The sequence below is a fragment of the Bradyrhizobium sp. WSM4874 genome (assembly GCF_055811835.1).
Window position 1 is genome coordinate 1 of the sequence record NZ_JBVVPR010000044.1, and the last position, 57671, is coordinate 57671.

Here is a 57671-nt window from a genome sequence, read left to right on the forward strand (position 1 = left end):
ACTGCAATTTCACCGGCCCATCGAAAACATGGAGATCTGGAGCGCGAGCGGCGATGGTGGGGCATCTGTTGCTGGAGGGCCATCCGGTGGTGGCGGCGGATCCGGCGGAGCGGCCGGTGGCAAAGGACCTTTCGCGACGGGAGGGAACTCCGGAAATCCGACCGCATATGGAGGGGTCGATTGTGCAGATGAAGACGACGAGCGGAGCCACAATCCCGAGTGCGAGCGAGCCGCCACTCGACTTTCGAGCGCAACCCGCTCCGAGCATTAAAAACAGCTCGACCCGCTGTTATCGCATGCTGAGCAGCCTGGCCCAATGGAGCGTGCCGCGCGCCTGGGCACATGAGTACTCTCTTAACGCGCCGCCGCATCGTTATCGGCGACGCAGCACGCCGAATGCTAGTCGCGTTTTCCTGTGATTGCATATTTTTTTGCCCACCGTCGAAGCCGGCGGAATTTTCGCGGACATATTGCAAGGAGACCTCACATGAAAATCTGCGCTCGAGTGGACAACCCCGCTGCTGTTCTTCGCCAGCGGCTCGAAGCGCTTGCCTCCCAACTCGCAGAACTTGAGAGTCTCAGGGACCGGGTGGATCGAGAAGAGAACCATCAGCGCGAGCTGCGCCGGTCGCGCTATCTCGGACGGCGCGCGAGCTCAGAGTGCACCCGAGCGGCCGCTGCAACGTCGCAGATTTAAAGCTTATGCCTGCTCCGCCTGGTCGCAACCCATCAAATTATTTCAGCGAGAGTCCGAAAGCGAACCGATGGTTCGAATTTAATCGATGATATTCGGCTTCGGCAGGGGGCGAGCGGTTCATCCGCAGCAGCCTCCCGTCACGCCGAGAACAGGGGCGCTGGTTTCCTGGCGCAGTACATGCCGGGAGCGGGGAGTCTTCAATCCATTAACTAGTTTCGCTTGAAAGGATGAAAGCTCGTGAATGATGCCGATGTGAAAGTCGAAACGCAGGCCGATGCGGTGAATGAGAACACGAATGGTGCAAACCCAAGGTTCGATTTGCCGTTTTTGAATTTCCAGGAACTCCTCCGTGGCTTCGCCGAGGGCGCCGCACAGACCAAGAAAAATATCGCGAGCATGAAGGCGACTTCCGAGGAGATCAGCGACATTCTCCGTGAAGCCTGCTCTATGAACGCCAGAGGGGCCGTCGATTACGGCGCCAAGGTCATCGAGATTTCCAAAGACAATACCAGCGCCACCCTGGAGTTCTTATCCCGGCTCGCTGAGACCAGGTCGCTGCTGGATATCGTGCATCTTTCGACCGCCCGAAGCCGCGAGGCTTTCGAAGTCGTCTCCGCACAGAATCGGGAACTTTGGGATCTCGCGCAAAAAGTTGCGATCGAGACGACCGAGCCCATCAAGACCAGCTTCAACAGAGTGCTGCACAAGACCGTCTGAACCGAGGCTACCGGCCGCGCGGATCGACTGGACGGGCGTCTCCGCGACGAGGGGACGCTCGGTCCAGTCGATGGCGGACCAGCGTGCCCAGAGTCCGCAACTAGTTGCAGGAAGTCAAGATGGGTGTGGTGATGATCAAGTGCCCGGAAACGGGCGACGCTATTTCGACGGGTATCGAAATTGATCGCGAAAGGTTTCGCTGCAGCGCGGTATTCTTTTCGCGCACCTATTGCCGGGTCTGCGCGGCTACACACGAGTGGTTCGCGCGAGAGGCCTGGGTCTACGAGCCTGCCCTGGATAGTCGGTTGCCGGGCGGCTGGCACGCGTCTCGCGCCGGCGCGGCGTGAAGAAGTCCTGCTCCGCCACGCGAAATTATCCGATCGATCCTGCGGCTCATCACCTTGTAGCACTCGCACGCCACGGCTTCGAGCCGCGGCCGGTCAATCTCGAGCTGACCGCGGCGGTTGGATTTCAACGCTCTTGACGCGCGCAACGCCCTCACAACATGCGTGACGGTGGTGCGCCGGACGCCCAGTAGCTCCGACATAGTTTCCTGCGTCAAAGGGAGGGGGGTGCTGCCATTCGCCCGGTCGTGAATTTGAAGCAGCCAGCAGGCCATCCGGGCTTCGACGGAATGTAGTGCATTGCAAGCCGCGACGTGCTGAACCTGTGTCAGCAGCGATCTCGTGAAAATCTGCACCATGGATGCGATCGCGGGGCTGCGACCCAGAGCTGACAAAAATTGCGCCGCCGGAATCTGCAGCACGGGCCCTGGTACGCGAACCACCACCGTCACGGGTGAGTGGGATGTGCCAAGCGCCGACGTCAGGCCGATCGCACCTTCATGACCGATCACCGCTACGGCGACACTCTGACCGTTCGGCAACTCCACGATAAACGTAACAGCACCGCCACAGGGGAAGAGAAGGTGGTCGATCCGATCACCCGATCGGATCGGTACGGCGTCGCGTTCGAGCACGATTTTCCGCAGGTGAGGCGCAAGCAAAGCGAAATCTGCCGGCGGCAACGCTGCTAACAATCGATTACCAACTCTGGTCGCGTGGTCCATCATGGGATTCGTCCCCCACGGATGTCCGGCGCTAGGCTTCGTGCCGGCTGGTGCCCAGCTGTTTGCAAAACTCTACAGGAGTCCAACCGGTTACGCCAGATATGGTTCCCATTGTGGAGGTGTGCCTGTCCGACGGCACTGCAAAGCACAATCAGCCGGCTAACTGGAGTTCGGCAGGCTCGCGGACACCTCAGCTGATCCCTGCCAAGCCTATCGTTCGTTCGTCTTCCGGGAATAGGAAAGTGTCATGGAAGGACTTATGCGATGGATGCCAATTTCGATATGCTCAGAGGCGACCGCCTAATCATTAGTCGTTCCTAATTCGTGGCTGACTCTTAATCAGCGGCTCTGTCGGAATCGTGAATTTTACGTCGACGCACCGGCCTGCGTGGACCGCGTAAGAACGGCGGCTACTGCCGGGCCATCAAGGCGCGAGGTCGCGAGTTAAGCTGCCCTGCGGTAAGAGAACAGCGCCTCCATGGTAGTGTGTTTAGCCATGTAGCGGTCTCCCCGCTCGAACCTCGACACATGTCAATGCGACTGATCCGCCGTCGACGGTAAATCCGCTGAGGCGATTGCGATTCCAGCCGAACCAAACCGGCTCTAAAAAGATCGTCAAGGGATATTGACCGCCTCCAATCGGCCTCTGTAGGTGGGCGTGGAATGTGGTGTGCGACGAATGTCCATCTACGGCCGGATAAGCGCAACAGTGCGACCGATAAGCCATTGATTGTATTTGACCGGTGGCTGACTCTTAATCAGCGGGTCCCAGGTTCGAGCCCTGGTGCGCCCACCAAATCAATGCCTTAGCCAGCGAGGCCGTTTGAGCATCTGATTTTTCAAACGGTCTTCTTTAGCCCACGGCCAACAGCACCCGATAAAGAGGGGCGTCATTCGGACGCCTCAGCAGCTGCTGACTCCTGATTGACTGTCGGCGGATGGCACGACACGAGTGGCGCGGCGGCTTGTCCAGTGATGGATTGGAGCGAGAGTTCAGTGTTTTCAATTTGTTAATTGGTGTCGTGTGCACGGCGTGTGCACCGGGACATCAAACAAGATCTCACTAAAGGCAGCGGAGCCAGGCGCAAGAGAAGCGGATGTGTGCGCCACTGCAGAACGGCTGGCAGGCGATGCAGATCGAAGGTGTGGTGGACCAGAAAACCCAACCCGCCTGCACGACAGCTTGAACGATCAGCGAAGAATTCCTCGCACTCGCCGATATCGTTGACAAAGCTGAGGTCGACTTGATCTTGTCGAAGTGAAAAACGGTACAGATGGCCGAGTGACCAATTCTCGGTGCCGAAGCATTGAGCGCAACGCAAGCGGCCATTATCCTCCCCTGTCGGAGTAGGGATTATCGCCGCTGGCGCCGGCAGAGACGTTCGCAGCCCTTCCGAGATGAATCTTAAGTCTTCCAAGTGCCTCGCCCGACCAATTTCGGAGATTGGCCAGGGCAACCCATGCATCGACATAGTGTTCTGGCGCGTAGACATGGCCATAACCGAGTGGTGTGCCCGTTGCGACCGCCATATCAACGGCGATCTGCAGCATAGTCACGACCGGATACCATCGCAGTTCGGCTGAAACGTCCGGACCCCGCGGTGCATTGATCCAGGTCGGGCGCTGGTAGGCATAGTGATAGTCAAAGAACACGATCGGGTCACTTGCATATTGAAGGAAGACGACGCGCATCGGCCCCCACGGCGTACTGGGGGCGACCGTCGGCCCGTTCTGGTTCATAAACCGCACGAAGCGGCCGTCACGAAATTCCGGCAGCCAGGCAGGAGAGGCGGCATTGCGGTTCGCGGTGATCGAGCGCCAGATCCGGCTCGTAAAAGGTGAGCCGCTCCAGAGAGCCCCAGCGATCGGATCGCCGATCGTCTCGAACAACTCAGCGAAGTCTTGCGAGTTCATGGCGCCGAGGCTAAGGCCATGCAGATATAATCTTGGCCGGCGTTCCTTCGGCAGCGTCGTCCAGTGCCCATAAATCACGGCAAACAGGGCACGTGCGGCTTCCGCGCCGTATTCCGGTTGAAACAGCAGGGACAAGGGACTGTTGAGATAGGAATACTGCACGGCAACGCTGGCAACGTCGCCATCGGCGAGATACTCGATCGTATCCATTGCAGCCGGGTCGATCCAGCCGGTTCCCGTCGGAGTAACGACGATGAGCACGGACCGCTCAAAGCCTCCCTGGCGCTTGAGCTCGCCAAGCGCCAATTCCGCGCGCCCACGCGCGGTGTCTGCGCCGCGCAATCCCACGTAGACGCGGAGCGGATTCCGGGCGGGACGGCCGGTGAATGCGGCGATCTGCGCGGCGGTCGGTCCGGAAGCCACGAACTCCCGTCCGGCACGGCCGAGCTCATTCCATTTCACCAGCGACGCTGCACTTCCCGTTCTGGTGGCTTCGCCCGGCTGAGGTCGCTCCGGTTCAAATAGGGCGTCAAATTCCCGGAACGAAGAATCCAACGCGCTAAAGGCGGCGCGGATAAGCAGATTGTTGGCGGTCGACCAGATCAGCAGGACGGCCACGAGAAGGCCGACGAAGTTCGCGATCTTCCTAGGAACGAACCGCCGGATCCGGCCGGAGACAAAACTGGTTACCAGCTTGAACGATTTCGCCAGCCAAAACAGTGCGAAAAACGTGATGAGCGCGATCACGGAGACTTTGGCGGGATGGGCGGTTTCAACCAGCTCCATGTTCATGGCGCTACGGATCGAATTCTGCCATTCCACCGCCCGCCAGAGAAACAAGATGACCGTGACGAAGCAGCCGACCGCAACCGCCACGTTGGCCGCCGATCGGATTCGTGGCGATGGCTCGGGAAGTTCGAGATAGCGCCATAGCCAGCGCCAGAGCACGCCCAGCTCGTAACCGATCGCAAAGCAGGTGCCGGCAAGGACTCCCTGGATCAAATAGCTTCTTGGGACGAGCGTCGGCGTAAGCGCGGCTGCGAAGAACAATGCTCCCAACGCCAATCCAACACCTGAGAGAGATGCCACGTACCGCCAGACAATCTGCGCGGGACTCTTGACGATGTTCATTTGGCCCCTCTCTCCGATGCGGGCTTGTGATCGGGAAGCCCACAGCGGCAATTGAACCTCCGGACGTGAATTGCGGGTGCGAGCAAAGTCGGCAGCGCGCGCGAAACATCCCGCCCAGTCAGGAGAGGGTCATTTCGGACCAACGTCCTTATAGATGATGCCATCCTTCATGATGACCAAGATTTTATTCTCCGGATCCGCGATGAGGCGAATGTCGTCCAGGGGATTGCCGTCCACGAGAAGGAGATCCGCCAACGCGCCTTCTTCGACCACTCCGAGCTTGCCGGGATAGGGGTTGCGCGCGCCGGAGAGCGCCAGCAACTCTCCGTTTGCCGAAGTCGCCATTGCCAATGCTTCCGCCGGAGTGAACCAACGTGTGAGATCCACGATACCCTGACCCTGATGCTCAGCCAACGCCTTGGAGAAGAGAATATCAGTCCCGAAGGCCGTCTTGATCTTGTATTTTTTGACAAACCCGTACGTGGTGTCGGTGCCCGCAACCACTTGGCGCATCTGCGCTTGTTGCGCGGCAGGAAGCATGGCTGCGCCGCCAAGGTCCACGAAGGGCTGTGTGCTCAGCCAGATCTTCTCCTCCGCAAGGAGACGTGCGGTCGGCTCATCCATCAAATGACCATGCTCGATCACCTTGATGCCTGCAGCAACGGAGCGTCGAATGGCGTTTGGCGTATAGGCGTGCGTCGCCACATAGGTTCCCCAATCGGTAGCTGCTTCGACGGCGGCCCTCAGCTCAGCCTCACTGAAGGTGGTCACATCGAGTGGACTGAAAGGCGAGGCAACGCCGCCGCCTGCCGTCAGCTTGATCTGCGATGCGCCCTGCATGAGCTGTTCGCGCGTGCGCTTGCGAACTTCGTCGGGACTATCCGCGATCATGCTTCCACCAAGCTGCTCGACGCGGCTCGTTCCGCCGAGACTTTGCGGCAGCTCCCAGAGCTCACGGAAGTCGCCGTGGCCGCCGGTGACTGTAATGACGGCCCCCGACGGATAGATGCGAGGGCCTGCAACGACCCCCTCATCGATGGCGCGCTTCAGCGCGAAAGCTGGGCCGCCCATGTCCCTGACGGTGGTGAACCCGCGCATCAGCGTAGCAGTGGCTTCCGCGCCCGCGAGCAGCATCGTGTAACCCAAGTCGCTTGAAAGCATTTGAGCAGGGGCTGGACGAACCATCGTCGCATGCCAATGCATGTCGCTGAGCCCGGGCATCAGCACGCGTCCGCCGCCTGCCACAGTGCGGGTGTCCGGGGAACGATCGACCGGAATGGGAGCGATCGCAATACGCTCGATTGTGTTGCCTCGGATGAGGACATTCGACGGAGCGGAGAGGGTCTGGTTCTTCCCGTCGAAAATGCGCACGTTCTCAAAAACCGTCACGGCAGCGCGCTCCTGCGCCAGCCCAGGACCGAGAGCGGCGCATGACGCAAGAATGGCCGCCATGCGCGCGGCTTTTTGCATCCGCACAACGACTTTGGAGAGCATGTCGTTACCTCCTGCTTTGCGGGCCTAACGGTCACTCTGGCCTCGAAGTTCAGCCCTATTGAGCGCTTTGCGGACAGCGGCTGGGGCGAAATATTCGACCGCGACGAGGACCACGGCCGAGAAGGGCGATCAGCCAGCCTTCGATTGCTTGCCATTGCCTAGACCGTCTCATCGATCGGTGATGTCGGCCCACGGGTTGCTTTGGAATTCCCCTTTGCCCGCTCGCGCAGGCGCTGAAACGTCACGTAGAGCATCGGCACCAGGAAGATCCCAACAGAGCTCGCCGCAAGCATGCCAGCGAACACGGCTGTGCCGACAGCCCTGCGGCTGAGCTCGGCGGCGCCGGTCGCAATCACAAGCGGCAGGAGACCAAGGATGAAGGCAACGGAAGTCATCATCACTGCGCGGAAACGCATATGTGCGCCCTGGATCGCGGCTTGCTCGAGCGCCACGCCCGCCTCACGCTGCTCTTTCGCAAACTCGACGATCAGGATGCCGTTTTTGGCGGCGAGTGCGATCAGCACCACGAGCCCGATCTGACCGTACAGATCGAGATTGAGGCCAGCGACCTTGATGCCGACATAGGAGCCGAGCACGCCGACCAGGACCGACAACAGGACCGGGATCGGGATAATCGTGCTCTCATAGAGCGCGACCAGGAACAAATACGCGAACAGCACGGCAAGCGCGAGCACAATGCCTGTCTGGCCGGCGGCCTGTTGCTCCTGATAGGCGGTGCCGGTCCAGTCGAAACCGTAGCCCGCAGGCAGTACGGCATGAGAGACGTGGGCCATCGCTGTGAGCGCGGTACCCGAGGAGACACCGGGCGCCGGGCTACCGTTTACCGTCACCGACCGATAATTGTTATAGCGGGTGATCACCTGAGGCCCGGTCACGATCTTGATCCCGGCAACCGATCTGATCGGCACCATTTGGCCGGTGGCATTACGCAGATAGATTCGCCAGATGTCCGAAATGTCGGCGCGATCGAGCGCCTCGCCCTGAACGTTGACCTGCCAGGTGCGGCCAAACCGATTGAAGTTGTTGACGTAGATGCCGCCGAGCGTCGCTTGTAGGGCCGTGAAGATGTCGCTGATTGTCACTCCGAGCGCCTGGGACTTGCGGCGGTCGATATCGAGATAGATCGACGGATTGGTCGCAGTGAAGGTCGAAAAGACGCGCGAGAGCCGTGGGTCGGCGTTGGCAGCGCCGATCAGCGCACCCGTGACACTGGAGATTTCGGCCGGGTTCTGTCCTTCCAACGCCTGGAGCTGGTATTCGAAGCCACCGCCGGTGGAGAGCCCGATGATCGGCGGCAGATTGAACGGCAGCACATTGGCTTGGCGGATCTGCGCGCCAGCGGCGAAGGTTTGGACGATCAGCGCTCGCGCAGAATCTGTTGCTGCCTTGCGATCGGCAAACGGCTTCAGGCGCGTTACCACCAGCGCGCTGTTCGGTTCGGATGCGCCGTCGAGCAGGGAAAAGCCGATGATGGCAAGGACGTGATCGACGGCGGGCATCTGCTTCAAGATATGTTCGAGCTGTTGGGTGACTTCGCTGGTTCGTGCCACCGACGCACCGTCCGGCAGTTGTACCGAGGTGAAGAAGGCTCCCTGATCTTCCTCGGGCAGGAAACCCGTCGGCGTGATCAGCGACATGCCGAAGATGCTGGCGCTGAATAGGGCAATCAGCAGGAGCGAGAGCCCCGCCTTCCGCACCAAGCGGCGCACGCCGCTGCTGTAGCGGTCCCGCAACCAGTCGATGCCGCCAAGCACACGACCGATCAGGCCACGCCGCGGCCCGGTGTGGCGCAGGAACAGCGCGCACAGCGCCGGCGACAGCGTCAGTGCATTCAGTGCCGAAATCATCATCGCGGCGCTGATTGTCACTGCAAACTGGCGAAACAGCGTGCCGGAAATGCCGGGAATGAAAGCGATCGGGCACGAACACGGAGAGCAGTACCAGCGTGATCGCGATAATCGGCGCCATGATCTGTGTCATAGCCTTCTTGCTTGCCTCGGCGGGAGAAAGCGAGGGCTCGTCCTCCATAACCCGCTCGACGTTCTCGACGACGACGATAGCGTCGTCCACCACGATGCCGATGGCGAGCACCATGGCGAGCAGGGACACCGTGTTGGCCGAATATCCGAGCACCAGCAGCACGGCGAAGGTGCCGATCAGGCTCACCGGAACGGCAATGGCCGGGATCACGGTGGCCCGGAGATTGCCGAGGAACAGGTACACCACGATCACGACTAGCAGGAAGGCCTCGCCTAGCGTCTGCAACACTTCCGCGATGGTGGCACGCACGAAGCTTGTTGAGTCGTATTGGACGAGGTAGCTCAGCCCGGTGGGAAAATGCTGCGACAGCCGCTGCATCGTCGCTGTCACCGCCTGTGCGGTGGTCACCGCATTGGCACCCGGCGACAGATAAATCGCCATCGGCACGGCCGCACGTCCATCGATCCGCGCTTCACTGTCGAGATTTTGGGCGCCCATTTCGACACGTGCAACGTCCCCCACGAGCAGCGATGAACCGTCCGGATTGGCGCGCAGCACGATTTGGGTGAATTGATCGACTGTGGCGAGCCTGCCCAGGGTCTGCACATTGAACTGGAACTGCTGGTCGTCGCTGATCGGGCGCGCGCCGATGCGGCCGACCGGGGCCTGGACGCTTTGCGTACGGATCGCGGCAATGACATCCGACGGCGTGAGGTTGAGGCTGGTGAGCCGCTGCGTGTCAAACCAGATCCGCATCGAGTAGTTCATCTTCGCGAACAGGTTCGCCTGGCCGACCCCCGGCGTGCTGGCGATCGCATCAAGCACGTTGATGATTGCATAGTTGGTGATGAAGAGCGGGTCCTGTTGGCCATTTCCGCTGTAGAGTACGAGGAACTGCAGGATCGACGAGGAGCGCTTGTGCACCGTCACGCCCTGCTGCTGTACTTCGGTGGGCAATTGCGAGAGAGCACTCTGCACGCGGTTGTTGACGTTGACGGTATTGATGTCGGGGTTGGTACCAAGCGCGAACGAAACCGTCAGTGTGTAGCTGCCGTCATTGGCGCTAGTCGATTTCATGTAGAGTGCGCGGTCGCTTCCAATGATCTGCGCCTCCAGCGGCTGGGCGACACTGCTCTCTACAACCTCGGCGGACGCGCCAGGGAAGATGCCGGCGACCGTGACCTGTGGCGGCACGATGTCTGGAAATTGCGCCACCGGGATTTGCGCCAGCGCCAGTGCGCCGGCAATCGTGATGATGAATGCGATCACCATCGAAAGCCGCGGACGATCGATGAAGACGGCGGACATCATGGTTTGTTATCCGCCGGACGAGCCTTGCCGGAGGGGCCGTGATCCGTTTGCGGAGCCGTGCCATCTGCGGCGGCTTTCATGCTCGACAGGATCAGCGCGCTGGCTGGTCCTGGCGACACGGTCTGGCCGGGACGAACCCGCTGCAGGCCTTCGACAATCACCTTGTCGCCGGCCGCAAGTCCGGAGATCACCGCCGCGACAGTCGGGGTCGATTGCCCGAGCTGGATGCGACGCTGTTCGGCTTCGTTGTCGGCGCCGACAGCGAGAACATAGTTGCCCTGCTGATCGGAGAGCACGGCCGAGCGAGGGATCACCAGCACCTCGACCGGCTGAACGCCCTCAAGCACTACGGTCACGAACTCGCCATCGGTCAACTCGTGAACGGAGACACCGGCCGCCGAGGGCGCCCGCAGGATCGGATTGGCGATCTCGCCACGCACGGTGATCGTATCAGTGCTCTGGGCAATGGTATTGTCGACGAAGTTCAGCTTGCCGGTTTTTCCGTACATTCGCCCGTTCGGCAGTCGCAGCCTGATGACCACGGCTTCCAGACCGCCTTGCGGCGCGTATCGTTCGCGCAGCTCCAGTCCCTGACGCACCGGCACGGGAAAGGTGACATACATCGGGTCTTGGCTGACGATGCTGGTCAGTGCCCCCGAGCTTGGACTGACGACGTTGCCCACCGTCACCGCCGTTCGTCCGATCTTGCCGGCGATTGGCGCGCTGATCACTGTGTAATCGAGATTGATCTGAGAGGCCTGGACCCCGGCTTGCGCGGCTCGCACCTGGGCTTCGAGGCTGCGCTGGTTCGCGATTGCTGCGTCGTAGGTGGACTGTTGCCCGGCAGGGCCTCCGAGCAAGGTCCGCGCGCGTTCGGTTGTCAGCTTGGCATTCTCGAATGTGGCCTCAAGCTGGGACACCTGCGCCTGTTTCGATGCGAGATCCGATTCGAAGGGGCCACGCTCAAGCCGATAGAGCTCATCGCCTTTGCTGATCTCGGCGCCTTCCTCGAACAGGCGCCGTTCCAGAAATGCAGTGACGCGAGCAACGAGGTTGACCCGATTGATCGCCTCGATCCGCCCGAGAAACTCACTGCTCTCGGTGATCGGCCGCCTGGCCGCTTCCACGATGCCGACCGCGGGTGGCGCGGCCGAAGTCGACTGGGTTTGGGCCGATCCGCCGGCGATGACCATCAGGAGAGTTGCCCCCGGCAGGCTGATCGAGACGCCAGCAAAGTTCATTGTCCGCTCCTTGCAACGGATCTGGAGCCGGGTCAGTGCTTCACCGGCGCCTCGCTACTCCCGCCGCATGCGATTGCTGCGCGCGGGTTCGTCGTAGCCCTTGCGGCGGCTGTAGAACATCAGCGCGATCAGGCCGCAGCCGGTGACCAGCATCAGGATTGCAGCGCCTCCCAGGATGACGTTGCGGTAAAGCGGCATGGACGGAGTTGCCTGCCATACCGCCACGCAATACCAGGTTGCCGCAACGAGAAGAGCTGCCAGAAAGGTCCCAACGACCCATCCATTCGTGATGCGCAAGGCTGCCTCCCTCGTCTGATTGGGACTGGTGCCGGCTTCGCGGCGCTCTGTCGCCCCCGGATTGCGCGAGGACGCGTTGTTAGCGCCACCGCCATCCGCAACGGCGACGACCGCGATGCCACCAGCACACCCAGCGACGCCGGCGCCGCGGCGATCGCGGCGGACCCCAGCCTGGGCGAGGGGGTGGTCCCCATTGTGCTTGCGTCAGGTGATTCGATCGCTTGCTGGTCTGGCCGAGATCGTGAGCAATAGGCATTGCGTCCGCGGCCTCAATGAAACGAACGCCGATGGCGCCGATCGCCACGGCAGCGACGGCATTTTGAGCGAGGCCAAGGAAAGCCCGACGGCTCGGTGTGTCCATCATGTTTCTTCTCCTTTGTTAGGCGGTTCGCCGCGCCGCCTGAAGAGCGTAAAGCAGCCAGGCGAGGCCGTGCGAAATCAGATCGACGCCAAGCAGAAATCCGAGGGCCCAGACGCTGATGGTCGGAAAGCCGAATAGGATCAGCACGCCGGCGAGCAGCCCAAAAATGCCCGAGATCAGCATCATCCATCCGTTTTGCCGCCAATGGGCGAAGCTCAGCACGCATCGAATGACGCCTGAGGCGAACAGCACCGCGCCGAGGAGGTAGGTGAGGATCAAGGCACCCGAGGCGGGCTGGGTAAGCAGCACAAGGCCGAACGCGGCGTAGAGTGCGCGGGCCCGCTGCAAAATATGGAAACGACGATTGTTCCCGTCGTGGATCCGGCCGGCAGTGGCGCGAACCGGCTGATCGGGAGCCATCGTCGCGTGCACAATAGCGCACCCGACGCCGCGACCCACGGATCGGACAACGCGCATGTCGACCTCGATTTGGCGTCCATCCAGGAGGGAATCCAGCAACGGATTGCTTCCGATCTCCACGATTCGACTTGTCAGCATTTAATTGCCGCGAGCCTCGGCCTGATGCGGATCCGGCGAAGCATCAGCGATACGGTCGACGCCGAACGGCTTTGCGATGACATCGATGCGTCAATCGACGAGGCCCTCAGAGAAATTCGTGCCTTCTCGTATCTGCTGCACCCCCGAACTCTGACGGTCGACAAGCTAAAAGCCGCGATAGAAAACTACGCCGATGGATTTGCGGTTCGGACCTCATTGCGGGTCACGAGCAGGATCGTGCCCGAGGTCGATCGTCTCCCGTACGAGAAGCAGCGGACATTGCTGCGGATCGTCCAGGAAGCGCTCACGAACATATTTCGCCATGCGCAAGCGACAGAAGTGAGCATCGTCATCGACGCGGTCGATAACCAATTTCGATTGACGGTCAGCGACAACGGGCAGGGGTTTGGCGCAGACTACGGCAAGCAACGAGCAAGGGCGACTTCAATCGGCGTCGGGATTCCGGCGATGAGGGCAAGGCTCGAGCAGATTGGAGGGACGCTGGACATCAGATCCGATCCGGCATCACGGCGCCCCGGCACCATCTTGCGCGCGGTACTTCCGCGTGAGCTCGCGACGAATGCGGATAGCCGGCGAAGGGCAACGACCTCCGTGAGGGTCCGCGCAGGGGCCCACTGAGAGAAGAAGAAGAAGAAGGGTTACCGGTGGCGGGTGGCTACTGCGTAACGACATTGGAGTGCTCTGCCATGAAACGCATTCTTATCGCGGATGATCACGAAGCGGTGCGATCGGGCTTGCGAGCGGTGCTCGAACAGCGGGCCGATTGGGAAGTCGTTGCCGAGGCGAACGACGGCAGCAAGGCATTGACAGCGGCAATCGAAAGCCGGCCGCACGTGGCCATCATCGACTTCTCCATGCCGCGGATGACCGGCGTGGAGGTCGCACGGCGGATCAGGGATTATCCGTTGCAGACGGAGGTGTTGATCTTCACGGTCCACAAGTCGGGTCTGCTGGCGCAGCAGGCGTTTGAGGCAGGCGCCCGCGCGTTTCTCGCGAAGTCGGATGCTAACAGATTGCTGTTGGCGGCCGTCGACGCACTTCTGGCGCACAAGCGGTTCTGCAGCGAAAGCTGTCGAGACGAGCTCGATCACGGCGGCGAGGGCGTAGATGGGCGCCGGAGGCTTACGCCACGCGAGCAGCTTGTGGTCAAACTGGTGGCGGAGGGTTACAGCAACAAAGGCATTAGCGCGATCCTGAACCTCAGCGTCAAGACGACTGAAGCTCATCGAGCGGCCGCGATGCGCAAGCTGGAGGTGAACTCAGCCGCAGGTTTGGTTCGGTACGCTGTTCGTTCGCATCTGGTCGAGGCATGACTGCGTATGATGTTCTTGAGGACCGCCACGTCGGTACATTCGCGGTGGCAGGCTCAGGGTTTTGCAGGATGGCGCTTAGAACCATGAGCGGCATGATCGTCTGACCTTGCCGCACTGAGCGTCTCCAGGGGTGCGGCCGGAATCGAGAACGGCGCCATGAAACGCATCTTAATTGCGGATGATCATGCGGTCGTACGTTCGGGACTTCGCGCGATTGTTGAAACGCAATCCAACTGGATTGTCACCGGCGAAGCGACGAACGGTGAACAAGCAGTCAGTTTGGCTGTCGAGACGAGATCGGACGCCGTGATCGTCGATTACTCGATGCCGCTCATGAACGGTTTGGAGGTCAGCCGCCGGCTGAAGGCACTCGATCTGCATACGGAAGTGCTGATCTTGACGATGCATGAGGATGAGGAACTGCTGACTGAAGCTATTCTGGCGGGCGTCCGCGGTTTTTTGTTCAAGTCGGATGCTAAGAAGCATCTGATTTCCGCAATCGAAGCGTTGCTCGACGGCAGGCCCTACTTCACCAGTGCTCTGGTGGAGAAGCTGCTCCACGACTATCAGCTCAACAAGCAGGGCAGGTCAGACACCCTACTAACGTCGCGCGAGCAGAGCGTGGTCCAGTTGATTGCGGAAGGGCACACCAACAGATCCATAAGTGACCTGTTGCAGTTGAGCGTAAAGACCGTCGAGACCCATCGTGCATCGGCCATGCGCAAGCTAGGGATGTCCTCCACGGCCGAACTAGTCCGCTACGCCATTCGGAAGAAACTCGTGGCGCCCTAAGGGATTCCGCCGTTGTCCTGAATGCCCGAGTTCGGTGGGTGGCTGTCCGCTTGGGCTGCTTTGTGCTGTTCCATTCGCAGGCAAATCCAATGTGAAGCGGCTGTTCACAGGCGTCGAGCCGTCTCACTGGGCTGGGAACCAAAATCACCAGCGCGATCAGGGATGCCAACCTCATGGGATGGATCATGGTTTGCGCAGCCTTCGATAGAAAAAATCGATCGCCATTAGCGTGGCAACAGCAATTGCAATGGTGATTGCGCCGATTATCGCTAAGGTGCGGATTTCCTGCCTAGTCAGCCCAAAATTGTAATGAGCGGTATATCCGAGCATCGCAGCAGCCATGGGGGCTGTAAAACACGTGAGTGCGATCATGATCGCGGACGCGTCCACTTGGCGTTGATCCATCCTTTTCCTCCCCTTCGAGAGATCCACCGGTCGCTCTGCTCCCGGACCGTTATATCGACGCGATACGCGTCGCGGCGATCATGGCGGATCGCGGGGCGCCACACCGGGTACAAGATGACCGACTAACTGGCGTTACGACGGATGATTTTGAGCGCGAGAAGCGCCATGCCCAAGAGAAGCGCTACAATACCCGCTCCAGTTATTCCGGTCGAGAATCCCGTGGTACGATATTCAAGACCAACGGCAATGCCGATGATGCCGAGAAGGATCAGCATGACGCCCCCGAGCTTCTTCACTAGAAGTAGCGGGCCGTTAGCAGTGTTGGCAGCCATGATGGACTTCCTGCGTCGGTACCTGTCCGTGTTACGTTAACGCGCCACGTGTGCCGCGAAATCGGTATTTACCCTTGTCCGTGCTGTAGGCTTGCCGTGGTCAGATCAACTCGATAGCGTGCACCTGCCCTGAAATGCCATCCTCGGGAGCGCGGTGCGCCCGTTTGGAGTGGGACATGCCGGAAGGCTCGCTATCCGCGCCGGTTCAAGGTCATCGAGACCGTGCGCGGGAAGTTCAATTTCCACGACAAGATCACCCAGCCGCCGGCGCCGTTCCATACCATGCCGCGCAGCAAGCGCCAGACGGCGCGCTTAAGAGCGAGATCATCGACCCCTATTGTCGACGCTCGCTGACCAGGTCGGCCACGGAACCTTCGCCGCCGTGCCCCTCTTTCAGTCGGCGTCCTCGCCCGGATCGCAGATCTGCTGTATCGCTATAGGGGCAGGATAACTCGCCTTGGCTTGGATGTAGGCGTCACCGGCGCGGGAAGATTATTCTGGAGAGTCTTTGCGCCGACGAGCCATATCGGTCCAGGCGCGTTGCAAGGGACCTCGTAGGGGCAGGCGGAACGCGTCGCTCGGTATTGGACTCGGCGCTAATGTGCTTATAGGAGGATCCAACCGCACGATCTCGCTGCAACCGCTGTCGGTCGAGGGCGTATTCGGCATCAATCTGGCGTTGGGCGTAGCGGGCCTAAGGCTCTACTAGGCTTCACTTTCGTTCTTCCACCTGGATCGCTCGAAGAGAGAATAGCCTGCTGCACCGAGTCCCCCGGATCGACTGCCGTGCCGATGCCCATTACGCCATCGGCCGCGCTTGCAACGTGCATAGGCGTTGTCAAAGAGCGTGGACCGTTGAGCGGCGCGGGACCTATGGGTGGCCAACGTGCTAACGCCAGCGCGACGGCCCCCGATTCTGAAATTGGACCTTGCGTGCATCGAGTAGCGCAGAGAGTAGTCCTCGGCCTAGGCACGGCAATTTGCCGATGATTGGGCGGAGACGGCTGTGATCACCAATTCGGATCCAAGCATCCCCAAAGCAGCCGCGACGGCCAACTTTTGTAACCTCGCCAATAAGTCCTCGCGTTTCATTTCCACGCCAGTCCAATGGTTAGTGAATTCGGCAACTGGAGCCTTGGGCATCTAAGTGCCGTCCGCAAGGAGGGCCTTTGTGTTGATTCCGACCGTCCTGCCCGATTAAACAAGAGGAAGTCTGATCGTGAACGTTGCACCGCCGTGATCTCGATTTTTTGCGGCTATCACCCCTTGGTGCGCTTCAACGATAGTGTGGGCGATGGACAGGCCCATGCCCATGCCTTCCGCTTTGCTGGTAAAGAAGGGTTCGAAGACTTCCTTTAATTCGTCTTTTGGAATGCCCGATCCGCGATCCGACACGGACAGCTCGGCAGAGCCCTCGGCGCGCGAGGTCTCGATGCTGATGATGCGGCTTTCGTTAGGAGTGTCCTTCATCGCCTCGATCGCGTTCACGACAAGGTTCAGAATGACTTGCTGAAGTTGGATGCGGTCGCCCAGGATCGGAAGCGCCTCCGGCATGATCTGTCCAATCAGCTCCACTTTTCGTCCAACGGCCAGCATCGAAAGAAATTCGATGGTCTCACGAACAAGATCATTGAGATCCAGTTTTTTCAGCTCGAAAGGTGCCTTCTTAAGGAGGCTCCTCATCCTCCGGATGACTTCGCTGGCGCGCCGGTCATCCCGCAAGATATCGTCAACAATCTCGGCCAGCCCCGAAATGTCAGGGTTCTGAGATTTTAAGATTAACTGCGCGGTCTCGGCATTAGTCAGAATGGACCCGAGCGGCTGGTTGATTTCGTGCGCGATTGTTGCGGTCAGTTCGCCAGCCGTCGAGAAGCGATTAACATGGGCCAGTTCGGCCATGCGTTGCCGGGACTGCACTTCCGCCAAATGACGTCGATGATGCTCGCGAAGCAGGGTCGATATAAGCCCGCCTTGCAAAAGTATAACTCCGGTGATCAACGAGATCTGCCACCAATACCGGTCCCACACCGACGGCTCGCGGAAGTAGATGGTGCTGCCAGGCGGCAGACGGCTCTCGGAAATTCCCCAGCGCTGCATTTGTCGCCAGTCGAACATAGGCGCTGCCGGAACGACGAATGTAGGCTTGATGTCGCCGGCCCTTTCACCGTCAAGGATGCGGAGGGCGACCTCCGCGGCCTTCTTGCCCTGCCCGGCAATGACCTGCATTGGACCGCCGACGATGCCCTTACCGAAAAAGATCGAATCGTGGAAAAAGATCGGTGCGTTGGCGGCGTCAAAAAGCCGTGAGAACGCGCTATTGCCTTCATAGGCCACTCCCGCCGCATCGATAGTCAAGCCAAGCCAAAAAATGGCGCTGTGTGGCGGGAGGTTGGCCGCGTCTTTGAGCATATCCTCAAAGGAAAGCTCATCGTACCACCGAAACTGCACGCGATCGGCAAACAGCGCGGTGGATTTGGCCAATTCGTTCCGCCAAAATGTTTCGCCCGGCGAAGCTCCCACAACAATGGCGATGGTCTTTGTTTGGGGCAGGACGCGCACAACGTTATCAAAAAAAGCGACGTCGTTGTTGGCAACCGCCACCACCGTGTCGTATTCGGTCAGCTTGTCGAGGTCCACCCGGCGACGCTCTACCAACGTGAAGAGCATAGGGGTTGTCGGAAAAAGGTCCTTCCGGTGCGCCTGCACGAAATTCGCGGCGGGCGAGCCGATAGCGATGATAAGGTCGGGCTGCTGATCATGGTTGAGCGCACGAAGGTAGTCGACAAATGCTGCGTCTGATTTGTCGCTGGCCGTCCGGGCATTCAGAAGCGAATGGTCCTGAAAGGTCACGAAAGGACGTTGGCTTATTCCGGCGCGAAGGGCCTCGGAATAGTCGGCCCACGGCTGGAAGCGAAGACCGTATGAATGCAGCATCAGAATGCGTTTCGGCGTTGGACCAGCCGCTTGACTTTGAGATGGGGTCGCCAGCAACCATGCAATGGCCAGCGCAGCGGTGAAGGTCCGCGCAAAAAAAGGTCGCCATGGTATCGCCAAGCGCATAGTGCTCCGTTCTCCGATTGCATAGGAACCGTAACGGCTCGACCAGACGATTGACAGACGAAAGAGGGCTACCGGAAAGTCGGATCTGGAAAAGCACTGGGGCGTCCCAAGCTGGAGCACGTCTCCAGAAGCGGAAGCTGGCGGGCAGCGAGTCCTCGTCTTGTCTGCGATTAACCAGCGATTTTCAGGTGCCGATCGGCCAGTGTGGGCCGAAGGTGTGCAGGCGTGGTTGTCGGCACGGTGAGCATGGACCGTATTAGCTGGAGCTAGCTCAAACTTGCCGATGATGGATTGGACCGATCCACGCGCCAGCGCAGAACCGTCGAAATTTCAACGCGCAGAGATCCAGATTGATCCCTGTTCAATTCGAGCAGCCGGTACGGCTGCACCTTGTTTTCTATCGGAAGGGGCCCGTTGAGTCTCACGTCGGCTGCCACCTCTTCCGAGCCATGCCTGCAACGAACGTTCTTGAATCATCGATGCGCCCAACGCAGAAAATACGGCCCTGCTGATCGCCTGCTGCTGGCTTCGCAGATGATGTGCTTGCATAGATATATCTGTCTGCCGAACCGGATTGCGCGGACGAGGCAAAGGATCATCTGTCGCGACAGCGGAATATCGAAGGCCTTCCTCTTGCCTCCCTTTGGTTTCGCCTGCAACATCCTCAATGCAATCGGCGGGGTGCCGCAAATTGCAAACGCATCATTCGTCCCAAGCTATCGGACCATCTGCCGATGGGAATCGAGTCGAGCTTGGTGGTGCACCTCAAGCGCTATTCCAGGGATCCGGTCGAGCAGATCTTCATGGTGATCGAAGAGCCGGAGACTCCCCTGAAGATTCCGGTCAAAGCCGTACTATTTGGGTTCCCGCCGCAGATCAGGACGATTGGACAGTTCTATGCAGCGATCCGCGCCGAGATCGTGCGGCAAGGTAATTCCATCTTCACCGGAAACCCCGGCAGGCAGGTGGCCGGGCCACTCGCAGCGGTAGCCGTCACCGACGTCGATAGTGCCGTGGTGGCAATCAACACGATCGTGGAGCAAGGGGAGGGCACGCCGACCTCGCCGGCTAGCGCAACCGGCGTTGCCCATTATTACCGATTCGAGGAACTGGCGAAGGGGATGAAGATCATGCCGGATCCGGCATCTCCACTCAAATTCAGCTTTGATCCCGCGCAAACCATCGCCATTGATGATGCGAGAGACGTCATCCAGATGGTCGATGACCCCCCGCTTCAGCAGTTCGATGGGAAAGTCGTCGGATTGGCGGATGCTTGCGACGCAGCCTATTCCAAGCTGCTGCGCGCATTGCAAGGCGTCTTTGATGGCGCTCCCGGGCAAATCGAGGACGCCATCGGTCTGATGCGCGACGAACTTGAACAGGCGATCAAGGACGTCCTGGGCGCGCCGATCGAGTCAGGTCCACACCAGGGACTGCACGGAGGCCCGCGCTTCAAGTATGTCGCCTGAGGGGCGATTGTCGGCCAGCCCGCAGGACTCTGAGCAGAACGAGAAGACGGCAGCGAGATGAATCACGCACGCTGGCGCCCGCGATCGCAAGGCGAACCACGGCCGTGCCGCGCAGATCGTGAAACGTCAGGCCGTCGATACCGGCGCGTTCGCAAGTGAACCGCCCCGGGTTGCCTGACTTCGGACACTAGCGCGACGTGATTTCTAAAGTCGGCATCCATGAAGAAGGCGCGTTCCTTGTCGTTGGTCTGATCCAGCGCGTCGAGGACAGCGGCCTCGTCGGCCGGCCGCAACGTTCGGATTCGGGCCGTGCTGCCGTCCCGCAAGCGCTCCATCACGCTGTATTTAGCGATGTCCGACATGCGAGGTCTCGGTTCGGAAGCCGGAAAACACATCGGCCTGAGGTTCGTCTATGAACGGGGCGGTCGGTTGCCGGTTTGATCTGTATCAAGGGCACCGCAAAAGGCGGGCGGCCTGAATCTGGGCAGTCAACTCGACACATTCGGGCGGGATGACGGACGTGACACGACTAGGCCGGCGTACCGGCCGTCAAGCATTGACCTATATCAAGGGCCTGCAGCTGCGGCAGGCTTTGGATGCATTCATACGACACTGAGGTCGGAGCATGCAGATGGAAGTACCTGGATTGCCCGGTGGTCCGATGTCCGGTCTCGTCGCCTCGGCGGTTGAATACATGGTCGATGCCGGGCAACGGAGCATACTCTTCCTCGATGTGATGCGCCGGCGCGGCGACCAATATCGGGAGCACGTCGCCCAAACCGCGCCGCACGTTCTGCAATATGCGGCCGAACTGATCATGGATGGCCGCAAGCTGGACGAACCCGTCAATTACGCGCTTGTCCGCATCGTCCCGCCAGCCGGCGTCGAGATCGATTCCACGCGGCGGCCGTTCATCGTGATTGATCCACGCGCCGGGCACGGTCCAGGCATCGGCGGGTTCAAGGCCGACAGCGAGATCGGCGTCGCGATGAAGGCGGGGCATTCCTGCTACTTCATCGGCTTCCTGCCGGAGCCGGTGCCGGGCCAGACGATCGAGCGTATCGCGCGTGCCGAGGCACTGTTCATCGAAAAAGTGATCAGTCGTCACCCGGAAGCTGACGGGAAACCCTGCGTCATAGGCAATTGTCAAGCCGGCTGGGCGGTCATGATCCTGGCTTCGGTGCGGCCCGAACTGTTCGGCCCATTGGTCATCGCCGGAGCCCCGCTCGCGTACTGGGCGGGCGTGCATGGCAAAAATCCGATGCGATATTCGGGCGGCCTGCTGGGCGGAAGCTGGCTAACTGCGCTCGTTAGCGATCTCGGCGGCGGGAAGTTCGATGGTGCCTGGCTGGTCCAGAATTTCGAAGGCCAGAACCCGTCGAACACGCTCTGGACCAAGCAGTACAATGTCTATTCGAAGGTCGATACTGAAGCCGATCGCTACCTTGAGTTCGAGCGCTGGTGGGGTGGGCACGTCAATCTCAACGCCGAAGAGATTCAGTTCATTGTCGACGAACTCTTCGTCGGCAACAACTTGGCCGCCGGCAATATCACCTTGTCCGACGGGCAGAAGGTAGATCTGCGCAACATCAGTTCGCCGATCGTGGTGTTCTGCTCCAAGGGCGACAACATCACTCCGCCACAGCAGGCGCTTGGTTGGATCCTCGAATGCTATGCCGATGTGGATGACATCAGGGCCTATGGGCAGACGATCGTCTATACAGTTCACGAGAACGTCGGCCATCTCGGCATCTTCGTTTCAGGTGGCGTCGCCAAGAAGGAGCATACTGAATTTTCCAGCAACATCGATCTGATCGATGTACTCCCGCCCGGCCTTTACGAAGCGACGTTCGAAGCCAAGGACGAAGAAACCACTAGTTCCGATCTCGTTGTGGGCCAGTGGGTGATGCGCTGTGAGGCCCGGACGCTAGACGATATTCGGGCCATGGGTGGCAATTCGCCTGAGGACGAGCGGCGCTTTGCCGCGGCAAAACGCGTCTCGGAGCTCAATCTTGCCGCCTACCGCAAGTTCGTGCAGCCCTGGATCAAGGGCATGGTGGCGCCGCAGACGGCGGAGATGATGCGCAATCTGCATCCGCTACGGACGCAGTATGAGGCGTTCAGCAGCCAAAATCCGTGGATGAAAGCAGTGAAGTCGGCAGCGGAAGGGCTAGAAGAGAGCCGCAAGCCGGTTTCGAACGACAATCCGTTCCTGGCATTTCAGGAGCAGGTCTCCAAGCAGATCGTTCATGCGCTGGACAGCTGGCGCGATTCGCAGGAAGCGATGAGCGAGGCGATCTTCCTCAACGTCTACGGCTCGCCGGCGCTACAGGCGGCGGTCGGCATAGATCCGAAAGCTGAACCGTCGCACCGGCGCGAGATGACGGCCGAACACCGTGCCATGCTCGACAAACGGATCGCCGAGCTCCGATCCAGGATTGGCGAAGGGGGGCTTCGCGAGGCGGCCATCCGTGCCCTGCTTTATATCGGCTCGGCGAGAGGAATGGTGGATGAACGCAGCATCGAGGCGTTGCGTCAGGCTCGTCGCGACGACAGCGGAGCGCGATTAACGCTTGCCGAGTTTAAGATGCTGGTTCGCGAGCAGTTCTTCATGCTGCTGCTCGATCGCGAGGCGGCGCTGGCCGTTATCCCGAAGTTGCTTCCCGACGATGTCAATCAACGTCGCGCGGCTTTCACGACGATGAGCGAGGTGCTGTCGGCCAGCGAGGACATCACAGGCGAGCGCGCCAGCCGCCTGCAGCGTGTCGCACAGCTGTTCGGTCTCGACGCCGAAACGTCGGGGAGGGCGTCGAACGTTGCCCCTTTCGACCCCAAGGCGAAGGCATCGTAACACTGTCTGGAAGGAACCGGCTCATGTCGGCCGACACGTCGCAGGCACAGTCCCCGAGCAAATACGACCGCTTGATCGCGGCCGCGCAGGCCGTGCCGCCGGCCCCAACCATCGTTGTGCATCCGTGCGATGAAAGCTCATTGCGCGGCGCTGTCGATAGTGCACAGGCCGGCATTATCCGGCCACTCCTGGTCGGACCTGAAAGGAAGATCCGGGATACGGCCGCCAGGCATGGTCTCGACATCGCGGCCTTCGAGCTTGTTGACGCAGCACATAGCGACGAAGCCGCCGCAAAGGCGGTAGAGCTGATCCACGCCGGCCGAGGTGAGCTGTTGATGAAAGGCAGCTTGCATACGGACGAGTTGATGCGCGCGGTCACCGCGAAGGCCGGAGGCCTGCGCACCGACCGCCGTATCAGCCATGTCTTCGTGATGGACGTGCCGGCCTATGCCGAGACCATCTTCGTGACGGACGCGGCCATCAACATCTTCCCTGATCTGGACGCCAAACGCGACATCATCCAGAACGCGATTGATCTGTATGTGGAAGCTGGGTTCGGCAAATCGCCGCGCGTGGCAATCTTGTCAGCGGTTGAAACCGTCACCTCGAAAATTCCGTCTACGATCGAGGCGGCAGCACTCTGCAAGATGGCGGACCGCGGGCAGATCACCGGAGGGATCCTCGACGGACCTCTGGCTTTCGACAACGCGATCGACGTGGAGGCGGCGCGGATCAAGGGGATCAGGTCCGAGGTCGCCGGTCGCGCGCAGATCCTCGTCGTTCCCGACCTGGAGGCCGGCAACATGCTGGCAAAGAATCTCGCCTATTTCGCCAAGGCGGACGGCGCGGGCATCGTGCTCGGAGCCCGGGTCCCGGTCGTCCTGACGTCACGCGCGGATTCGGCGCGCGCGCGGATGGCCTCGTGCGCGGTCGCAGCGCTGTATGCCCATGCCCGGCGCCGGCGTGCTCCAACGATTGCCGCGTGAACGCCATGGACACCATCCTTGTGGTCAATGCCGGCTCCTCCAGCGTCAAGTTCCAGGTCTACTCGATCGAGGGTGACGGAATATTGCGGCGACAGCTGAAAGGGCAGATGGATGGGATCGGCAGCCGCCCGCGTCTGCGTGCGAGTGGCTCCACCGGCGATCCGCTTGCGGATCGCGCCTATCCGATCGAGGCGGTGCCCGATGTTCCGGCCGCGATGGACATCGCCGGCGCCTGGTTGCGGGACGAGATGCGCATTCACCCGATCGCGGTCGGTCATCGCGTCGTTCACGGCGGCCCGGACTACGACCGGCCGATTCTAGTCGACCATGGTGTGGTGACCCGGCTGGAGCGGTTCATCTCGCTCGCGCCGTTGCATCAACCGCATAATCTGGCCCCGATCCGATCGATCCTGGCCAATTTCCCGGAGCTTCCGCAGGTCGCCTGTTTCGATACGGCATTTCATCGTACGCACAGCGCGGTCGCCGATCACTATGCGATCCCGCATCAGCTCTATGCTGAGGGCGTGCGCCGCTACGGCTTTCACGGTCTCTCCTACGAATACATTGCGAAGACCTTGCCAAAGGTCGCGCCGAAAATCGCGAATGGTCGGGTGATCGTCGCTCACCTCGGAAGCGGCGCCTCGATGTGCGCTCTCAGCGCGGGACAAAGCGTCGAAAGCACCATGGGCTTCACCGCTCTCGATGGGCTTCCGATGGGAACCCGCCCTGGTCAGGTCGACCCCGGGGTCGTGCTCTATCTCATTTCCGAGAAGGGGATGTCAGCCTCCAACGTCCAGAACTTCCTTTACCGCGATTGCGGCTTGAAAGGGTTATCCGGCGTCAGCAACGATATGCGGGAGCTGGAGAGCAGTGAGGATCCGAGAGCTAGACTGGCGATTGAATATTTCAGCTATCGCATCGGCCTCAATGCCGGGATGCTTGCCGCGGCGCTGCAGGGGCTGGACGCGTTTGTCTTTACAGCCGGTATCGGCGAAAATTCCGCAACAATTCGCGCGCATGTCGTTCGCCAGCTCGCGTGGCTCGGCGTCACCCTCAGCGCCGCCGAGAATTTGCGCGACGCACAGCTGATCTCGGGCTCCGACAGTCGCATCCCAGTCTATGTGGTTCCGACCGACGAGGAGCTGATGATCGCGCAGCACACACTGGCGCTGCTGATGAAGAGAACAGCGAACAATCAAAGGCAGGAGAGGGCATCATGATTCCAGTGTTTCCAGATTCCAAGATTGCCCTGAAGGGGAAAAAAGGCCTCGTCGTAGGCATCGCCAACGACCAGTCGATCGCATGGGGGTGCGCCAAGGCCTTTCGCGCCCTCGGCGCGGATGTCGCCGTGACCTACCTGAACGAGCGCGCGAAGAAGCACGTCGAGCCTCTTGCGCAGGCACTCGAGGCGTCTATTTTCATGCCCCTCGACGTCATGACGGAGGGGCAGACTGAAGACGTGTTTGCCCGGATCGAGAGGGACTGGGGCCAACTCGATTTCCTGCTGCATTCGATCGCCTTCTCACCGAAGGAAGCCTTGCACGGACGTGTGGTGGACGTCGGCCGCGACGGTTTCCTGAAGACGATGGAGGTCTCTTGCTGGTCCTTCATGCGCATGGCTCATCTGGCCGAGCCGCTGATGAAAAACGGCGGCACCATGTTTACCATGACCTATTATGGCAGCCAGATGGTGGTCGAGAACTACAATGTCATGGGCGTAGCCAAGGCAGCGCTCGAGGCCTCGGTGCGCTACATCGCCGCCGAGCTGGGTCCGAGGGGAATCCGCGTGCACGCGATCTCGCCCGGCCCGCTGGCCACGCGAGCGGCATCAGGCATTCCCGACTTCGACGAACTGATGGACAAGGCGCAATCCAAGGCGCCGGCGCGCAGTCTCGTCAGCATTGACGACGTCGGCAACGCCACGGCATTTCTCGCACTCGACGGCGCCAAGCTCATTACGGGAAGCGTTCTCTACATTGATGGCGGTTATCACATCATCGATTGATGAGGACGGGAACGCGACTCAGCGATAGTGTAGGGCGATCAACTCGGCGACGCAGGCCGGTCGTTTGCCGCCTTCGATCTCGATGACCAGATGATAGTTCACGCGCAGCCCATCGGGAGGCACGTCTTCCGTCTCAGCAACGCTGACGCGGCCGCGCAGCTTCGATCCCGCCGGGACCGGCGAAAGATACCTGATCCTGTCGGCGCCGTAGTTCAGGGTATTTCGGAGGCCTTTCAACCCCATCACAGAGCGGATGAACATCGGCGCCAGCGCCAGGGATAACATGCCATGGGCGATGGTGGTGCCCCCGGGCATTTCTGTCCTCGCGCGCTCCTGATCGACGTGGATCCACTGTTCATCGCAGGTCGCTTCCGCAAACTTGTTGATCCGGTCCTGCGTCACCTCGATCCAGTCGCTGGCGCCGATCTCGGTGCCGACCGCGGATCTTATCTCATTGAAATCGCCGAATATCCGCATGTCCTTCACCTTCAGATCATCATCTCCGGAACATGGTCGCCGACGAGGAGGTCGGCTTCCGTCGCAGCCATCACTTCGCCGATCGTGACGCCCGGCGCGGTCTCAAGAAGCGTCGCCCTGCCGTCGGCAAAGCCGATCACAGCCAAGTCGGTGACGACCAGATTCACCGGCCGCGCCGAGGTCAGCGGCAAGCTGCACTTCGCAACAATCTTCGACTTGCCCTTTGCTGCGTGCTGCATGGCGACGATGACCCGCTTGGCGCCGCTGACGAGATCCATGGCGCCGCCCATGCCAGGAACCATCTTGCCCGGGATCATCCAGTTGGCGAGATGGCCATGGGCATCGACCTGAAGGCCGCCAAGCACCGTGACGTCGACATGGCCGCCGCGGATCAGTCCGAACGACATCGCGCTGTCGAATGTCGAGGCCCCGGGCAGCGCGCTAATCGGGCGCCCCCCTGCGTCCGTTAGGGTCGGATGCGCCAGGCCTTGCTCGGGGATAGGCCCCGTTCCGATCAGGCCGTTTTCCGACTGGAAGAATACCTTCAGGTCCGTTGGAACGTAGTTCGCGACCAGCGTCGGGATACCGATGCCGAGATTGACGAGGTCGCCGCTCCGAAGCTCCTTGGCGACGCGCCGGGCGATGATGATCTGCGGATCCATGCCGTCACCCGTTTGTAATGAGGTAGTCGACCAGCGGCGCCGGCGTCACGACGTGGTCGGGCGCGATCACGCCGACAGGCACAATGTTTTCCGCCGTGACGATCACGGTGTCGGCGGCCATCGCCATGACTGGATTGAAGTTGCGCGAGGTCAGCGCGTACGCCAAGTTGCCGAGGTAGTCGGCAAGGAAAGCATGCACCAGCGCAAACTGTGCACGCAAGGCTGTCTCAAGCAGAAAAGGCTTTCCGTCGACTTCGATCTCGCGCTTGCCCTGGGCAACCAGCGTGCCGACGCCGGTTGGCGTCAAAACTCCACCCAGCCCGCATCCACCCGCACGAATGCGCTCGACGAAGGTTCCCTGGGGTACCAGATCGACGACGATCTGGTTCGCCAACATTTGCTGCTGTGCTTTCGGATTCAGACCGATATGCGTTGCGGTCAATCGCGCGACCAGCGCAGCATCGAACAGCTTGCCGACGCCCTTGCCGGGGATCGCCGCGTCGTTGCAGATCAGCGAGAGGCCGCTCTTCTTCTGCCGAACCACCTCGTCGAGCAGGCGCTCTGGTGTTCCGACACCCATGAACCCGCCGACCATGACACTCGCGCCGGCCGGGATCATTGCGACGGCTTCTTCGAGGGAAATGGCCTTCATGAGGGAGAACTCCGGTCGGCGCGTGCAGGACGGTCAATGAATGCTGGAGGGCGGAAGTCGCGGTGCTTTGATCTGCGTCAAGGCTCCGCATCATTCGCAGACGATTCCCAGGCTCGCGAGCGTGTCGTGCCAGAGCTTGCGCAGTTCGGTGTGTCGGCTTTCCAGGACTGTACTGACGGTGTCGCGGAAGGGTAATAGGTCGGGACCTTTCAGGAACAGGATTTGTGCCTGCAACAGACGCCCGCTCTCGAACTCGATGCGGCGCAACGCCATCACGAATGGGTCATTCGCGTTTGCCTCGACCGGTAGCAACGCCGCTGGCCGGATTGGGGCGTGGACGGCATGCGCGAGCGTGGCAAGATGGACTGCTTGCCAGAGAGAGCGATCGGCAATGCCTTCGTTCGGCGGCGGAAGCCAGGCGGCCTCCCAGGGCACGGCCATGTAACCCAGGGCGAGATCCGGCACCCATGCGGTTGCCCGCATCAAAAGCGAGACGATCTCGCTTTCGCGGTAGAACTGAGCGTTCAATTCTGTCTGCCAGCCGGCCTCGAACTTAGCCGGCAGGGCGAGGGCGAACTGTCTTGCGAGGGCGCCATGGGCCGAGATCAGGAAAGCGGCGATGCGGGTCTGCTGGCTGGGCGGCACGCGACCTTCGGAGTCGAGTGGTCCGAGAAATCCGCTCATCTCAGCGTCTTTTGAACGGGGATGGCGCGCAGATGGTCGTAACCGGCGGGAAATGGAGTGAGCTCACCGCCAGGATCTTCCGGCGCAATCCGGACCGCCTTGTTACCCTCCCAGCGTCCTGCCAGCACGTCATCGGCGAAGCGCGCGAGCAGGTCGGCTGTGAGTGCACCCTTTTCCAATGTGAAAGCGTGATAGGCGCCCGGGATGATCACGAGCGCGCTGTTGGGGATTCCGACCCGCAGGGTCTCGTGGAGGGCGCGCGGCGTCAGGAAATCGAACTCTCCGTTCAGGATCATGGTTGGGACGGCGATCGAGGCGAGTTGTGGCGTCAGCGGCTGGAAGTCAAGGAACGACTCCATCAGGTTCTGCAACGCGTAGAGGTCATTGACCAGCCAGCCCTGCCGCTTGACCCCGTCGAGCTTGTCCAACAGCGGCTTCAACCATTCATCGGACAGATTCATCGGCAGCAGCAGATCCTGGAGATAGCCGGTTCCACCCAGAATTAAGCCGGTGCGTAGTGCGTTGCCGATCAGGAGAAGTTGAGGCGAAAGCTCGGCAAAGCAACTCATTGGCACCAGACCCGAGAGGCGCGCCCCATGCTCGATCGCGTAGCGGAGCGCGATCAGGCCACCGAAACTGATTCCACTGAGGAAGACCGGTCCTTCACCGAGCATCTCGATCAAGCGATGCAGCGCAAGGACATGGTCGTCCTGATTGATGAAAAGCGTAGGCTTGTCGGAGGCGCCCTGGCCAAGCAGATCGAATGTCGCGACGCGAAAGCCCCGTGCTAAGAGCGCGTCGCGATAAGCGGTCCACAGTTCGGAATATTGAGTCAGTCCATTGACCAGCACGTAGGCCGGCGCCGTCGCAGGACCGTCGAGCTCATACCGGATCCGGTAGGAGCCGTGCGTGAGGAAAGGCATCGCGGCGACCCGGCATGTAATTCGTTCTCAAAACTCTCGCGCGGGCAGTTCGAATTCCCTTGCGCTAGATCAAAGGTCGCGCCGCGTCCGCTCCTAGCTTTCGGCAAAAATCAAAGCCTGCCGGAGGAATTCGCCATGATCGGGAGACATGTCATGCGGCGATATCTCATCAGCCTGCTGTTGCTGTTGATCGGGACATCGCTAGCGGTCGCGCAGCCCTTCACGCGCCGCTCATCGCAGATGCAGCATGACGGACTGAAGAAGACCTATGAGATCGCGAATTTCCGACTTGGCGGCAAGTACGATCTCGCCGATCCCTCGAAGTGGGAGAATGGCGGGGAGGGCGGTGTCACCCTGGAATCGCTTGGCGCCGGGAAACTGCACACCGCCTATATCGCGGTCGGTACGCCGCGCCGCAACGCCGCCGGTGAGATCACCAATGCCGTTGTCATCAACTCATACTATTCCGGCGACTCCACCGACATGTACGAGCAGTGGGTCAAAGGAGCAGCCTTGTCAGGCACCGTGCCAATTATCGGCCCGGGCCGGCCGATCGATACGGATCGCTACTATGTCATCATGGTCGATCCGCTTGGGACCTGGGGCGCCAGCAAACCTTCGGACGGTCTCGGCGTAAAGTTTCCGCAGTACAGTTACTATGACATGGTCCAGGCCAATTACCGGATGCTGCGCGACGGGCTGAAGGTCGCGCGCGTTGCGTTGGTGTCCGGCGTTTCCATGGGCGGCACGCAGACCTATGTCTGGGGCGTGATGCATCCCGAATATATCGGCGCAATGATGCCGATCGGCGGCACCACGCAATCGGATGGCGAAGATCCGGTCGGCAACTGGACATTCCAGATGATGACGGCAGCGATCGAATCCGATCCGGTGTGGCAGGACACGAAGGGTGATTATTACAAGCTAGCCAAAGAGAAGCATCCGATGCCGGGCGTGGCGTTCGGCTGGTCGATCCTCGGCATGACGGGCTATGACTTTGCCTTCCGTACGACCCAGAATTGGGGCGCCGTCCAGCCCGAAATCTTCTATTGGGACCCCCCGAACGAAAAGGCGGCGTTGAACGTCGTCAACCGTGCCAAGCTTTACGATGCGGTCGACCTGGTCTGGCGCAACCGTGTCGGCGAAACGCACAACATCAACCCTTATCTCGGCCGCGTCCAGGCGCGGACGCTGGTGATGCACATCACGAATGACCTGTGGCTGAACTTCAAGTTGGCTCAGAAGGCAGTCGATCGCGTGCCTGGCGCGGACCTTATTGCTCAGGAAAGCCCGGTCGCCCATTATGGTGTGTTTCCGATCATCAACCAGCGCAAGAATGACCCGAAGTTCGTTGCGTTCATGGATGATGTGGCGAGCCTCGACCGCGCGCAGAAATTCATTGACAAGAATTATCGGGTGCCCGGCGTCGCAGAGAACATCGACCCCAAAAAGTCGTTCTGGAAGGAGTTCGTGACCTACCCCTATCCGGTCAAATACGCCAATGCCAAGGACAAGGGCGGCAATTCCTGGCAGATCGGCTACATGGATGAATATGCCGGCACGGACAAGGATCCGAAGGTCCTCGTCGTCATCCATGGCAAAGGCGCTTTCGGCGGTCACTACGGCAATATCATGCAGTATGCGCTGCGCAGCGGCCTTCGCGTGATCGTGCCCGACCTGCCGCATTACGGCATGTCCGGGCCCGGCAATCTCGACAAGAGTCCGGCGCGCACGATGCAGGACATGCGCGAGGTCATCTACGACCTCGTCGTCAACCAGCTCGGCGTCAAGAAGGCGTATTATCTCGGCCATTCGCTCGGCGGTCAGTTCGTGATGGGCTATGCCCTGACCTGGCCGGATGCAGTGCAGGGCCTGGCGCTGGAGGCGCCGTCAGGTCTCGAGGAATATCCGCGCGAGATCACCATCGCCAAGGGCAAAAAGGCGCCACTGTTCGACCCGGCCTTCGATCATGACTTCGGCAAATGGAGGGCGACCTGGGACCAGACGGGCATCCTTGCCGCGGAGAAGGCGCGTGACGAGCAGAACATCCGTGACTTCTTCTACTTTAAGAAGCGTGACCCGGAGACCGGCGCGGTGTCGGCTGCCAAAAGCGGCTATTTCTTCAGCGACAGCGAATATGCCCGCCTCCATACCGAGCAGCGCGTCGGGCTGACCAAAGGCAATCCGAAGGAGCTGGAGCAGTGGTGTAACATCTTTATCTACGACATCTACACGATCGGCGCGGAGCTCCAGCAGGATGATCCGAAGAACCTGTACGAGCGGCTCACGCAGATCAAGGCGCCGATCTTCCTCGCATTCGGCGACAAGGAGCCGTTCATCCCGACGCCGGCATTCAATGGGCTGACAGACCTCGGACGCGACGCCATCACGCCGTTCATGACGCGCATGACCAATGCGGGCAATCGGCCGATCCTCAAGATCTATCCGGAGAGCGGGCATTTCATTCACACAGACAATCCGGTCGAATACTCGTCCGATGTCGTGGATTTCGTGACGCGGGGAAGCGTCGACACGTCATCGCCGCTCGGGACCGACCGCATGCTCAAGGGGGCGGTGGTCTCGGCCTTGCCGGTGGCTCCGACACCGCCCGGGGCCGCGCCTACCGCCGGCCTAAACAAGTAGGGCCGGTTGATGCCTAGGGTGCAGGCAGGCGAAGTCCAGCTGGGCTGGCGAGAGTGGGGGCGAGGCGACGTCACCGTCGTCTTCATCCACGGCAATCTCGCCAGCAAGGACTGGATCGAGCTCGCTGCCCCGCTGTTTCCTTCTGGTCTTCGCGTCATCGGCATCGACTGGCGCGGTTGCGGCGACAGCGACCGGCCGAAGCCTACGGTTGACTACACCAACTACACGATGCTGCAGCACGCAAAGGACATGCTGGCTGCGCTCGACACCCTGGATATCAACTATTGCCATCTTGCAACGCATTCGACCGGCGGCATCATTGCGGCCCGTATGCTGCTGATGCAACCGCGCCGTTTCGGACGGGTGTTCGCGCTTGATCCGGTCACGCCGCTGGGGATGGCCTTCAATACCGATCAGATCGGACTGTTCCGAGCCATGATGGCGAGCAAAGAGTTGACCCGTTCGGTGATGGCGACCGCGGCCTCATCCCTGTTTATCCCAGAAAGCATGGCGCCGAATAAGGTCCCGCAATTCCGCCCAGGGGGCGCGGACATCCAGGCGCTGTTCGAGCGGATCATCGAACAAAGCTTCGGCGTCTCCGAAGGCATCTGGATCGGGACACCCGTCAATCTCACGCGCGAGCGGGAGAGCCGGGAATTGGAGAGCCGCATGCCGGAGATCGGGCATTCGCATCTGGTATTGTGGGGCGAACGGGACGGCTGGATCCCCCCCGCCGATCTTCATGCGATGGCCGCGGCAATGCCAGACTGTCGCCTCGTCGTGGTGCCCGGTATCGGACATTCGATGAACCTTGAAATGCCCGCGCTCTACGCCGGCTATTTTGGTGCGTGGTTCGGGGGACTTGCTGCGTAACAAGGAGGAATGACACCATGGCCGATAGCAATCCATCCGCAGCGGGTATCCGCACCATGCTCGCCGATACGCTTCTTCGCCTGCGCAAGGCCAACGCCGATTATTTCGAGCAGCTGGAAATGGGCTTAAGTGCCTCGAAGCTGCCGATTGCAAGCGGCGCTAAGGAGTTCTGCGGCTACATGCAGCGCAACGTCACCGCGACGTTCGACCTCGGCGACAAGCTCATGCAGGCCAAGGACATGAAGGACGCCCTTGAGATCCAGTCTGATTTCTTCCAGGCCCAAATGCGATTGCTCACCGAACAAACCAGAAGCATGGGCGAGTCTGCCATGAAGGCGGCGACCGAAGCGTTTGCACCGAAGAATTGAGCGACGCTCGTCGCGGACGGCGCTGCAGCAGATGCAGGCGATGCTGGCGACACTGACTGCACGTGAACGTCAAGTATTCGAGGTGTCGTGCGCGGGCGACTCAACAGGCCGATCGCGTCTGAATTGGGAGCGATGGAGCGGACAATCAAGGCACATCGTCATCGAGTGACGGAGAAGATGAACGTGCGGTCTCTGGCACAGCTGGTCACCATAGCTCAGCGGCTCGGATTGCTTGCTTCACGAATGTGACCAGTTTGACGCGATCGACCACGAAAAAGCCCCGGCGTGCCGGGGCTTTTGGTTTGCCAAGGTGGGTGCCATCAATATCTGGCCGCGACCGGTGCGCCGTATCCACCGAAGCGGTAGTTCAACCGAAGCGTGACCATGTCCACATCCTGACTGATCCCACCGCCGGTGAGGACAAACCCTCCAGGAGTAACCACGCCTGCGAAGCCGGCGTTGTCACGCCCCATCCAGAGATGGTCGTATTCGATACCGAACGACCAATTGGGCGTGAAGCCGTACTCCCAGCCAACACCAAGGGCCCCGCCCCACCGGGTGTGGCCAGCCGATGCCAGGCCGACCCCGGTGACGTTGTTGAATATATCGAATCGGTTGCGCGTCACGGCGGCGCCGCCCTTCACGTAGAACAGCGAGGCGTTCCACGCCCAACCGAGTTGTGCCGTGAAAAGACCGATTGCGTCAATTTTGCCTGTGGTCGAAATCAATGGATCGATCAGACTGACGCGCGTGTTCTTGATCTCGGCCCAATCTCCTTGCGCTTCCAGGCCGAGCACAAATTGATTGGTTTGCCAGCGGTACCCAATCTGGCCGCCAGCGAGGCCGCCGGAGCGATCCGCGCAACCACCTGCGACTGTCCCTGCGGGCGTCACGAAATCCACACAACCGTGGCTTTGCCCCCAACCGCCGTTTGCGCCGATGTAGAATCCGGTCCAATCATAGATCGGCGCGACCACCGGGGGCGGGGCCTTGACGTAAGGTTTAGCAGCCAGATCAGCCGCTGAGGCGGGGGCCGCCATGCTTACTGCCAGCAAGGCCATGCCGCTTAACATCAACTTCTTCATATTTTCGCTCCATCCACGTTTCACCCGAACGACACCGGTTCTTTTTCTGGTGTCCGGCATTCCCGGCTCGAATCTAGCCGATCCGACCAGCATGCGACGTGCCCAGGCGGCAACAGTCGGGTAAATTCAGCAATAAGCATGCTGTGGTTGTGACAGAGGCATTGACCAATCAACTAGGAGTCCAGGTCCTGGAGTTGCGCTTGGATGTCGCCATTTGGCCCGTCGGCGACCCTCGCTCGCGTGGGCCGGGCGGTCGAACCGCATGTCGATGCGCGGATTGTTCTTGAAGTCGTCAGCCGATTGCGCCTGGTTCCATTGAGGAAGTATCAGGCGAAGCACTATGTTCTCGCGGCGGGATCCGCGCCAAGACCGCGCTAGTCATGCTCGTACTGTTCCGAGAGAAACTGGTTGATCGCGTCGAACGCCTGCAACCGGTTCTTCTCCAGCAGAACCATGTGCGTGCCTTCGCCGATCTCGACCCATCGTCGATATCGCGCCTGTTTCAGCGAGAGGAAGAGATCCTGTGCCGAGCTGATGGGCACGTCGCGGTCCCATTCGGCGTGGACCAGAAGCACCGGCACGCGAATGGTGCTGGGGTCGTAAAGGGCCTTGCCGGCGGCCCAGTATTCGCGGATGTCCAGGATCGGGCCGTTCACGGCACGCATGAGCGGACGAGCTCCTGCGGTGGCCTGCGGGTCTGTTGCGAGCGAGATGTTCGCCCACAGTTCGAAGCCGCCTGCTGGAATTAGACTTGGTCGCGCTGCTTCCGGTGCTGCCGAAAGCCATCGCTCCCTGAAGTCCAGAGCAGGGACGTTGCGATAGGCCCCGAGCCGGCCGCCCGCATCGATCGGAGCCGGGCCCTTCAGCAACCATAGCGGCGCCACCAGCGCGAGCTTTACGATCTTGTCGTTATTGTCTGCCGTGTAAGCACCGGCCACGGAGCCGCCCCAGGACATGGCGACCAGATTGAGCCGCGTGATGTTGCGCTGCTTCAGGATGTATTGAACTGCGCTGGCGAGATCGCGCACGCCGATTTCGGTGCGCACAAGCGGCTCAGAGTCTTCCGGCGGAGCATTCATTTGGGGCGGACGCGTCGATCCGCCATAGCCGCGCACGTCGAGTGCAAAGACGTCGTAGCCGTGCCCGGCGAGATAATCCATGAAGGAGACGCCGCCGAGCGGTGCGTCGAACAGACTTTCTGACGAATAGGTCGCGCCATGCATCATCAGGATGGTTCGCTCGGCGGAAAACGTCTTGAGCGCCGCTTGTCGCTTGTTGCGCAAGTGAAGCGAGATGCCGACCGTGTCGCTCGGGATCATGAGATCCTCGACCACGATGTCGGACCCATCTGCCTGCGCGTAAGTTTGCTGGTCCATGATCGGTCTCCTTGATTAGAGGAATTGCCAGGCGAAGCGATCGCCGCGACGGTCGATGCGTCCGACGGACGATTGTGCGAAATGGGTGGTGAAGACGGTTGCGCCGCGCTCGGCTGCGTCCTCGAGCACGGCGGCGCGCGAGCGCAAGGCGGCCTCAGGGAATTCGCAGAAGCAGGAATTGAGCGAAGGCTCATATACCTGCAGCGGATGGTGCATCACGTCGCCGGCAAAAAGCGCCTGCTCGCCCCGTGACACGAGGCGGATCGACGCGTGATCGATGCTGTGGCCGGGCGTCGGAATGAAGGAGATGCCGTCCAGGACCTCCTCACCATTCACGGAGATGAGCTGGGCAAGCCCTGCCTCGATGACTGGCCGCACGCTGTCGTCATAGACACGGTCAGCCGGCTTGCGCACTGCCGGGCCGAGGGCCGGGCCAGGGCGGGCTGCCCCGGTCGGCTCCGTGCCAGTCGCAAGGCTCTCACTATAGGCCTGCTCGATCCGGGAGAAGACGTAGGTCGCATTCGGGAACGTCGGGATCCAGCGATTGTCGACGAGTCGCGTGTTCCAGCCAACGTGGTCAGCATGGACATGCGTGAGTAGAACGTAGTCAACCTGTTCCGGGGTGACGCCCGCCGCGGCCAGCCGCGCCAAGAAGGGCTCGTTCAGATGATGGAGCGGCGGGATGTCGGGCCTGTTCTTGTCGTTGCCGGTCGCCGTGTCGATCAAAATCGTGTGGTGCGGGGTTTTGACCAGCCAGCTGTGGATGCTTTGAATGAAGATGCCGGTCGCAGGATCGAACGAGCCTGCCTCAAGCCGGTCGCGATGGCGCTCCAGCGCGTCCGGCTCGGCGTAAGGATAGAGGGCGTCGAACTTGAACGCGGCAAGCCGCAACTCATCGATCCGCGTGACGGCTGCATCGCCAACGCGATAGGTTTTCGTCGCTTGCGTCATCAAGGTCCTCCACTCCAGGTCGTGACTGAGCCGGCCTGATTGCCAGCGCCGCGATGACCGGGAAGTACGAAGCGCATCACGCCGCCGGGAGGGCCGTGGGCTCGATAGGTCCCATCGACCTCGTCGATATCGAAAGGCTGTCAGCTCCGCTTTTCAGACCGCCATTTTGGCTTTACCTCTCTCATCGCGGCTCGTCCGGCCGCGATCATGTGCCCTAAACGGAGGAAGACCGATGCCGGATGCGGAACGCGGTTCAGGTCGGCGGGCCGACGACACCGATCTCGCCGAGATCGACCTTGGCCTGTTGCTCGCCCTGGAGGCTCTGCTGCGCGAGCGGAACGTCACGCGCGCGGCGTCGCGCCTGAACATCGGCCAGCCGGCGCTATCGGCTCGGTTGAACCGGCTGCGACAGGTCTTTGCCGACCCGTTGTTCGTGCCCGCGGCGGCGGGCCGCGGCGTCGCTCCGACGACGAGAGCGGTGGAGCTGCAGGCCGAGCTGGCGGACGTGCTCGGCAAGCTCCGTCGCATGGTCGAAGGGCCGGCCGTATTCGACCCGGTCCGCAGCCAGCGCACCTTTGTCGTTGCCATCCATGAGAATCCAGCCGTGACGCTGGCGCCCGGATTCGTCGCGCGGTTGACCTCGATGGCCGCACGGGCGCGGCTGGCCTTCGTTCATCCCACGCGCGACGTCGTCGACCGGCTTGAGCGGGGCGAGATCGACATTCTGGTGACGGGGGCTGACGGAGCACACGGCGATCTGATGCAGCGCCCGCTTTTCGAGGACAGCTTCCTCTCCGCCCAGCGCAAGAGTCACCCCCGCGGCAACGGGGCGCTTGATCTCGATCGCTTTTGTGCGCTCGATCATCTGCTGATCTCTGCCGACGGCGGCGGATTCTCGGGCCTTGTCGACGACGCGCTGGCTGCGCTAGGCCGTTCCCGACGCGTCGCCGTCTCGATTCAAACCTATGCGCTGGCGCCGGTCATCCTTGCCCACAGCGACTGTATCTGCACCCTGCCGCGACGTTTTCTGATGCGATTTTCCCACGAGCTCGATCTCACGCCGCCGCCGCTCGATCTGCCGCCAGCGCGTATCGTTGCGCTGTGGCATCCGCGCAATCAGGAGGACGGAGCTCATGCTTGGCTACGCGAGTGCCTGTACCAAGCGGCCGCCTCCTGATGCAACTTGCCTCAACCGCACCAAGTCACGCATTCAGGCTTCATGATCGTCGGGACTCTCAATCAGTGGATCCCGTGCCACTATTGTCGAGCGGCGATGGCCGTGATCTCGAGTTTGACGCCAGGACCGAGATCGGCCACGCCGATTGCGGCGCGCGCCGGCAGATGAGCCTCTGCAAAATGCGCCTTCCAGGCCGCATTGAACTCTGCCTTCTCCTTGAGGCTCGCCATGTAGATGGTGACCTGCAAGACGTTGCTCAGATCGGATCCGAGGGTCTTCAGCAGCTGCGCCAACTGCCCGAGGACGTCGTTGGCCTGGCCAGACATATCGAGGCTCGTGTCCTCGGGGACGATTCCACCGATGTAAAGCACGCCATGATGCTCGACCACTTCGTGGAGCAGACCTTCGTAGGGCAAGACGCGCTTGATCATGACCGGACCGATGTTGTGTGTGACGGGCCGGGATATCGCACATTTCAATGTCAGTGTCGTTGCAAGGGATCTCGCGCCAAGTCTTACCGAAAAAGGCTTACCGAAGGCGGGCCGCGCGGCTCTGAATGCAGCCGACTAGAGCGTTGAAAATAAAGGCACAAACCGGTCGAAAAATCACCGCCGTTGGTTCCCTCGAACGTTCGCCAATCTGTCCTTGCACGAGCGTCCGGCATTTTCGCCGGCCCTGAGCCGACGACATCGAAGAGCGGATCGCTATACTGCGACCCGGATGATATCGGTGCGGCCGGGACAGTGCCGCGACCGGAACAAGGAATGCGACGATGGACGATACGATTGGCTTCCCCGACCCCGGCCTCGACCTGTCCGACGGCTTCAAGCCGCACACCTCGCATTGGGGCGTGTTCTCGGCACGTCAAGGCGAGGCCGGGCTCGAGGTCAGGGCGTATGCGGGCGATCCCGATCCGAACGGCATCATCGGCAATTTTCCCGGCGCGCTGCGCCATCAGGCGCGCATCACCCAACCGGCGATCCGCCGCGGCTGGCTCGAACGCGGTCCCGGTCCGGACGATCGCCGCGGCCGCGACGAATTCGTCTCCGTCAGCTGGGAGAAGGCGCTCGATCTGCTCGGCGACGAACTGGCACGCATCCGTGACACGCGCGGCCCCGGCGCAGTGTTCGGCGGCTCCTATGGCTGGTCGAGCGCAGGCCGCTTCCACCACGCCCAGAGCCAGGTGCATCGCTTCCTCAACATCGCCTTGGGCGGCTATGTGCGCTCGGTGAACTCCTATTCCTCCGGCGCGTCCTCGGTGCTGCTGCCGCAGATCCTCTGCGGTTACGAAGACATCACCAAGCGCAACGTCACCTGGGAGCAGATCGCTGCCGACACCGACATCGTGCTGGCATTCGGCGGCATGGCGCTGAAGAACTCGATGGTCGCAGGCGGCTCGATCAGCAAGCATGTCGAGCGCGGCGCGATGGAAGCTGCGCGCCGCCGCGGCTGCGAGTTCATCCTGGTCAGCCCGTTGCGCGAAGACCTGCCCGTCGAGGCCGGCGCGGAATGGATGACGTGCGTGCCCGGCACCGACACCGCGCTGATGCTCGGCATCGTTCATACGCTGGTCGCGGAAAACCTGCACGATCAGGCTTTCCTCGATCGCTACACCGAGGGATGGCCCGTCTTCCTGCGCTATCTCACTGGTGACAGCGACGGCCAAGCCAAGGACGCCGAATGGGCCGCTGCGATCTGCGGCGTCGACACCGACACAATCCGCAAGCTGGCGCGCCGGCTCGCCGGCAAGCGCGCGCTCATCACCGTCTCCCATTCGCTCCAGCGCGCCGAGCATGGCGAGCAGCCGGTGTGGATGGGCATGGTGCTGGCGGCAGTGCTCGGCCAGATCGGCCTCTCCGGCGGCGGTTACGCCTATTCGTTGGGGGCGATCGGCTATTACGGCCGCCGCGTCAACGACGTGCCGGGGCCGACATTGGGGCAGGGCCGCAACGCTGTCCGCGATTTCATTCCGGTGGCGCGCATCGCCGACATGCTGCTCAATCCCGGTCGCACCTATCGCTACAACGGCGAGACGCGCACCTATCCGGATATCCGCCTCGTCTACTGGGCCGGCGGCAATCCCTTTCATCACCACCAGGACATCAACCGCCTGCGCAAGGCGTTTGCGAAAGTCGACACGCTGGTCGTGCACGAGCTCGCATGGACTGCCACGGCCCGGCATGCCGACATCGTGCTGCCCTCGACGATGACGCTCGAGCGCGAAGACATCGGCTTTTCCAGCAACGATCCTCTCATGGTGGCCATGCACCGGATCGCCGAGCCGTTCGGCCTTGCGCGCGACGATTACGAGATCTTCGCCGATCTCGCCGACCGTCTCGGCGCGCGCGAACCCTTCACCGAGGGGCGGACGTCACGTCAGTGGCTGGAGCATCTTTATGAGCCGACCCGCGCCTCGCTCGAAGCGCGCGGTTTGGAGGCCCCGAGCTTCGAAGAGTTCTGGCGGCGCGGCAGCCTGGTGGTGCCGCAACAGCCCGACGACGGCGGCCGGCTGCGCCGCTTTCGCGACGATCCCATCAATCATGCTTTGCCGACGCCGAGCGGCCGCATCGAAATATTCTCCGCCAAGATCGCGGGTCATGGCGATGCGGATTGTCCGGGCCATCCGGTCTGGCTGGAGAAGTCCGATATGCCCAAGCCGGGGGCGCCGTGCTTCCTGGTCGCGAACCAGCCGGTGACGCGTCTGCACAGCCAGCTCGATTTCGGTGGACATTCGCTTCAAAGCAAACACCGCGGCCGCGAGGTCGCGCGCATGAATCGACGGGACGCTGACGCGCGTGGGATCAAGCACGGCGACATCATCCGGCTGTTCAACGCGCGCGGCGCCTGTCTCGCCGCGGTCCACGTCACCGACGGTATCGCGCCCGGCGTGGTCCAGCTCCCGACCGGCGCCTGGTACGACCCGATGGACCCCGAAGACGACGCGCCGCTCTGCGTGCACGGCAATCCGAACGTGCTCACCCGCGACGTCGGTACCTCGTCCTTTGCGCAAGGCTGCACCGGCCAGCTCACGACGGTCGAGGTCGAGAAGTTCACCGGCAATCTGCCGCCGATCCGGGCTTTCGATCCGGTGTAGAAAAAAAGGGGCCGCCCTGTGGGTGCAGGGACGGCCCGAGTGGCTCGCAGGCCCGGGAGGATGAGGGCGCGAGCGGATGCTTACGCGGCTGCGCTGATCCAGTCCCTCTCCGTCGAAGGACCACGCGGAGGGAGTGCTTGCACCTCTTGCCGTTCGCCCTTGTTGGCGAGGCGCCAGCGTGCCGGGGATTGATCGCTGATGCGCTTGAAGACGGTCGAAAAATGCGCCTGCGTGCTGAAGCCGACCGCAAGCGCAATCTCCGCCAGCGGCCGCTCGGTGGTCGCCAGCAACGTCTTGGCCTGCTCGATCCGGTGATTGAGCAGATATTCGCGGGGCCGGAAACCGGTCGCGACGCGGAACTGCGCCGCAAAGTGCATTCTGGACAGGCCGGCGATGTTGGCGAGTTCGGACAGGCTGATGCAGCGGTGGAAATGATCGGCGACATATTGCTCGACCCGCCGCAGCCGCCATTTCGGCAAGGCATTGACCTTGGCGCGTGGCAATTCCAGGCGCGCCAGATGCATCGCAAGGGTTTGGCCAATGCAGCGCGTAAACTCGCGGTCCGCAGCGTCGCCAAGTTCGATCAGCGCCTTGGCAAGCTCGGCCGCGAGCGGATCGCGCAACAGGACGAGATCATTCAATCCTTCGGTCGCGGAAGATTGCGCCGGAAAATGATCCGCGGAAATGTGAAAATGCAGGAAGGCGCATGGCGACTGGAATTGCACGGCGAGGGGGTTCGACGGCGCGGAGAGATACAGTGTGCCCGCGGGCATCGTGCCGTCGAAAATGACCTGACGATCCCGGGTGAGTTTCGCGCGCGTGGCCTTCAGTGCGATGCCGACGAAATAGCGACCCTCAGGCGTCGTCGCCTGGTGCGACGAAGTGCTCCGCGGGTCCTCCCATCGCGAGATCGCGATATCATCGAGGGCCGCCCCCGCGCGCGGATCGATTTGACGCCATTGACGCTCGCGAATGATCGCTTGTTTTGCTTGGGGGATCTCGCAATCCCCCGAGCCGCCCGGAAATTCAATCCAGGCTTCAGCCGCCTGCAAATTGGTCAACATCGTTCGTCCTCTCCGGGCTTCCTCCGCTGTTTGCGACCAGCACACGCGCAAAGCCCCACGTTTTCCATGGTGAGAGGATAGGGGTGAGCCGCGCTGCAAGCTCGTTAGTGGTGATTAGGATGTGTTAGTTTTTGTGGGAGCGCATCAGGTGCGACATCCCGTCTCAGGAAGCGCCTTTTTTGCAAATCTTATCAGATATTTGCGCCTCCCCGACCCGACTCGGGAGAGCGCAGAACATCCCGTGGAGATCGATGCGGCGGTGTGAGTTCTGTGCAGTGCCCTCGCTGGACCTCGCACCAGTGCCGGGTATAGTCGCGCCGCATTTCCATGGATCAGCTGTCAGGATGAGTCAGAAGTGACCGAGCTCTCGACGGGACACGGCCCCCGCGGCAGCAACGCCGCGACGATTCCAGCTTTCGATGCCGTCGCGTTCGGGCCCTTTTCGCTTCGGTCGCGGCTGCTGGAGAAGGATGGCTTGCCGGTCAGGCTCGGCAGCCGCGCGACGGATATCCTGCGCCTGCTGGTCAGTCGCGCCGGCGAAGTGGTCCCGAAGGACGAAATTCTCGGCTATGCGTGGTCCGGACTTTCCGTCGAGGAGGTCAGCCTGCGCGTCCATGTCGCGGAGCTGCGCAAGGTGCTCGGCGACGGAAAGGATGGGGCACGTTACATCACCACCATTCCGGGGCGGGGCTATTGCTTCGTCGCGCCCGTGCGGCGTGGCGAGCGCGCGGAGTTGCCTGCGCCGGCGTCGCGTGCGCCTGGAAGCGCCGCGCCGCCACCGTCGCTGCCGCGCCGATTGGACCGGATGGTCGGGCGGGATGACGCCGTGGCCGAGTTGGCGGCCCGCTTGCTCCGCGATCGCTTCGTCACGCTGCGAGGGCCGGGCGGCATCGGCAAGACCACCGTTGCGACCGCGCTCGCGCACGAGATGTGCGATAGCTTCGACGGCAACGTCCATTTTCTCGAATTCGGTCCGCTCAAGGACGCGGCCCTGGTCGCGAGCACGGTCGCCGCCGCGTTGGGCCTCGTCGTGCACCACGATGACCCCTCGGCCAGCATCGTCAATTTCCTGCGTGGCCGCCGGCTGCTTCTCGTGCTCGACAGCTGCGAGCACGTCGTCGAGGAGGTCGCGCGCCTTGCAGAAAACATCTACCGGGAGGCGCCCGGCATCGTCATCCTCGCAACCAGCCGCGAGTCGCTGCTGGTGGAAGGCGAGCAGATTTTCGAGCTCGTTTCGCTCCCTGGGCCACCGCAGGACACCCGCCTCAGTGCCGGCGAGGTGCTGGCTTATCCCGCTGTGCGCTTGTTCGTCGATCGCGCCGTCGCGGCCGGGCATCGCGACGGCATCACCGACGACGATGCCGAGGTCCTAGCCCGGATTTGCGGCAAGCTCGATGGCATCGCGCTGGCGATCGAGCTGGCTGCCGCACGTGTCGGTCTCTATGGACTGCGCGAGATGGCTGCGCTGCTCGACAATCGGCTGCAGCTCGAATGGCGCGGGCGGCGAACGGCGCCGCCGCGGCAGCAGACGCTCGGCGCTACGCTCGACTGGAGTTTCGGTCTGATCGGCGAGAACGAGCGGATCGTATTTCAGCGCCTCGCCGTCTTCGCAGGTCACTTCACGTTGAAGGGCGCGATAGCTGTCGCGGCCGGCGCGGAGATGCCGGAGGATCGCGTCGTCGAGGCGCTGGAGCAACTCGTGGTGAAGTCGCTGGTTTCCACCCAGCCGGACGGCGCATCGCGGCGCTATCGCCTGCTCGACGCAACGCGCGCCTATGCCCTGCAGAAGCTGGCCGGCGGCGGACAGCTGGCCCAGGTCGCGCACCGTCACGCTCTCTATGTTCAATGCACGCTCGAAGCGGGCATGAAGGATAAGGAGGGCAGCGATCATGCGTTACGTTTGCAGGAACGCGCGAGCCTGCTCGCCGATGCCCGCGCTGCGCTGCAATGGGTTTATGCCAACGACGAAGGCGCCGGCTTGCGCGCGCCGCTCGCCGGCAGCTGTACAAGGCTGTTCGTCGAACTCAATTTGCTGAACGAGGCGCGCATCTGGTCCGATCGCGCACTCGCAATGCTCGACGAGGCCGACCGGGGTGGCGCATGGGAGCTCGAACTTCGGTCGACGCTCGGTCACGCCTTCATGTTCACCGAGCGCAACAGCGAGCAGGCGGAAGCGGCGCTCAAGCGCGGGCTGGAAATAGCGGAAGCGCTTTCCGATCACGCCAACACATTCAGGCTGTTGTCCCGGCTCAACATGTTCTACCGCCGAACCGGTCGATATCGGCATCTGGTGCCGACTGCGCTTTACGCCGAGCGGATTGCCGGCGTCATCGGCGATACCGCGGGCATCGCCGGGAGCAAAGCGCTGCTCGGCGTGTCATATCACCTCGCGGGAGACCAGGCCGAGGCGCAAGCCCATCTCGACCAGGGCCTGCGCGACGATGCTGCGCTCCGTGGGACCCAACCCGGGCATTTCGCCTATTCACGCACACCGCAGATTCCGCTCGCACGCGTGCTGTGGCTGCGCGGTTTTCCCGATCGCGCGCTTGAATGCATCCGGCCGCTTGTCGGCGCTTCAGCGCCGCATGACGTGGTCATGCATTGTATCGCATTATGCTGGTCCGCTTCGGTGTTCGGCTGGCTCGGCGACTGGTCGTCAGTCGAGGCCATGACCGATCGCCTGGCCGCGCATGCGAGCATGCACGGGCTCGTGCCCTACGAAGCCGTCGCGGCGGGCTTTCGGGCGCAGAGCATGATCGCTCGGGGCGAGGTCGCCGGCGGCGTCGAGCTGATGCGGAGCGGGCTTCCACGCCTGCACGCCGATCGCTACGAACTCTACGCCTCCGCGTTCGCCGCGGATCTGTCTCGGGGCCTGGTCAGCTTGGGACAATTGACGGAGGGCATTCAGGTTCTTCACGAAACCGTTCTGCGGGTCGAGCAGGAAGGCGGCGCCTTCGACATGCCCGAGCTGCTCCGCCTGCGCGGAGAGCTGGAGGCCCATGGCGGCAATCTCGACGCGGCCGAGGCGGATCTTGTCGCCTCGATCTCGCTCGCCGAACAGCAGGGCGCGTTATCCTGGCGGCTGCGGGCCGAGATGTCGCTGGCGCGCCTTCGAATCCGGCAGCGTGTGCAAGATCCGCTCGAACAGCTCGCCCAAACCTATGCCCGGTTCTCCGAAGGATTCGAGACCGCCGACCTCATTGCAGCACGGCGCATGCTGAACGAGCCGGCGGCCTGACCACGTCGACACGACCGTGCCCTTCTCGCTGCTGAGCGCGTCCATCAGCGCTCAACCCTTGTGTCCACCCAGCCGCCCCAGGAAGTCGCGGACAAGCGAAGCGATTTCGTCGGTGGCTTCATCCAGCGCGAAGTGGCCGGCCTCGAGGATGTGAACCTCGGCATCCGGCACATCGTCGCGATAGGCCGTGGCGCCTGCGACGGTGAAGGACGGATCGTATTTGCCCCAGACCACAAGGGTCGGTGGCCGCGTCTGGCGCAACCAAGCCTGCCAGTTTGGATAGGAAGCGACGTTGGTGCGGTAATCCAGGAACAGCGTGGTCTGAATCTCGGCCTGGCCGGGACGCGTCAGGAACGCGTATTCGTCGATCCAGGTGTGGGGATCGTAGCGCTCGGGACGCGGGCTCGAGCCGAGATGCCGCTGACGCGTCGCCTCCAGGGACGTGAAATTAGCCTTGAGCGCCTCGATCTCATGTGCCGGATCGGCCCAGTATTTCCTGCGCGCATTCCAGAGAGGGCTCAGCCCCTGCTCGTGCGAAACCGCGTTCTGGATGATGATGGCGCGCACGCGTTCGGGATGCGCCAGCGCCATGCGGAAGCCGACAGGACCTCCATAGTCCTGCATGAACAAGACGTAGTCGGTAAGGCCGAGCTTCGTTGTGAGCTCGCCGATTACGGCGGCGAGGTTGTCGAATGTATAGGTGAAATCGGACGGCGGCGGCGCGCTGCTGCTGCCGAAGCCGGGATAGTCCGGCGCGATCAGATGATATTTGTCGGCGAGCAGCGGCATCAGCGGCTCCCACATCCGCGACGACGATGGAAACCCGTGGAGCAGCAGCACCGTTGGAGCGTCGGTGGGTCCAGCCTCGCGGTAGAAGATCTCGAGGCCGCGGATGTCGACCTTGTGATAGCTGATCGAGCGCCGGCTCGATCGCAGGTCCTGCGCCGAGGCCTGCACGGCCGCGCAGGCCAAAGCGGCCGAGAGGGCAAGTGCGGCTGGAATGTTCATGTCATCGCTCCGATCCGGCATGTGGGGTGAAGATCTACGCCGAGAGGCACCATCGCGGGCGCCTCTCGCACTGTGCGCATCCGAGCTTTACGAAGCGCGTGCCAGCGGCTTGCCCTTTAGGGCGGCCAGCAGGGCCTGCGCGGCCGGACCCGAGGAGTGCGGGTTCTGGCCCGTGATCAAGAGGCCGTCGGTGACGACGTGAACGCCCCAGTTTGCCGTTTTCGAGAAGACGGCGCCGAGCTTCAGCATTTCGTCTTCGACCAGGAAAGGCACCACTTTGGTGAGGCCGACGTCCTCCTCTTCTCCGTTGGTGAAACCGGTCACCTCCTTGCCCTGGACCAGTGGCTTGCCGTCGGGCGTCTTGACGTGGCGCAGCGCACCAGTCGAGTGGCAGACGACGGCGACTGTCTTGCCGGCGGCAAGGAAGGATTCGATGAGCTTGATCGAGTCCTTGTCCTCGGCGAGGTCCCACATCGGGCCGTGACCGCCTGGATAGAAGACGGTGTCGAAGTCTTTCTGGTTGACGCTGTCGAGGCGAACCGTCTTGTCGAGCTGAGCTTCCGCGGCTGCGTCGGCCTCGAAGCGCAGCGTTAGGTCGGTGCGGAATTCGAGCTCGTTGCTCTTGGGGTCGAGCGGGGGACGGCCGCCCTTTGGCGAGGCGAGGGTGATCTCGGCCCCGGAATCCCTAAAGACAAAATAGGGGGCGGCGAGCTCCTCGAGCCAGAAGCCCGTCTTGCGCCCGGTGTTGCCGAGCTGGTCGTGCGAGGTGATGACCATCAATATTTTCATGACCGTTCTCCTTGAGTGCGTTTACTGCGATGACGCACTCCATTGCGGTGGAGATGCGCCGATCTCGTCCGAGCACGTCACGTCGTTCGTTGCTCGCGATCCCAATCTGCACTCAAGGCCGGCTGTTGGCTCGTTATGTATTGTTAGGCGTTGAGAGCACGGAGATGTCGCGCGTGCCGCTACTCGAAGACGGCGTCAAAGATCTCGACGTCCATCAGCACGGGCTTGGCGACCACGGTTCCGTCGGGCCGCAGCGTCTGCGCGCGTCGGAGCGTCGGCACCACGATGCCGCCGAAGCTGTCATGGGCCCAGGAGTAATGCGCGACCTTGATCCCGAACAGATCGTGATCGGTCCGCCGTTGCAACGCGTTGTCGTCGAAATAGAAGATCTGCTCGGGCGCGAGCGTGATCAGGCCCGGCGGGAACTGCGCCCGCAACCGCCGCCATGACTCGTTGTTCTCCTGCCACGGTGGCAGTTCCTCCACCACGACATCTGGATGAGCGAGCAGGAATGGATTGGTCAGATAATTCCAGATCGCGACGCCGCAGAAGAAGACGAGATGCAGTTCGTCCACCAGCGTGGGCGAACCGGCCTCGGTGAACGCGAGGCTTGGATTGCGCCAGGTCCGCAGGATCTCACCCTCGAGGCTTTCGATCGTGATCGCGTCCGGCTGAAAAGAGCCGGAGTGTTCGCCTCCGGTGATGCCGGTGAAGCGGACCGACTGGGTGCGGGTCGAACCCTCCGCCGTCACGTCCTTGAACTCGCTGGCATGTCCGGTGCTGGAGAACAGCGTTCCGGCGACGGAGAGGTGAAGCGTGAACCGGCTCAAGCTATTCCAGCGGGCCATTCCGCCGCTGGCATCAATTACATCGTCAAGAAGCGCCATGTCCCGCCAAATCCACCATGAAGTGCCACCACCATGGCGGGGCGGATGCGGCTTGGCGTGTTAGAATTTGTTAGGAGTTGCGAGCGGATATCCTCGCAGTATCCCATTGAAGATACTCTCAATTCAGCGCCGTAAGGAGCTCCCTGGCGGCGACGAGATCACGAGTCTGGAGGCCTTCCTGGTACCGCGAGACAAGGGGGGCGAGCAGGGCGCGTGCATCTCCGGCCTTTCCGGCCTGGCGCCAGACCCGGCCGAGACTGATTGCCCCCCGCAGCTCCCAGCCGAGCGCGCATTGGCGGCGTGACAGATCGAGCGAGTCCCGGAAACAGCTTTCGGCCTCCGCGGCATTGCCCGACCGCGCGAGGATGTCGCCCTTGACCCTGAGCATCTCGGGCATGTCGAAGGATTCGCTATGAGCGGGGATCTCCGCGATGGCACCATTGATGGTCTGCAAGGCTTCGTCGGCCAGGTTCTGCGCCACGAGTCCCTCCGCGAGCGCGGTCGCAAATACCGTCGTCATGATCCGGTGTCGCGTCGCGTACAGCGTGGCCTGGCTGCGGCGGAGGTGCTCGATGCCGGCGGCGACGTCGCCGCGGCGAAGCAGCAGCTCACCCTTCTGGCCGATGCCGACCGCGTGATAGGGCCCGAGGAAGTGCCGCGCGGAATGATCGATCAGCCGCTCGATGAGGATTTCCGCATTGGCCAAGTCGCCGACCCAGAGGAACACGTAGATGGTCCAGATCAAGGAAATACCGAGAGTGAGCGGTTGCTCGAGCAGCTCGGCTTCGCGAACGGTGTATCTGGACGCCTCGATCGCACGATCGGGCCGGCCGGTGAGCCAAAGACCGCGTGCCAGCGCCACCAGTGCGACGATGCGGTCGTCATAGCCGAGATGCCCGATATTCAGCCGCTGCGAGCCGGGATTATGCAACATCGCGCTCTCGCAGAGCTGCACCGCCTTCTCCTGGTTGCCGATCAAATGATGAGCGACGCCCAGCATCCACTCGACGTTCAACGTGCTGGCGGGATCGTTCAGCTTCCGCGCGACGCTCTCGCCCTGTTCGCCGGTCCCGAGTGCACCGTGAAAATCCCCGACCCTGGTCAGGTAGATGTGTAATCCGCGCAGCAGCCAGAGCTGCCAGTGCAGATCCTGGAGCTCCCGGGCAAGCCGGAGACTGCGCGTGAATGCCGAACGGACCGCTTCGGTATTGCCCTGCGTGAACATCGCGGAGACGCCGAGCGCGGCCTGCAAGATCATTTCATTGCGGCCATCCACCGCGCTCGCATCGGGGGACGCCAGCGCCTGCTGGGTCCAGTGGTAGCATTCCGTCAGCAATGTCAGCTCGAGAAAGAATTGCGCCGCTGACGCCGCCAGATCCACGCCGATCATTCGGTCCCCGCCGTCTGAAAAGCTCCAGGTCAGCGCGGCCCGAACATTGGGCAGGTGGTCGGCATAGGGAAGGAAGCCGTCGGCGCTCTGCATACCCGTGGATTGGAGCGCGATGTCGCGCAGGAAATCGCGAAAATATTCGGCGTGGGCGCGTGCGACGCGGTCAGCTTCGCCGTTCTCGACGAGCTTGTCCGCGACAAAGGCGCGTGTGGTGTCGAGCAGGCGATAGCGCAGCCGCCGCTCCGCAGGCGAGGTCGCGATCAGCGATTTGGAAAGCAGATTGGAGATCGCCTCGGCGGCTTCTGCTTCGCCGATGCCCTGACAGGACGAGACCGCAAGCGCGGCTTCCAGCGTGAACGGCCCGACGAACGCCGACAATCCGCGCAGCGTTGCGCTTTCGGTCGCCGGCAGCAAATCATAGCTCCAGGCGAGCGCCGCACTCAGGGTGTGGTGCCGCGGGACAGCGGTGCGCCGCCCGCGCCAGAGCAGTGAGAAACGGCTGTCGAGCAGCGAGGCGGTCCCGGCAATGCCGTAGGCGTTCACACGCCCGGCCGCGAGCTCGATCGCGAGCGCGATGCCGTCCAGCCGACGGCAGATATCGGCCACGAGCGGCGCATCCTCTTCGCTGAGCTCGAACTCGCTCAGGCTCTCTGCAATGCGTTCCACGAAGAGCTGAGTTGCGGGATAGGCAAGGATGTCGGCGATGCCGAGTCCGTCGCGCTGTGGCGGGCAATCCAGCGGAAACAGCCGATGGACACGCTCACCCTCGGCGCGGAAGGATTCGCGGCTGGTGGCGAGAATATGCAGCCCGCCTGCTTCCCGGACGATACGCTCCGCCAGAGGGGCGAGATCGTCGAGGATGTGCTCGCAACTGTCGAAGACCAACAGCATCCGCCGGCTGCGCAGGAACGTCAGCAACCCCGGCATCGGATCGTCGGAATTGACTGTCAGGCCCAGCGCGGCCGCAATCGTTCCCGCAACGAGCCGGGTCTCCCTGAGTGCGCCGAAATCGACAAAACACACCTGGCCGTCGAAAGCCTGGAGCTCGCCATGGGCCACGGCCAGTGCGACCGAGGTCTTGCCGATCCCGCCGGGGCCGACGATCGTGACGAAGCGATGCAAGGCAAGCTCGGCGGAAATTTTCGCGACCGCATCGTCCCGCCCGATCATCTTCGAAAGCGGCGAGGGCAGCGAGCGCGCCGCAGCAACGGGCACGCTGGTCCGGTTCTCCGATGGGGCAGCCCGGAGCAGCGCGGCCGTGAAGCAATAACCCCGTCCGGGGACGTTGACGACGTAGCGGGAGCCTTCGCCCGGATCGCCCAAGGCCTTGCGCAGTGTCGTGATGTGAAAGCGCAGGCTGCCTTCGTCCACATTCACGTCGGCCCAGACCCGCCGGATCAACTCACGCTTGTCCACGACCTCGCCGGCGCGCTCGGCGAGAAAAACGAGAATGTCGAGCGCACGGCCGCCGAGGTGAACCGGGGCGCCGTCCTTCTCGAGCAGCCGCGTCTTTGCGAACAGCCGGAATGGCCCGAAAGCAATGGCCGAATCCTGGTCGTTAGTGTCCGGCACGGGCCAATCATTCCAGTGAAAGAGCTGAACTCTGCACTTTGATCTACCAGAAGGGAACCCTGAGTAAACTGGTCGAAAGTGGCGAAATCGCGTGGAGGGTGCCGGCAACTGGCCGCTCGCGCGCGACGATCCGTCGCAAATTGTACTCAAACGCGAGCATCTTGCGAAGCGATCGGGACAACCCCGGCAGCGTGGCTGACCGCCCGCTCACACTTCGGAGTCCGGTCGTCGTACCCTCATCATAACAGAATCTTGCAACGTCTAACGAGCAATGCGCGCGAACTGCATCCAGTATCCGTTCCGAGTTTGACGCTAATTTCAACGGGGAGGCTACGATGTCCGGTATCAATGCTCGGCCGAATGACGACGTCGTTCGATCTCAATTTGTGGCCAGTCTTGACGATCAGTCGCGTGACTGGGAGCTGGTGCTGCGGGAATCCCACCATCGGATGAAGAACACGCTGACGATACTGGGTGCGTCAGTCCGCCGCGACTTCACCCGGACGGGCACCAGGGACGTGTCGCTCGCAGCGGACCGGCTCGAGCGGCGCATCGTCGCCTTCGGCAGGCTCTATCAACTGTTATCCGACAATGACGACCATACGGCGATCCCGGTGGCGGCCTTCTTCGAAAACCTGTGCGGAGCGATTTCCGAGGCCGTGCTGGAGCCGGCGGGCATCCGCTGCGAGGCGGCGATCGAAAGCGGCACGCTGCCGGCGTCGCAATGCCATCGGCTTGCGCTGATGCTGACGGAGCTGGTGACGAATGCGGCCAAGCACGCCTTCCCAAACAGGAATGATGCGCTGATCCGCATCGAGATGGCCAATCGTGATGGCGCCTGGTTCTGCACAGTGGCCGACAACGGGATCGGCGCTACCGGGCCGCTTCAGGGCACCGGCAGCCGGATTCTCGAAGGACTCGCACGCAGCATTCACGCCCGGCTGCAGGGCGAGGCGGGAGAAGACGGCACACGTGTAACGATCGTGATGCCGATCGCAGCTGTTTGAAGCTCGTCTTAGATCCAACCCAGGGAGTTCGACATGGCCACTACCGAAATCGACCGCGACGCCGCGGCCAAGCCTTCCAACAAGTCTTCTGATAAATTTGCGAACAAGCTTTCAACATCGCCTAGCGTTGATCAGAGGCTCGAGGTGATCGTGATCCCCGTGTCCGATGTCGATCGCGCCAAGGCCTTCTACGCGCGCCTCGGTTGGCGACTGGACGCCGATTTTGCCTCTGGCGATGACTGGCGCGTAATCCAGTTCACGCCGCCGGGCTCGGCCTGCTCGGTGATCTTCGGCAGGAACGTGACCGCGGCAGCGCCGGGCTCGGCGCGAGGCTTGTACCTGATCGTCTCCGATCTGGAGGCGGCGCGAACGGATCTGATCGACCGCGGCATCGAGGTCAGCGCTCCATTCCACGGTGCCGGCGATGTTCACGCCGGGACCGACGAGCCTTATCTCTCCGGCAGCGTTCGGGTGAGCGGTGCTGACCCGAAGCGCGGCAGCTACGGCTCATATGCCTCGTTCAGCGATCCTGACGGCAATGGCTGGCTGTTCCAGGAGGTCACGTCGCGATTGCCGGGACGGATCGCGGGCGACGGCACGACATTCGCTTCGCAGGCTGCGCTGGCCGCAGCACTGCGCCGCGCGGCGGTGGCACATGGCGAGCACGAAAAGCAGACCGGCGGGCACGATGAGAACTGGGCCGATTGGTACGCCGATTATATCGTCCGCGAGCAGGCGGGCCAGCCGCTGCCATCCTGAGCCGGACAGCACGGATTCTTCGACTGATGCAAGCCGACGCGGCGCGCGATGACTGAGTTCATCGCGCGCCGTGTTGCTTTGGCGGCGCGCATCGCGGATCGCCGATCGCTCTGCTCGTTCTCGCGCGGCTCGCAACGGCTAACGCGGTCTAACAACCCATAACGAGTAAATTGCCTGGGCCTGCGCCAATCTCTCTGCATGACGAACCGAGGCGTTGATGTCGAATTCGATCAGCGCCACCGACCAAAGTCAGGGAGATCGATCATGACCACGCAAGCACGTACCGACATTCTCAATCCAGACCGCCGTCAACTGTTGACCCAGGCCGCGATGACCGCAGTTGCCGCAAGCGTATCGAGCCTGCTGCCGCTGCATTCCGCGAAGGCGGGCGTGAGCGGGGCGGTTCGCCCGTTCCACATCAGCGTGCCCGAGCAGGATCTGCTTGATCTTCGTCGCCGTCTCGCGGCGACGCGCTGGCCGGATCGTGAGATCGTTGCCGATCAATCGCAAGGCGTGCAACTGACGACGGTGCAGCAGCTCATGCGTTACTGGCAGAACGACTACGACTGGCGCAAGATGGAGGCGCGGCTGAATGCCTTGCCGCAATTCGTCACGGACATCGACGACGTCGACATCCACTTCATTCACGTCCGCTCCAGGCACGAGAATGCATTGCCGATGATCGTCACGCATGGCTGGCCCGGTTCGATTATCGAGCAAATGAAGATCGTCGGCCCGCTTACCGACCCCACCGCACACGGCGCGACGGCGGCGGGCGCCTTCGATCTCGTGATCCCCTCGTTGCCCGGTCACGGTTTTTCGGGCAAGCCGACGGAATTGGGCTGGGATCCCCAGCGCGTCGCGCGTGCCTGGATCGTGCTGATGAAGCGGCTCGGCTACAACCGCTATGTCGCGCAAGGCGGCGATTGGGGCAATGCCGTGACGGAGCAGATGGCGGTGATCGCGCCGCCCGAGCTGCTCGGGATCCATACCAACATGCCGGCGACCGTTCCGGACGACATCGCCAAGGCGCTTCAGCCCGGCGGATCGCGGCCGTCGAACCTCTCGACCGACGAGCGCTACGCTTACGATCAGCTCGATGATTTCTACAAGCACGGTCTCGGCTACGCGATCGAGATGTCCAACCGGCCGCAGACGCTTTACGGCCTGGTGGATTCGCCGGCGGGCCTCGCGTCCTGGATGCTCGACCATGATGCGCGCAGCACCGCGATGATCGCTCGGGTGTTCGACGGCAAGACGGAAGGGCTGTCGCGGGACGACGTGATCGACAACATCGCGCTCTACTGGCTCACCAACACCGCGGTGTCGTCGGCGCGGCTGTACTGGGAGAACAAGCTGGTGTTCTTCGAGCCCAAGCACATCAAGATCCCGGTCGCCGTCAGCGTTTTCCCGGACGAGATCTACGCCGCGCCGCGCAGCTGGACCGAGAAGGCCTATCCGAAGCTGATGCACTACAACCGTCTGGACAAGGGCGGCCATTTCGCGGCCTGGGAGCAGCCTGCGTTGTTCTGCGCGGAAATGCGCACCGCTTTTCGACCGCTGCGTCAGTCGATCTGAGACCTGCGAGGACGCGCACTTCCGCGCGTTCCCTTCTTTCCCCACAAACCAGGAATGCAAATCATGAACCGCCCCGAACGCACATTCACGACCGACCAAATCCGCGTGGAACGTCGGCTGCCGTCGTATTGGCGTGTCACCTTCGACATGCCTCCCGTCAATATCTTCGGCCCCAAGCAGCTTCCGCTTCTCGACGACGTCGTCACGGCGATCGAGACCGATCCTGAGGTGAAGGTCGTGGTGTTCGACAGTGCCGTCGAAGGCTTCTTCATCACGCATTACGACTTCCTCGCGCCGCTGGAGGTTTCGCTTCGGATCCCGCCCGGGCCAACCGGCCTGCAGGCGCTGCCCGACATGCTGGTGCGTCTCAGCCGCGCGCCGGTCGTTTCGATTGCCTCGATCAGGGGCCGCGCGACCGGTGTCGGCAGCGAACTGGCGCTCGCGAGCGATATGCGCTTTGCCAGCCGCGAAAAGGCGATTCTGTCGCAATGGGAGGTCGGTGCGGGCCTGGTGCCCGGCGGCGGGCCGATGGCGCGGTTGCCGCGCCTGATGGGCCGCGGCCGCGCGCTCGAAGTTCTGCTCGGCGCCGACGACATTCACGGCGATCTCGCCGAACGTTACGGCTATGTGAACCGGTCGTTGCCCGATGCAGAGCTCGACGGCTTCGTCGAGGCGCTCGCCATGCGCATCGCGTCTTTCGACAAGGAGGCGATTGCCGAGACCAAGCGCCTCGTCGACGTCGCAAGCCTGCCGCCGGATATCGAGATCAAGCCGGAATGGGACGCGTTCCTGGCCTCGCTCGGCCGCCCCGCGAGCCAGACCCGCATCAAGGCGCTGATGTCGCGCGGCTTCCACCGCGCCGGTGACGTCGAGAACCGGCTTGGCTTCCACGTCGGACAGATCGGTAGCTAGCGCGTTTTCGATCGAAGTGGATACCGGTTCGCGTGAAAAAACGCGTCAAAGCAAGAATGACGGAACCGCTGCGGCGTTCGGCCGGTTGGAACGGCGACAGGCGGTCGTGCCAATGTCGCTTTCGTCCGGTACCGAGCGCCGGTGCTAAAAAATCAACCAGGAGAATTGAGATGATCCGCAAGGCAACAGCAGTCTGGAAGGGCACCGGACGTGATGGCACCGGTCAACTGTCGAGCGAATCCGGCGTGCTCGCCGCGACGCCTTATTCCTTCAAGACCCGCTTCGAGAACGAGAAGGGGACCAATCCCGAGGAGTTGATCGCGGCGGCCCATGCCGGCTGCTTCACCATGGCGCTGGCCTTCGGCCTGCAGCTCGCCGGCTTCACGCCGGACGAGCTGTCGACGGAAGCCGCGGTCAGCCTCGAGCCCGAAGGCAAAGGCTTCAAGATCAGCAAATCGGCGCTGACCTTGCGTGCCAAGGTGCCGAACCTCGACGACGCCGGTTTCGCCAGGATCGCGGGCGAGGCCGAGAAGAACTGCCCGGTGTCCAAGGTGCTCAACGCCGAGATCACGCTTGACGCCAAGCTGATCTAGGGCGGGCTTAATTTATGTCCATCTGGTTCTGGTTGGGAAAGCTGAGGTCGTCGAAGCTTTGGCCTCCACGACAGGAACCGGATGGACAAATGCCCGGCTTTCGGCTGGGCCGCCATAAGCATAGAATGCGACGGATGCAGAACGGACAGCCGGATCAATTGGGAGTGGAGATATGACAACGGAACGCGCAATTCTGGCCGGAGGCTGCTTCTGGGGCATGCAGGATCTGATCCGCAGGCAGCCGGGCGTGGTTTCCACCCGCGTCGGCTACACCGGCGGCGCGGTGAAGAATGCCACCTACCGCAATCATGAAGGTCATGCCGAAGCGATCGAGATCACCTTCGATCCCGCCAAGACCAGCTTTCGGACCATGCTGGAGTTCTTCTTCCAGATCCACGATCCGACCACGCTCAACCGCCAGGGCAATGATTTGGGTACGAGCTATCGCTCGGCGATCTTCTATACGAGCGATGAACAGAAGCGGGTCGCAAAGGATACGATTGCAGACGTCGAGGCGTCCGGTCTCTGGCCTGGCAAGGTCGTGACCGAGGTCGCGCCCGCGGGCGAATTCTGGGAAGCCGAGCCGGAGCATCAGGATTATCTCGAACGTTATCCGGACGGGTACACCTGCCACTTCATCCGCCCCGACTGGAAACTGCCGCGGCGCGGGGCTGCAGCGGCAGGCTAGGCTAGTTAGCGCGCGTTCAGGTTCGCAATTGCGCGACCAGGTCGCGGGCGACGCGCATATCGGCGAAGTCTGAGCCCTCGGCAAACGCCCCGGAGACATGATCGAGAACCGCCAGAGCCTCCGCGCTCTGGCCAGCCCCGATCATCAACCGTGCCAGGCTGACTGCGCTTCGCAGCTCCCAGAAGCGCGCGCCTTGCTGGCCGGCAATGGCCATGGCCTCGCGAAAACGCGCCTCGGCATCCTCTGAATGCCGGGCGCTCCTGAGCATCAACTCTCCCTTGATGCGGATCAACTCCGGCAGATACCAGAGCTCCTGCCGGTCGTTGCAGCGGGTCAGGACATCCTCGATCGCGTCGAGGCCGCGATCAACCTTGTCGGCCTCTCCGGAACACGCGGCGAGCTCGCCGAGCAGGGGCAGAAAACGCGGCAGGAAGCGCGCATCGCCGGCGCGATTGAGCTCCTCGCGTAGCAGCGGCAGGCCGGTCGTGACGTCCCCGCGCTTGACCATGACTGCGGCGTTGAAGGCGCGTGCCCACAGGCCCCACAGCCGGATCGCGTGGCGTTCGGTGTGTTCGAGCAGCTCGGCGCCGTGACGCTCCGCGGCGTCGAAATCGCCGGACCAGAAGGCGATCGGACAGGCGGCCTGTCCGAGCACGCTGCAGAAGGTCAGCGCGTGGCCATTGGCCCGGCCTTCCTCGATGTTCCTGGCCGTGAGGGCCTGAGCCTGATCGGCCAGGCCCTGAAGCCACAGGATGCGAGCCCGAAAATATTGGGTCGAGATTCTCAGATCGAGCGGGAAGATCTTCGGCTTCTCCGCCAGCACATGCAGCGATGCATTGACCCGGTCAATGCGCAGCCGCGCCTCGTTCTGGTCCCCGAGATAGTGCAGCGCCACGGCCATCAGCCGGTCGCCCAGCATGACATCGGTCTTGTCGGGCGAGTTCGCGGCTGCATTCGCAAAGCGATCGGCGAGCGCACGAGCTTTGCCGAACTGCCCGTTGTTGAACTGGTCGATGCACAAGCCCCAGAGCGCCCGCAGCCTAAAATCCTTGTCCTCGAGCCTGTCAGCAAGCTCCAGGGTGGTCTCGAGGATCGGTCGCGCCTCGCGCGCGCGGCCCTCGCCATACATCAGCGACCATCCGAGCGCCGACAGAAGCTGCATCCGGATGCGGTCGTCGTCGGCGGTGTCTCCGAGC

General features: G+C 62.0%; 48 protein-coding genes and 4 pseudogenes (1 of these 52 running past the window's edge). 26 read left to right on the forward strand and 26 right to left on the reverse strand.

The features are described 5' to 3' along the window. On the forward strand, window positions 1–419 hold a 419-nt coding region (locus AC0L3P_RS31865; RefSeq protein ID WP_473308140.1), incomplete at its 5' end, for a hypothetical protein. 515 nt (window positions 420–934) lie between these two features. Further along, window positions 935–1414: a phasin family protein gene (locus AC0L3P_RS31870; protein WP_354208707.1), complete on the forward strand. Its 480-nt coding sequence runs from the start codon at window positions 935–937 to the stop codon at window positions 1412–1414. Window positions 1415–1694: 280 nt separating this feature from the next. Here AC0L3P_RS31870 and AC0L3P_RS31875 read toward each other — a convergent pair whose 3' ends face one another. The 7 genes and pseudogenes from AC0L3P_RS31875 to AC0L3P_RS31905 form a co-directional block, all read right to left on the reverse strand. Then, window positions 1695–2486, reverse strand: a complete 792-nt coding sequence (locus tag AC0L3P_RS31875; RefSeq protein WP_354255574.1) for a Crp/Fnr family transcriptional regulator — start codon at window positions 2484–2486, stop codon at window positions 1695–1697. Between the two features lie 1326 nt (window positions 2487–3812). Continuing rightward, a complete protein-coding gene (locus AC0L3P_RS31880) occupies window positions 3813–5528 on the reverse strand; it encodes an alpha/beta hydrolase (RefSeq protein ID WP_473308144.1) in 1716 nt (571 codons plus the stop codon). Window positions 5529–5657: 129 nt separating this feature from the next. Continuing rightward, window positions 5658–7022: a metal-dependent hydrolase family protein gene (locus tag AC0L3P_RS31885; protein ID WP_473308145.1), complete on the reverse strand. Its 1365-nt coding sequence runs from the start codon at window positions 7020–7022 to the stop codon at window positions 5658–5660. A gap of 158 nt (window positions 7023–7180) precedes the next feature. After that, window positions 7181–10334, reverse strand: a pseudogene (locus tag AC0L3P_RS31890) (efflux RND transporter permease subunit). Next, complete coding sequence (locus AC0L3P_RS31895; protein WP_473308148.1) at window positions 10331–11575, reverse strand: efflux RND transporter periplasmic adaptor subunit; 1245 nt, start codon at window positions 11573–11575, stop codon at window positions 10331–10333. Before AC0L3P_RS31895 ends, AC0L3P_RS31890 begins: the two are co-directional and overlap by 4 nt. Window positions 11576–11629: 54 nt before the next feature. Next, window positions 11630–11773, reverse strand: a complete 144-nt coding sequence (locus AC0L3P_RS31900) for a hypothetical protein (RefSeq protein ID WP_473308151.1) — start codon at window positions 11771–11773, stop codon at window positions 11630–11632. 478 nt (window positions 11774–12251) lie between these two features. After that, window positions 12252–12581 carry an HdeD family acid-resistance protein gene (locus AC0L3P_RS31905; protein WP_473308154.1) on the reverse strand — a complete coding sequence of 110 codons (330 nt, stop codon included), beginning with the start codon at window positions 12579–12581 and terminating at the stop codon, window positions 12252–12254. Between the two features lie 3 nt (window positions 12582–12584). Here AC0L3P_RS31905 and AC0L3P_RS31910 point away from each other — a divergent pair, with 3 nt between their 5' ends. From AC0L3P_RS31910 to AC0L3P_RS31920, 3 genes are all read left to right on the forward strand, one after another. Continuing rightward, the gene (locus AC0L3P_RS31910; RefSeq protein WP_473308156.1) at window positions 12585–13430 is read left to right on the forward strand and encodes a sensor histidine kinase; all 846 of its coding nucleotides are present in this window, start codon (window positions 12585–12587) and stop codon (window positions 13428–13430) included. 68 nt (window positions 13431–13498) lie between these two features. Next, window positions 13499–14125, forward strand: a complete 627-nt coding sequence (locus AC0L3P_RS31915) for a response regulator (RefSeq protein WP_275173333.1) — start codon at window positions 13499–13501, stop codon at window positions 14123–14125. A 156-nt stretch (window positions 14126–14281) separates the two neighbouring features. After that, window positions 14282–14917, forward strand: coding sequence for a response regulator (locus AC0L3P_RS31920; RefSeq protein ID WP_473308159.1), 636 nt, complete (start codon window positions 14282–14284; stop codon window positions 14915–14917). A 183-nt stretch (window positions 14918–15100) separates the two neighbouring features. On the opposite strand, the gene AC0L3P_RS31925 is transcribed toward AC0L3P_RS31920, so the two are convergent. Next, window positions 15101–15322, reverse strand: coding sequence for a hypothetical protein (locus AC0L3P_RS31925; protein ID WP_473308163.1), 222 nt, complete (start codon window positions 15320–15322; stop codon window positions 15101–15103). 122 nt (window positions 15323–15444) lie between these two features. Beyond that, window positions 15445–15654 carry a hypothetical protein gene (locus tag AC0L3P_RS31930; protein ID WP_354208688.1) on the reverse strand — a complete coding sequence of 70 codons (210 nt, stop codon included), beginning with the start codon at window positions 15652–15654 and terminating at the stop codon, window positions 15445–15447. Between the two features lie 195 nt (window positions 15655–15849). Here AC0L3P_RS31930 and AC0L3P_RS31935 point away from each other — a divergent pair. From AC0L3P_RS31935 to AC0L3P_RS31945, 3 genes and pseudogenes are all read left to right on the forward strand, one after another. Beyond that, a pseudogene (locus tag AC0L3P_RS31935) lies at window positions 15850–16048 on the forward strand (IS66 family transposase); the annotation flags it as partial. Window positions 16049–16116: 68 nt separating this feature from the next. Continuing rightward, window positions 16117–16212 carry a DUF992 domain-containing protein gene (locus tag AC0L3P_RS31940; protein WP_473308166.1) on the forward strand — a complete coding sequence of 32 codons (96 nt, stop codon included), beginning with the start codon at window positions 16117–16119 and terminating at the stop codon, window positions 16210–16212. 43 nt (window positions 16213–16255) lie between these two features. Next, window positions 16256–16363, forward strand: coding sequence for a DUF992 domain-containing protein (locus AC0L3P_RS31945; RefSeq protein ID WP_473308168.1), 108 nt, complete (start codon window positions 16256–16258; stop codon window positions 16361–16363). Window positions 16364–16851: 488 nt separating this feature from the next. Here AC0L3P_RS31945 and AC0L3P_RS31950 read toward each other — a convergent pair whose 3' ends face one another. Then, the gene (locus tag AC0L3P_RS31950; protein WP_473308220.1) at window positions 16852–18588 is read right to left on the reverse strand and encodes a sensor histidine kinase; all 1737 of its coding nucleotides are present in this window, start codon (window positions 18586–18588) and stop codon (window positions 16852–16854) included. Between the two features lie 830 nt (window positions 18589–19418). Between AC0L3P_RS31950 and AC0L3P_RS31955 the strand changes: the two genes are divergently transcribed. After that, window positions 19419–20183, forward strand: coding sequence for a ferritin-like domain-containing protein (locus AC0L3P_RS31955; RefSeq protein ID WP_473308222.1), 765 nt, complete (start codon window positions 19419–19421; stop codon window positions 20181–20183). Window positions 20184–20250: 67 nt separating this feature from the next. On the opposite strand, the pseudogene AC0L3P_RS31960 reads toward AC0L3P_RS31955, so the two are convergent. Further along, a pseudogene (locus tag AC0L3P_RS31960) lies at window positions 20251–20337 on the reverse strand (integrase); the annotation flags it as partial. A gap of 471 nt (window positions 20338–20808) precedes the next feature. Here AC0L3P_RS31960 and AC0L3P_RS31965 point away from each other — a divergent pair. From AC0L3P_RS31965 to fabI, 4 genes are read left to right on the forward strand one after another with little or no spacing between them, the layout of a single operon-like run. Further along, window positions 20809–23034: a DUF3141 domain-containing protein gene (locus tag AC0L3P_RS31965; protein WP_473308170.1), complete on the forward strand. Its 2226-nt coding sequence runs from the start codon at window positions 20809–20811 to the stop codon at window positions 23032–23034. A 23-nt stretch (window positions 23035–23057) separates the two neighbouring features. Continuing rightward, a complete protein-coding gene (locus AC0L3P_RS31970) occupies window positions 23058–24020 on the forward strand; it encodes a phosphate acetyltransferase (RefSeq protein WP_354208685.1) in 963 nt (320 codons plus the stop codon). A 5-nt stretch (window positions 24021–24025) separates the two neighbouring features. Beyond that, a complete protein-coding gene (locus AC0L3P_RS31975; protein WP_275173318.1) occupies window positions 24026–25240 on the forward strand; it encodes an acetate/propionate family kinase in 1215 nt (404 codons plus the stop codon). Further along, a complete protein-coding gene (gene fabI, locus AC0L3P_RS31980) occupies window positions 25237–26025 on the forward strand; it encodes an enoyl-ACP reductase FabI (RefSeq protein WP_275173316.1) in 789 nt (262 codons plus the stop codon). The genes AC0L3P_RS31975 and fabI overlap by 4 nt, the downstream gene beginning before the upstream one ends. An 18-nt stretch (window positions 26026–26043) precedes the next feature. On the opposite strand, the gene AC0L3P_RS31985 is transcribed toward fabI, so the two are convergent. The 5 genes from AC0L3P_RS31985 to AC0L3P_RS32005 all read right to left on the reverse strand — a co-directional run bounded on the left by AC0L3P_RS31985 (window position 26044) and on the right by AC0L3P_RS32005 (window position 29423). Next, entirely contained in the window at window positions 26044–26502 is a 459-nt protein-coding gene (locus tag AC0L3P_RS31985; RefSeq protein ID WP_473308176.1) for a MaoC family dehydratase, read from the reverse strand. Window positions 26503–26513: 11 nt separating this feature from the next. Next, window positions 26514–27164, reverse strand: coding sequence for a 3-oxoacid CoA-transferase subunit B (locus AC0L3P_RS31990; protein WP_354065447.1), 651 nt, complete (start codon window positions 27162–27164; stop codon window positions 26514–26516). Window positions 27165–27168: 4 nt separating this feature from the next. Beyond that, window positions 27169–27816 carry a CoA transferase subunit A gene (locus tag AC0L3P_RS31995; protein WP_354065449.1) on the reverse strand — a complete coding sequence of 216 codons (648 nt, stop codon included), beginning with the start codon at window positions 27814–27816 and terminating at the stop codon, window positions 27169–27171. A gap of 90 nt (window positions 27817–27906) precedes the next feature. Then, on the reverse strand, window positions 27907–28500 hold the full coding sequence (locus tag AC0L3P_RS32000) for a hypothetical protein (protein WP_473308179.1): 594 nt from the start codon (window positions 28498–28500) through the stop codon (window positions 27907–27909). Continuing rightward, entirely contained in the window at window positions 28497–29423 is a 927-nt protein-coding gene (locus AC0L3P_RS32005) for an alpha/beta fold hydrolase (RefSeq protein ID WP_473308181.1), read from the reverse strand. The genes AC0L3P_RS32000 and AC0L3P_RS32005 overlap by 4 nt, the downstream gene beginning before the upstream one ends. Window positions 29424–29558: 135 nt before the next feature. On the opposite strand from AC0L3P_RS32005, the gene AC0L3P_RS32010 reads away from it, so the two are divergent. From AC0L3P_RS32010 to AC0L3P_RS32025, 4 genes and pseudogenes are all read left to right on the forward strand, one after another. Continuing rightward, window positions 29559–32066 (forward strand): alpha/beta hydrolase, encoded by a 2508-nt coding sequence (locus tag AC0L3P_RS32010; RefSeq protein ID WP_473308224.1) that lies wholly within the window; start codon window positions 29559–29561, stop codon window positions 32064–32066. A gap of 9 nt (window positions 32067–32075) precedes the next feature. Beyond that, complete coding sequence (locus tag AC0L3P_RS32015) at window positions 32076–32939, forward strand: alpha/beta fold hydrolase (protein ID WP_354065456.1); 864 nt, start codon at window positions 32076–32078, stop codon at window positions 32937–32939. A gap of 17 nt (window positions 32940–32956) precedes the next feature. Continuing rightward, entirely contained in the window at window positions 32957–33307 is a 351-nt protein-coding gene (locus AC0L3P_RS32020; protein WP_354208679.1) for a phasin, read from the forward strand. A gap of 40 nt (window positions 33308–33347) precedes the next feature. Further along, window positions 33348–33556, forward strand: a pseudogene (locus tag AC0L3P_RS32025) (LuxR C-terminal-related transcriptional regulator); the annotation flags it as partial. A gap of 71 nt (window positions 33557–33627) precedes the next feature. Here AC0L3P_RS32025 and AC0L3P_RS32030 read toward each other — a convergent pair. The 3 genes from AC0L3P_RS32030 to AC0L3P_RS32040 form a co-directional block, all read right to left on the reverse strand. Continuing rightward, on the reverse strand, window positions 33628–34392 hold the full coding sequence (locus AC0L3P_RS32030; protein WP_473308226.1) for an outer membrane protein: 765 nt from the start codon (window positions 34390–34392) through the stop codon (window positions 33628–33630). Between the two features lie 374 nt (window positions 34393–34766). Further along, the gene (locus AC0L3P_RS32035; protein ID WP_473308184.1) at window positions 34767–35768 is read right to left on the reverse strand and encodes an alpha/beta hydrolase; all 1002 of its coding nucleotides are present in this window, start codon (window positions 35766–35768) and stop codon (window positions 34767–34769) included. A 15-nt stretch (window positions 35769–35783) separates the two neighbouring features. Continuing rightward, window positions 35784–36719, reverse strand: a complete 936-nt coding sequence (locus AC0L3P_RS32040; protein WP_473308186.1) for an MBL fold metallo-hydrolase — start codon at window positions 36717–36719, stop codon at window positions 35784–35786. A 232-nt stretch (window positions 36720–36951) separates the two neighbouring features. Between AC0L3P_RS32040 and AC0L3P_RS32045 the strand changes: the two genes are divergently transcribed. Continuing rightward, the gene (locus tag AC0L3P_RS32045) at window positions 36952–37896 is read left to right on the forward strand and encodes a LysR family transcriptional regulator (RefSeq protein ID WP_473308188.1); all 945 of its coding nucleotides are present in this window, start codon (window positions 36952–36954) and stop codon (window positions 37894–37896) included. 80 nt (window positions 37897–37976) lie between these two features. Here AC0L3P_RS32045 and AC0L3P_RS32050 read toward each other — a convergent pair whose 3' ends face one another. Continuing rightward, a complete protein-coding gene (locus AC0L3P_RS32050) occupies window positions 37977–38327 on the reverse strand; it encodes a RidA family protein (protein ID WP_473308191.1) in 351 nt (116 codons plus the stop codon). A 341-nt stretch (window positions 38328–38668) separates the two neighbouring features. Here AC0L3P_RS32050 and AC0L3P_RS32055 point away from each other — a divergent pair, with 341 nt between their 5' ends. Further along, entirely contained in the window at window positions 38669–40990 is a 2322-nt protein-coding gene (locus AC0L3P_RS32055) for a molybdopterin guanine dinucleotide-containing S/N-oxide reductase (RefSeq protein WP_473308193.1), read from the forward strand. An 80-nt stretch (window positions 40991–41070) separates the two neighbouring features. On the opposite strand, the gene AC0L3P_RS32060 is transcribed toward AC0L3P_RS32055, so the two are convergent. Then, window positions 41071–42054: a helix-turn-helix domain-containing protein gene (locus AC0L3P_RS32060; RefSeq protein WP_473308195.1), complete on the reverse strand. Its 984-nt coding sequence runs from the start codon at window positions 42052–42054 to the stop codon at window positions 41071–41073. A gap of 355 nt (window positions 42055–42409) precedes the next feature. Between AC0L3P_RS32060 and AC0L3P_RS32065 the strand changes: the two genes are divergently transcribed. Beyond that, entirely contained in the window at window positions 42410–45292 is a 2883-nt protein-coding gene (locus tag AC0L3P_RS32065) for an ATP-binding protein (protein WP_473308197.1), read from the forward strand. A gap of 51 nt (window positions 45293–45343) precedes the next feature. Here the strand turns inward: AC0L3P_RS32065 and AC0L3P_RS32070 are convergent, their stop codons facing one another. The 4 genes from AC0L3P_RS32070 to AC0L3P_RS32085 all read right to left on the reverse strand — a co-directional run bounded on the left by AC0L3P_RS32070 (window position 45344) and on the right by AC0L3P_RS32085 (window position 50938). Continuing rightward, the gene (locus AC0L3P_RS32070; RefSeq protein WP_354210560.1) at window positions 45344–46300 is read right to left on the reverse strand and encodes an alpha/beta fold hydrolase; all 957 of its coding nucleotides are present in this window, start codon (window positions 46298–46300) and stop codon (window positions 45344–45346) included. Window positions 46301–46387: 87 nt separating this feature from the next. Continuing rightward, complete coding sequence (locus AC0L3P_RS32075) at window positions 46388–47089, reverse strand: type 1 glutamine amidotransferase domain-containing protein (RefSeq protein WP_473308199.1); 702 nt, start codon at window positions 47087–47089, stop codon at window positions 46388–46390. A 179-nt stretch (window positions 47090–47268) separates the two neighbouring features. After that, the gene (locus tag AC0L3P_RS32080) at window positions 47269–47976 is read right to left on the reverse strand and encodes a hypothetical protein (protein ID WP_473308201.1); all 708 of its coding nucleotides are present in this window, start codon (window positions 47974–47976) and stop codon (window positions 47269–47271) included. Between the two features lie 118 nt (window positions 47977–48094). After that, complete coding sequence (locus AC0L3P_RS32085) at window positions 48095–50938, reverse strand: ATP-binding protein (RefSeq protein ID WP_473308203.1); 2844 nt, start codon at window positions 50936–50938, stop codon at window positions 48095–48097. Window positions 50939–51273: 335 nt separating this feature from the next. Between AC0L3P_RS32085 and AC0L3P_RS32090 the strand changes: the two genes are divergently transcribed. From AC0L3P_RS32090 to msrA, 6 genes are all read left to right on the forward strand, one after another. Then, window positions 51274–51945: a sensor histidine kinase gene (locus AC0L3P_RS32090; RefSeq protein WP_473308205.1), complete on the forward strand. Its 672-nt coding sequence runs from the start codon at window positions 51274–51276 to the stop codon at window positions 51943–51945. A gap of 33 nt (window positions 51946–51978) precedes the next feature. Beyond that, on the forward strand, window positions 51979–52704 hold the full coding sequence (locus AC0L3P_RS32095) for a VOC family protein (RefSeq protein ID WP_473308207.1): 726 nt from the start codon (window positions 51979–51981) through the stop codon (window positions 52702–52704). Between the two features lie 264 nt (window positions 52705–52968). Further along, the gene (locus tag AC0L3P_RS32100; protein ID WP_473308209.1) at window positions 52969–54282 is read left to right on the forward strand and encodes an epoxide hydrolase family protein; all 1314 of its coding nucleotides are present in this window, start codon (window positions 52969–52971) and stop codon (window positions 54280–54282) included. A gap of 63 nt (window positions 54283–54345) precedes the next feature. Beyond that, window positions 54346–55194: an enoyl-CoA hydratase/isomerase family protein gene (locus AC0L3P_RS32105; RefSeq protein WP_354065478.1), complete on the forward strand. Its 849-nt coding sequence runs from the start codon at window positions 54346–54348 to the stop codon at window positions 55192–55194. A 170-nt stretch (window positions 55195–55364) separates the two neighbouring features. Further along, on the forward strand, window positions 55365–55787 hold the full coding sequence (locus tag AC0L3P_RS32110; protein WP_275173283.1) for an OsmC family protein: 423 nt from the start codon (window positions 55365–55367) through the stop codon (window positions 55785–55787). Window positions 55788–55959: 172 nt separating this feature from the next. After that, window positions 55960–56475, forward strand: a complete 516-nt coding sequence (gene msrA, locus AC0L3P_RS32115; protein WP_275173282.1) for a peptide-methionine (S)-S-oxide reductase MsrA — start codon at window positions 55960–55962, stop codon at window positions 56473–56475. A 16-nt stretch (window positions 56476–56491) separates the two neighbouring features. On the opposite strand, the gene AC0L3P_RS32120 is transcribed toward msrA, so the two are convergent. Then, window positions 56492–57671, reverse strand: the end of a protein-coding gene (locus tag AC0L3P_RS32120) for an ATP-binding protein (protein WP_473308214.1). The gene runs 1661 nt beyond the window's last position; 1180 of the gene's 2841 nt are visible here — the last part of the coding sequence; the start codon falls outside the window, past its right edge — the gene reads right to left on this strand; the stop codon is at window positions 56492–56494.

Bases quoted from the DNA above. Each gene is read 5' to 3' on its own strand.
- AC0L3P_RS31875 (WP_354255574.1), bottom strand. From the start codon at position 2,486: ATGATGGACCACGCGACCAGAGTTGGTAATCGATTGTTAGCAGCGTTG.
- AC0L3P_RS31900 (WP_473308151.1), bottom strand. From the start codon at position 11,773: ATGCCGCTTTACCGCAACGTCATCCTGGGAGGCGCTGCAATCCTGATG.
- AC0L3P_RS31930 (WP_354208688.1), bottom strand. From the start codon at position 15,654: ATGGCTGCCAACACTGCTAACGGCCCGCTACTTCTAGTGAAGAAGCTC.
- AC0L3P_RS31920 (WP_473308159.1), top strand. From the start codon at position 14,282: ATGAAACGCATCTTAATTGCGGATGATCATGCGGTCGTACGTTCGGGA.
- AC0L3P_RS32080 (WP_473308201.1), bottom strand. From the start codon at position 47,976: ATGGCGCTTCTTGACGATGTAATTGATGCCAGCGGCGGAATGGCCCGC.
- AC0L3P_RS32075 (WP_473308199.1), bottom strand. From the start codon at position 47,089: ATGAAAATATTGATGGTCATCACCTCGCACGACCAGCTCGGCAACACC.
- msrA (WP_275173282.1), top strand. From the start codon at position 55,960: ATGACAACGGAACGCGCAATTCTGGCCGGAGGCTGCTTCTGGGGCATG.
- AC0L3P_RS31915 (WP_275173333.1), top strand. From the start codon at position 13,499: ATGAAACGCATTCTTATCGCGGATGATCACGAAGCGGTGCGATCGGGC.
- AC0L3P_RS32055 (WP_473308193.1), top strand. From the start codon at position 38,669: ATGGACGATACGATTGGCTTCCCCGACCCCGGCCTCGACCTGTCCGAC.
- AC0L3P_RS31895 (WP_473308148.1), bottom strand. From the start codon at position 11,575: ATGAACTTTGCTGGCGTCTCGATCAGCCTGCCGGGGGCAACTCTCCTG.
- AC0L3P_RS31950 (WP_473308220.1), bottom strand. From the start codon at position 18,588: ATGCTGCATTCATACGGTCTTCGCTTCCAGCCGTGGGCCGACTATTCC.
- AC0L3P_RS32020 (WP_354208679.1), top strand. From the start codon at position 32,957: ATGGCCGATAGCAATCCATCCGCAGCGGGTATCCGCACCATGCTCGCC.
- AC0L3P_RS32030 (WP_473308226.1), bottom strand. From the start codon at position 34,392: ATGAAGAAGTTGATGTTAAGCGGCATGGCCTTGCTGGCAGTAAGCATG.
- AC0L3P_RS31880 (WP_473308144.1), bottom strand. From the start codon at position 5,528: ATGAACATCGTCAAGAGTCCCGCGCAGATTGTCTGGCGGTACGTGGCA.
- AC0L3P_RS31995 (WP_354065449.1), bottom strand. From the start codon at position 27,816: ATGAAGGCCATTTCCCTCGAAGAAGCCGTCGCAATGATCCCGGCCGGC.
- fabI (WP_275173316.1), top strand. From the start codon at position 25,237: ATGATTCCAGTGTTTCCAGATTCCAAGATTGCCCTGAAGGGGAAAAAA.
- AC0L3P_RS31965 (WP_473308170.1), top strand. From the start codon at position 20,809: ATGCAGATGGAAGTACCTGGATTGCCCGGTGGTCCGATGTCCGGTCTC.
- AC0L3P_RS32015 (WP_354065456.1), top strand. From the start codon at position 32,076: ATGCCTAGGGTGCAGGCAGGCGAAGTCCAGCTGGGCTGGCGAGAGTGG.
- AC0L3P_RS32060 (WP_473308195.1), bottom strand. From the start codon at position 42,054: ATGTTGACCAATTTGCAGGCGGCTGAAGCCTGGATTGAATTTCCGGGC.
- AC0L3P_RS31925 (WP_473308163.1), bottom strand. From the start codon at position 15,322: ATGGATCAACGCCAAGTGGACGCGTCCGCGATCATGATCGCACTCACG.
- AC0L3P_RS32100 (WP_473308209.1), top strand. From the start codon at position 52,969: ATGACCACGCAAGCACGTACCGACATTCTCAATCCAGACCGCCGTCAA.
- AC0L3P_RS32005 (WP_473308181.1), bottom strand. From the start codon at position 29,423: ATGCCTTTCCTCACGCACGGCTCCTACCGGATCCGGTATGAGCTCGAC.
- AC0L3P_RS32050 (WP_473308191.1), bottom strand. From the start codon at position 38,327: ATGATCAAGCGCGTCTTGCCCTACGAAGGTCTGCTCCACGAAGTGGTC.
- AC0L3P_RS32045 (WP_473308188.1), top strand. From the start codon at position 36,952: ATGCCGGATGCGGAACGCGGTTCAGGTCGGCGGGCCGACGACACCGAT.
- AC0L3P_RS31990 (WP_354065447.1), bottom strand. From the start codon at position 27,164: ATGGATCCGCAGATCATCATCGCCCGGCGCGTCGCCAAGGAGCTTCGG.
- AC0L3P_RS32035 (WP_473308184.1), bottom strand. From the start codon at position 35,768: ATGGACCAGCAAACTTACGCGCAGGCAGATGGGTCCGACATCGTGGTC.
- AC0L3P_RS32095 (WP_473308207.1), top strand. From the start codon at position 51,979: ATGGCCACTACCGAAATCGACCGCGACGCCGCGGCCAAGCCTTCCAAC.
- AC0L3P_RS32040 (WP_473308186.1), bottom strand. From the start codon at position 36,719: ATGACGCAAGCGACGAAAACCTATCGCGTTGGCGATGCAGCCGTCACG.
- AC0L3P_RS32010 (WP_473308224.1), top strand. From the start codon at position 29,559: ATGATCGGGAGACATGTCATGCGGCGATATCTCATCAGCCTGCTGTTG.
- AC0L3P_RS31985 (WP_473308176.1), bottom strand. From the start codon at position 26,502: ATGCGGATATTCGGCGATTTCAATGAGATAAGATCCGCGGTCGGCACC.
- AC0L3P_RS31975 (WP_275173318.1), top strand. From the start codon at position 24,026: ATGGACACCATCCTTGTGGTCAATGCCGGCTCCTCCAGCGTCAAGTTC.
- AC0L3P_RS31970 (WP_354208685.1), top strand. From the start codon at position 23,058: ATGTCGGCCGACACGTCGCAGGCACAGTCCCCGAGCAAATACGACCGC.
- AC0L3P_RS31910 (WP_473308156.1), top strand. From the start codon at position 12,585: ATGGAAACGACGATTGTTCCCGTCGTGGATCCGGCCGGCAGTGGCGCG.
- AC0L3P_RS32070 (WP_354210560.1), bottom strand. From the start codon at position 46,300: ATGAACATTCCAGCCGCACTTGCCCTCTCGGCCGCTTTGGCCTGCGCG.
- AC0L3P_RS32000 (WP_473308179.1), bottom strand. From the start codon at position 28,500: ATGAGCGGATTTCTCGGACCACTCGACTCCGAAGGTCGCGTGCCGCCC.
- AC0L3P_RS31885 (WP_473308145.1), bottom strand. From the start codon at position 7,022: ATGCTCTCCAAAGTCGTTGTGCGGATGCAAAAAGCCGCGCGCATGGCG.
- AC0L3P_RS32110 (WP_275173283.1), top strand. From the start codon at position 55,365: ATGATCCGCAAGGCAACAGCAGTCTGGAAGGGCACCGGACGTGATGGC.
- AC0L3P_RS32090 (WP_473308205.1), top strand. From the start codon at position 51,274: ATGTCCGGTATCAATGCTCGGCCGAATGACGACGTCGTTCGATCTCAA.
- AC0L3P_RS32105 (WP_354065478.1), top strand. From the start codon at position 54,346: ATGAACCGCCCCGAACGCACATTCACGACCGACCAAATCCGCGTGGAA.